57 protein-coding genes and 7 pseudogenes (1 of these 64 cut by a window edge) are annotated in these 56,270 nt (G+C 51.8%); 29 read left to right on the top strand and 35 right to left on the bottom strand.

Features of this window, described 5'->3' with window-relative positions; all coding sequences use genetic code 11:
* Positions 1-138 precede the first annotated feature (138 nt).
* The gene (locus tag EL257_RS17740) at positions 139-516 is read right to left on the bottom strand and encodes a termination factor Rho (protein WP_126364808.1); all 378 of its coding nucleotides are present in this window, start codon (positions 514-516) and stop codon (positions 139-141) included.
* 276 nt (positions 517-792) lie between these two features.
* On the opposite strand from EL257_RS17740, the gene EL257_RS17745 reads away from it, so the two are divergent.
* The 4 genes and pseudogenes from EL257_RS17745 (at position 793) to EL257_RS17765 (ending at position 5,780) form a co-directional block, all read left to right on the top strand.
* Complete coding sequence (locus EL257_RS17745; protein ID WP_126364810.1) at positions 793-2,106, top strand: SDR family oxidoreductase; 1,314 nt, start codon at positions 793-795, stop codon at positions 2,104-2,106.
* Between the two features lie 1,075 nt (positions 2,107-3,181).
* Positions 3,182-3,853 (top strand): annotated as a pseudogene (locus EL257_RS28085) (diguanylate cyclase domain-containing protein).
* A gap of 615 nt (positions 3,854-4,468) precedes the next feature.
* Positions 4,469-5,287 (top strand): annotated as a pseudogene (locus tag EL257_RS17760) (endonuclease).
* A 187-nt stretch (positions 5,288-5,474) separates the two neighbouring features.
* Positions 5,475-5,780: a hypothetical protein gene (locus EL257_RS17765; protein WP_126364812.1), complete on the top strand. Its 306-nt coding sequence runs from the start codon at positions 5,475-5,477 to the stop codon at positions 5,778-5,780.
* Positions 5,781-6,288: 508 nt separating this feature from the next.
* Here EL257_RS17765 and EL257_RS17770 read toward each other — a convergent pair.
* The 3 genes and pseudogenes from EL257_RS17770 to EL257_RS17780 all read right to left on the bottom strand — a co-directional run bounded on the left by EL257_RS17770 (position 6,289) and on the right by EL257_RS17780 (position 8,770).
* A pseudogene (locus EL257_RS17770) lies at positions 6,289-6,787 on the bottom strand (ferritin-like domain-containing protein).
* Between the two features lie 688 nt (positions 6,788-7,475).
* Positions 7,476-8,405 (bottom strand): SDR family NAD(P)-dependent oxidoreductase, encoded by a 930-nt coding sequence (locus EL257_RS17775; RefSeq protein WP_126364814.1) that lies wholly within the window; start codon positions 8,403-8,405, stop codon positions 7,476-7,478.
* Positions 8,406-8,530: 125 nt separating this feature from the next.
* Positions 8,531-8,770, bottom strand: a complete 240-nt coding sequence (locus EL257_RS17780) for a hypothetical protein (protein WP_126364816.1) — start codon at positions 8,768-8,770, stop codon at positions 8,531-8,533.
* A gap of 656 nt (positions 8,771-9,426) precedes the next feature.
* Here EL257_RS17780 and EL257_RS17785 point away from each other — a divergent pair.
* From EL257_RS17785 to EL257_RS17795, 3 genes and pseudogenes are all read left to right on the top strand, one after another.
* Complete coding sequence (locus EL257_RS17785; protein WP_126364818.1) at positions 9,427-9,945, top strand: hypothetical protein; 519 nt, start codon at positions 9,427-9,429, stop codon at positions 9,943-9,945.
* 7 nt (positions 9,946-9,952) lie between these two features.
* The gene (locus EL257_RS17790; protein ID WP_126364820.1) at positions 9,953-10,399 is read left to right on the top strand and encodes a DUF421 domain-containing protein; all 447 of its coding nucleotides are present in this window, start codon (positions 9,953-9,955) and stop codon (positions 10,397-10,399) included.
* Between the two features lie 185 nt (positions 10,400-10,584).
* Positions 10,585-11,276, top strand: a pseudogene (locus EL257_RS17795) (DUF421 domain-containing protein).
* A gap of 390 nt (positions 11,277-11,666) precedes the next feature.
* Here EL257_RS17795 and EL257_RS17800 read toward each other — a convergent pair.
* Entirely contained in the window at positions 11,667-11,897 is a 231-nt protein-coding gene (locus EL257_RS17800; protein ID WP_126364822.1) for a hypothetical protein, read from the bottom strand.
* 266 nt (positions 11,898-12,163) lie between these two features.
* On the opposite strand from EL257_RS17800, the gene EL257_RS17805 reads away from it, so the two are divergent.
* From EL257_RS17805 to EL257_RS17815, 3 genes are all read left to right on the top strand, one after another.
* Complete coding sequence (locus tag EL257_RS17805) at positions 12,164-12,574, top strand: response regulator (protein WP_126364824.1); 411 nt, start codon at positions 12,164-12,166, stop codon at positions 12,572-12,574.
* 645 nt (positions 12,575-13,219) lie between these two features.
* Complete coding sequence (locus EL257_RS17810) at positions 13,220-13,441, top strand: DUF6555 family protein (RefSeq protein ID WP_126364826.1); 222 nt, start codon at positions 13,220-13,222, stop codon at positions 13,439-13,441.
* A gap of 130 nt (positions 13,442-13,571) precedes the next feature.
* The gene (locus EL257_RS17815) at positions 13,572-16,160 is read left to right on the top strand and encodes a PAS domain-containing protein (protein ID WP_126364828.1); all 2,589 of its coding nucleotides are present in this window, start codon (positions 13,572-13,574) and stop codon (positions 16,158-16,160) included.
* Positions 16,161-16,501: 341 nt separating this feature from the next.
* Here EL257_RS17815 and EL257_RS17820 read toward each other — a convergent pair whose 3' ends face one another.
* A complete protein-coding gene (locus tag EL257_RS17820; protein ID WP_126364830.1) occupies positions 16,502-16,879 on the bottom strand; it encodes a termination factor Rho in 378 nt (125 codons plus the stop codon).
* Positions 16,880-17,803: 924 nt separating this feature from the next.
* On the opposite strand from EL257_RS17820, the gene EL257_RS17825 reads away from it, so the two are divergent.
* Positions 17,804-18,217 carry a CBS domain-containing protein gene (locus EL257_RS17825; protein ID WP_126364832.1) on the top strand — a complete coding sequence of 138 codons (414 nt, stop codon included), beginning with the start codon at positions 17,804-17,806 and terminating at the stop codon, positions 18,215-18,217.
* A gap of 432 nt (positions 18,218-18,649) precedes the next feature.
* Here EL257_RS17825 and EL257_RS17830 read toward each other — a convergent pair whose 3' ends face one another.
* Positions 18,650-19,069 carry a cyclodeaminase/cyclohydrolase family protein gene (locus EL257_RS17830; protein WP_126364835.1) on the bottom strand — a complete coding sequence of 140 codons (420 nt, stop codon included), beginning with the start codon at positions 19,067-19,069 and terminating at the stop codon, positions 18,650-18,652.
* Positions 19,070-19,096: 27 nt separating this feature from the next.
* A complete protein-coding gene (locus EL257_RS27800; protein ID WP_172604497.1) occupies positions 19,097-19,264 on the bottom strand; it encodes a hypothetical protein in 168 nt (55 codons plus the stop codon).
* Positions 19,265-19,491: 227 nt separating this feature from the next.
* Here EL257_RS27800 and EL257_RS17835 point away from each other — a divergent pair, with 227 nt between their 5' ends.
* Complete coding sequence (locus EL257_RS17835; RefSeq protein ID WP_126364837.1) at positions 19,492-19,965, top strand: thiol-disulfide oxidoreductase DCC family protein; 474 nt, start codon at positions 19,492-19,494, stop codon at positions 19,963-19,965.
* Between the two features lie 226 nt (positions 19,966-20,191).
* On the opposite strand, the gene EL257_RS17840 is transcribed toward EL257_RS17835, so the two are convergent.
* Both EL257_RS17840 and EL257_RS17845 read right to left on the bottom strand, forming a co-directional pair.
* Entirely contained in the window at positions 20,192-20,356 is a 165-nt protein-coding gene (locus EL257_RS17840; RefSeq protein WP_126364839.1) for a general stress protein, read from the bottom strand.
* Positions 20,357-20,487: 131 nt separating this feature from the next.
* Positions 20,488-20,790, bottom strand: a complete 303-nt coding sequence (locus EL257_RS17845) for a hypothetical protein (protein ID WP_126364841.1) — start codon at positions 20,788-20,790, stop codon at positions 20,488-20,490.
* 1,051 nt (positions 20,791-21,841) lie between these two features.
* Between EL257_RS17845 and EL257_RS17855 the strand changes: the two genes are divergently transcribed.
* From EL257_RS17855 to EL257_RS17865, 3 genes are all read left to right on the top strand, one after another.
* Positions 21,842-22,369, top strand: coding sequence for a DUF4142 domain-containing protein (locus EL257_RS17855; RefSeq protein WP_126364843.1), 528 nt, complete (start codon positions 21,842-21,844; stop codon positions 22,367-22,369).
* 137 nt (positions 22,370-22,506) lie between these two features.
* Positions 22,507-24,054 (top strand): alpha-amylase family glycosyl hydrolase, encoded by a 1,548-nt coding sequence (locus EL257_RS17860; protein WP_126364845.1) that lies wholly within the window; start codon positions 22,507-22,509, stop codon positions 24,052-24,054.
* Positions 24,044-25,666, top strand: a complete 1,623-nt coding sequence (locus EL257_RS17865) for an alpha-amylase family protein (RefSeq protein ID WP_126364847.1) — start codon at positions 24,044-24,046, stop codon at positions 25,664-25,666. The genes EL257_RS17860 and EL257_RS17865 overlap by 11 nt, the downstream gene beginning before the upstream one ends.
* Here EL257_RS17865 and EL257_RS17870 read toward each other — a convergent pair.
* Positions 25,655-26,635, bottom strand: a complete 981-nt coding sequence (locus EL257_RS17870; protein ID WP_126364849.1) for an SDR family oxidoreductase — start codon at positions 26,633-26,635, stop codon at positions 25,655-25,657. The two genes, EL257_RS17865 and EL257_RS17870, sit on opposite strands and share 12 nt — an antisense overlap.
* 318 nt (positions 26,636-26,953) lie before the next feature.
* On the opposite strand from EL257_RS17870, the gene EL257_RS17875 reads away from it, so the two are divergent.
* Positions 26,954-27,169 (top strand): DUF2934 domain-containing protein, encoded by a 216-nt coding sequence (locus EL257_RS17875; RefSeq protein WP_106120027.1) that lies wholly within the window; start codon positions 26,954-26,956, stop codon positions 27,167-27,169.
* A 543-nt stretch (positions 27,170-27,712) separates the two neighbouring features.
* On the opposite strand, the gene EL257_RS17880 is transcribed toward EL257_RS17875, so the two are convergent.
* From EL257_RS17880 to EL257_RS17905, 6 genes are all read right to left on the bottom strand, one after another.
* Positions 27,713-27,934 carry a hypothetical protein gene (locus EL257_RS17880; protein ID WP_126364851.1) on the bottom strand — a complete coding sequence of 74 codons (222 nt, stop codon included), beginning with the start codon at positions 27,932-27,934 and terminating at the stop codon, positions 27,713-27,715.
* Positions 27,935-28,052: 118 nt separating this feature from the next.
* Positions 28,053-28,910, bottom strand: a complete 858-nt coding sequence (locus EL257_RS17885) for an SDR family oxidoreductase (RefSeq protein ID WP_126364853.1) — start codon at positions 28,908-28,910, stop codon at positions 28,053-28,055.
* A gap of 83 nt (positions 28,911-28,993) precedes the next feature.
* On the bottom strand, positions 28,994-30,091 hold the full coding sequence (locus EL257_RS17890; protein WP_126364855.1) for an alpha/beta hydrolase: 1,098 nt from the start codon (positions 30,089-30,091) through the stop codon (positions 28,994-28,996).
* A gap of 80 nt (positions 30,092-30,171) precedes the next feature.
* Positions 30,172-31,323 (bottom strand): zinc-dependent alcohol dehydrogenase, encoded by a 1,152-nt coding sequence (locus tag EL257_RS17895; protein WP_126364857.1) that lies wholly within the window; start codon positions 31,321-31,323, stop codon positions 30,172-30,174.
* A gap of 323 nt (positions 31,324-31,646) precedes the next feature.
* Entirely contained in the window at positions 31,647-32,069 is a 423-nt protein-coding gene (locus EL257_RS28475; RefSeq protein WP_419866583.1) for a DUF1652 domain-containing protein, read from the bottom strand.
* On the bottom strand, positions 31,963-32,988 hold the full coding sequence (locus EL257_RS17905) for a chemotaxis protein CheB (protein ID WP_232013035.1): 1,026 nt from the start codon (positions 32,986-32,988) through the stop codon (positions 31,963-31,965). The genes EL257_RS28475 and EL257_RS17905 overlap by 107 nt, the downstream gene beginning before the upstream one ends.
* Positions 32,989-33,178: 190 nt before the next feature.
* Here EL257_RS17905 and EL257_RS17910 point away from each other — a divergent pair, with 190 nt between their 5' ends.
* Positions 33,179-33,427, top strand: a complete 249-nt coding sequence (locus tag EL257_RS17910) for a hypothetical protein (protein WP_106120063.1) — start codon at positions 33,179-33,181, stop codon at positions 33,425-33,427.
* A 193-nt stretch (positions 33,428-33,620) separates the two neighbouring features.
* Here EL257_RS17910 and cydB read toward each other — a convergent pair whose 3' ends face one another.
* Together cydB and EL257_RS17920 are read right to left on the bottom strand one after the other, a co-directional pair.
* The gene (gene cydB / locus EL257_RS17915) at positions 33,621-34,622 is read right to left on the bottom strand and encodes a cytochrome d ubiquinol oxidase subunit II (RefSeq protein ID WP_126364862.1); all 1,002 of its coding nucleotides are present in this window, start codon (positions 34,620-34,622) and stop codon (positions 33,621-33,623) included.
* Between the two features lie 18 nt (positions 34,623-34,640).
* A complete protein-coding gene (locus tag EL257_RS17920; protein ID WP_126364864.1) occupies positions 34,641-36,011 on the bottom strand; it encodes a cytochrome ubiquinol oxidase subunit I in 1,371 nt (456 codons plus the stop codon).
* 381 nt (positions 36,012-36,392) lie between these two features.
* Here EL257_RS17920 and EL257_RS17925 point away from each other — a divergent pair, with 381 nt between their 5' ends.
* A complete protein-coding gene (locus tag EL257_RS17925) occupies positions 36,393-36,620 on the top strand; it encodes a DUF2934 domain-containing protein (RefSeq protein WP_172604498.1) in 228 nt (75 codons plus the stop codon).
* A 648-nt stretch (positions 36,621-37,268) separates the two neighbouring features.
* Here the strand turns inward: EL257_RS17925 and EL257_RS28090 are convergent.
* From EL257_RS28090 to EL257_RS28100, 3 pseudogenes are all read right to left on the bottom strand, one after another.
* Positions 37,269-37,325 (bottom strand): annotated as a pseudogene (locus EL257_RS28090) (KGG domain-containing protein); the annotation flags it as partial.
* A gap of 87 nt (positions 37,326-37,412) precedes the next feature.
* Positions 37,413-37,562 (bottom strand): annotated as a pseudogene (locus EL257_RS28095) (general stress protein); the annotation flags it as partial.
* 18 nt (positions 37,563-37,580) lie between these two features.
* Positions 37,581-37,643, bottom strand: a pseudogene (locus EL257_RS28100) (hypothetical protein); the annotation flags it as partial.
* A gap of 743 nt (positions 37,644-38,386) precedes the next feature.
* On the opposite strand from EL257_RS28100, the gene EL257_RS17935 reads away from it, so the two are divergent.
* On the top strand, positions 38,387-38,731 hold the full coding sequence (locus tag EL257_RS17935; RefSeq protein WP_106120038.1) for a response regulator: 345 nt from the start codon (positions 38,387-38,389) through the stop codon (positions 38,729-38,731).
* Between the two features lie 327 nt (positions 38,732-39,058).
* On the opposite strand, the gene EL257_RS28105 is transcribed toward EL257_RS17935, so the two are convergent.
* The 3 genes from EL257_RS28105 to EL257_RS17950 all read right to left on the bottom strand — a co-directional run bounded on the left by EL257_RS28105 (position 39,059) and on the right by EL257_RS17950 (position 41,177).
* Complete coding sequence (locus EL257_RS28105) at positions 39,059-39,349, bottom strand: hypothetical protein (protein ID WP_126364870.1); 291 nt, start codon at positions 39,347-39,349, stop codon at positions 39,059-39,061.
* Between the two features lie 164 nt (positions 39,350-39,513).
* Complete coding sequence (locus tag EL257_RS17945) at positions 39,514-40,038, bottom strand: DUF488 family protein (RefSeq protein WP_232013036.1); 525 nt, start codon at positions 40,036-40,038, stop codon at positions 39,514-39,516.
* A 518-nt stretch (positions 40,039-40,556) separates the two neighbouring features.
* The gene (locus EL257_RS17950; protein WP_126364874.1) at positions 40,557-41,177 is read right to left on the bottom strand and encodes a TetR/AcrR family transcriptional regulator; all 621 of its coding nucleotides are present in this window, start codon (positions 41,175-41,177) and stop codon (positions 40,557-40,559) included.
* Positions 41,178-41,336: 159 nt separating this feature from the next.
* On the opposite strand from EL257_RS17950, the gene EL257_RS17955 reads away from it, so the two are divergent.
* The 3 genes from EL257_RS17955 to EL257_RS28480 all read left to right on the top strand — a co-directional run bounded on the left by EL257_RS17955 (position 41,337) and on the right by EL257_RS28480 (position 43,239).
* Entirely contained in the window at positions 41,337-42,077 is a 741-nt protein-coding gene (locus EL257_RS17955) for an SDR family NAD(P)-dependent oxidoreductase (RefSeq protein ID WP_126364876.1), read from the top strand.
* A gap of 75 nt (positions 42,078-42,152) precedes the next feature.
* The gene (locus EL257_RS17960) at positions 42,153-42,566 is read left to right on the top strand and encodes a VOC family protein (protein ID WP_232013037.1); all 414 of its coding nucleotides are present in this window, start codon (positions 42,153-42,155) and stop codon (positions 42,564-42,566) included.
* Positions 42,567-42,975: 409 nt separating this feature from the next.
* Positions 42,976-43,239 (top strand): transposase, encoded by a 264-nt coding sequence (locus tag EL257_RS28480; RefSeq protein ID WP_126364878.1) that lies wholly within the window; start codon positions 42,976-42,978, stop codon positions 43,237-43,239.
* Between the two features lie 168 nt (positions 43,240-43,407).
* Here EL257_RS28480 and EL257_RS17970 read toward each other — a convergent pair whose 3' ends face one another.
* The 8 genes from EL257_RS17970 to EL257_RS18000 form a co-directional block, all read right to left on the bottom strand.
* The gene (locus tag EL257_RS17970) at positions 43,408-44,037 is read right to left on the bottom strand and encodes a hypothetical protein (protein WP_126364880.1); all 630 of its coding nucleotides are present in this window, start codon (positions 44,035-44,037) and stop codon (positions 43,408-43,410) included.
* A 354-nt stretch (positions 44,038-44,391) separates the two neighbouring features.
* On the bottom strand, positions 44,392-45,030 hold the full coding sequence (locus EL257_RS17975) for a hypothetical protein (protein WP_126364882.1): 639 nt from the start codon (positions 45,028-45,030) through the stop codon (positions 44,392-44,394).
* A gap of 189 nt (positions 45,031-45,219) precedes the next feature.
* Positions 45,220-45,375, bottom strand: coding sequence for a DUF4209 domain-containing protein (locus tag EL257_RS28485; protein WP_419866630.1), 156 nt, complete (start codon positions 45,373-45,375; stop codon positions 45,220-45,222).
* A gap of 126 nt (positions 45,376-45,501) precedes the next feature.
* Positions 45,502-45,708, bottom strand: a complete 207-nt coding sequence (locus EL257_RS28110; protein ID WP_232013038.1) for a hypothetical protein — start codon at positions 45,706-45,708, stop codon at positions 45,502-45,504.
* Positions 45,709-46,196: 488 nt separating this feature from the next.
* Entirely contained in the window at positions 46,197-46,475 is a 279-nt protein-coding gene (locus EL257_RS17985) for a hypothetical protein (RefSeq protein ID WP_126364884.1), read from the bottom strand.
* A 61-nt stretch (positions 46,476-46,536) separates the two neighbouring features.
* On the bottom strand, positions 46,537-46,920 hold the full coding sequence (locus EL257_RS17990; RefSeq protein ID WP_126364886.1) for a hypothetical protein: 384 nt from the start codon (positions 46,918-46,920) through the stop codon (positions 46,537-46,539).
* A gap of 88 nt (positions 46,921-47,008) precedes the next feature.
* A complete protein-coding gene (locus EL257_RS17995) occupies positions 47,009-47,455 on the bottom strand; it encodes a hypothetical protein (protein WP_126364888.1) in 447 nt (148 codons plus the stop codon).
* A gap of 55 nt (positions 47,456-47,510) precedes the next feature.
* Positions 47,511-47,906, bottom strand: a complete 396-nt coding sequence (locus EL257_RS18000) for a DUF6957 family protein (protein ID WP_172604499.1) — start codon at positions 47,904-47,906, stop codon at positions 47,511-47,513.
* Positions 47,907-48,036: 130 nt separating this feature from the next.
* On the opposite strand from EL257_RS18000, the gene EL257_RS18005 reads away from it, so the two are divergent.
* From EL257_RS18005 to EL257_RS18015, 3 genes are all read left to right on the top strand, one after another.
* On the top strand, positions 48,037-48,498 hold the full coding sequence (locus tag EL257_RS18005) for a helix-turn-helix transcriptional regulator (RefSeq protein WP_126364890.1): 462 nt from the start codon (positions 48,037-48,039) through the stop codon (positions 48,496-48,498).
* Positions 48,499-50,292: 1,794 nt separating this feature from the next.
* Positions 50,293-50,514: a hypothetical protein gene (locus EL257_RS18010; protein ID WP_126364892.1), complete on the top strand. Its 222-nt coding sequence runs from the start codon at positions 50,293-50,295 to the stop codon at positions 50,512-50,514.
* Between the two features lies 1 nt (position 50,515).
* Entirely contained in the window at positions 50,516-50,749 is a 234-nt protein-coding gene (locus tag EL257_RS18015) for a helix-turn-helix transcriptional regulator (RefSeq protein ID WP_126364894.1), read from the top strand.
* Positions 50,750-50,778: 29 nt separating this feature from the next.
* On the opposite strand, the gene EL257_RS18020 is transcribed toward EL257_RS18015, so the two are convergent.
* Positions 50,779-51,909, bottom strand: a complete 1,131-nt coding sequence (locus EL257_RS18020; RefSeq protein WP_126364896.1) for a tyrosine-type recombinase/integrase — start codon at positions 51,907-51,909, stop codon at positions 50,779-50,781.
* Positions 51,910-52,065: 156 nt separating this feature from the next.
* On the opposite strand from EL257_RS18020, the gene dusA reads away from it, so the two are divergent.
* Positions 52,066-53,031, top strand: a complete 966-nt coding sequence (gene dusA, locus EL257_RS18025) for a tRNA dihydrouridine(20/20a) synthase DusA (protein ID WP_126364898.1) — start codon at positions 52,066-52,068, stop codon at positions 53,029-53,031.
* 27 nt (positions 53,032-53,058) lie between these two features.
* Positions 53,059-53,487 carry a DUF2388 domain-containing protein gene (locus EL257_RS18030; RefSeq protein WP_126364900.1) on the top strand — a complete coding sequence of 143 codons (429 nt, stop codon included), beginning with the start codon at positions 53,059-53,061 and terminating at the stop codon, positions 53,485-53,487.
* Here EL257_RS18030 and EL257_RS18035 read toward each other — a convergent pair whose 3' ends face one another.
* Complete coding sequence (locus EL257_RS18035) at positions 53,488-54,321, bottom strand: undecaprenyl-diphosphate phosphatase (protein ID WP_126364902.1); 834 nt, start codon at positions 54,319-54,321, stop codon at positions 53,488-53,490.
* Positions 54,322-54,899: 578 nt separating this feature from the next.
* On the opposite strand from EL257_RS18035, the gene EL257_RS18040 reads away from it, so the two are divergent.
* Together EL257_RS18040 and EL257_RS18045 are read left to right on the top strand one after the other, a co-directional pair.
* Positions 54,900-55,640, top strand: coding sequence for a winged helix-turn-helix domain-containing protein (locus EL257_RS18040; RefSeq protein WP_126364904.1), 741 nt, complete (start codon positions 54,900-54,902; stop codon positions 55,638-55,640).
* Between the two features lie 276 nt (positions 55,641-55,916).
* Positions 55,917-56,270, top strand: the 5' portion of a protein-coding gene (locus EL257_RS18045; RefSeq protein WP_126364906.1) for a winged helix-turn-helix domain-containing protein. Its footprint extends 288 nt past the window's final position; the window shows 354 of its 642 coding nt (coding positions 1-354); it begins with the start codon at positions 55,917-55,919; its stop codon lies beyond the right edge, outside the window.

Below are 56,270 nucleotides of genomic sequence, written 5' to 3' on the forward strand. Positions count from 1 at the left end.
CCACTAATGCGTTAGAAAATCCGTAGTTCTACGCCGGAAACACATTCATCTGACCTCCAGCGCCTACCTTATGAACACACATCGCGATCAAGCAGAAACTTAGCTGTGTATTTCGCTATGGTCATGTTGATCATGCGATCACTTAGCTTTAAGCGCTTCTACCAACTCAGCTTTGTTCATTTTCGAACGTCCAGGAATATCGCCAGTACGGGCCTCACTCATGAGGCTTTCCTTGCTCTGCGTTTCAAGAGAAGCTTCGGAGTTACGCTCATGGCCACTGCGTGTTTGCGCAGCTCTTTTGCCCGAGTCAGATTTGGCCTGTTCCTTCGTCGAGTGCGACGTTTTTCTACCCGAGCCGCCAGCCTTTTCACCCCCTCCTGACTGCTTATTCACCGTTGCCCACGCCCGAGCTTCCGCCTCATCTTTTGACGTGCCCTTGTGCTCGTAGCTCTCCTCAATGTGCTCAGCTTTGCGCTTTTGCTCATCGGAGTATTTGTCTTTGCTTCCACGTACCATGACGAATTCCTCTGGGTAGGTAGGCGCGAATGTGCCTTCGCTCCTATTTTAATAAGGAAGCGAGTTCTTTAGGAAAGTTCATAGAGATTTTTCTAAGTGAAAGGGCCCGCCATTTCACCACCACCCAAAACAGACGAGCGTTCCTGCCAGGAATGACGGAAGTCACTACTCGTCTCGAAAATGGGACGACGGCTGCCCTAGCCGCTCAGGCAATTCGACGGAACAATATTTACTACACCGTCGTCAACAGCAAACCAGCTAGAGGAGGCCGCCCTGATGATTGATCCAGCTACAGGTATGAAAAGCGGAGAGCGATACTCGGTAGAGCTATTAGGTGATACGCACCCATTCACTGGATTTTTCTTGGATGGACAGTATTACCTCACGCCGGATTTACCGCCCGCAGTCGGCTGGCTCGAGGGTCAAAAATTTATCTACGACGATCGGGATCCGGCAGGGACGCCGATTTTCCCAGACCGTATCGCTGGGACGATTTCACACCTTTCTTTGACACTTGTCAGTGGTGAGTCCTTGCAGCTGGCCACGGTAAAAACCGACTCACCCGACCCGTCGAAACCCAACGTTGCTTCGACCGGGCCGAAAAAACATCAAACGGGGCCGTTGCGGGGAAAGCTGGTTGTCATAACTGGCGCTTCGAGTGGCATTGGTCGAGCCACAGCGAAGGCTTTTGCCTGCAAAGGTGCGCGACTTGTCCTAGCCGCCCGTGACGAAGAAGCCCTCTTTGAAGTTTTGGATGAATGCACGGACTGTGGTACTGACGCTGTGGCGGTGGCCACGGACGTGACCAGTAGTGAGGAGATGATAGAGCTTGCGACGCGCGCCGCAGCGTTCGGGAATGGGCGGATTGACATTTGGATTAACAATGCAGGCATTGGTGCGGTGGGTACCTTCGAGGACACGCCCCTCGAAGCTCATGAGCGAGTATTGCAAACGGATTTGATGGGTTATCTACGCGGCGCCTATGTTGCGATGCCCTACTTCAAGGCTCAGAAAAGCGGGACACTCATCAACACAATGTCTATAGGCAGCTGGGTGGCGCAGCCCTACGCCGTCGCATATTCGGCAAGTAAATTCGGTCTGCGGGGTCTAACTGAGGCTCTTCGCGGAGAGCTTACTGAGTTTACTGACATCCACGTATGCGATATCTATCCGGCCGTGATGGATACACCAGGCTTCCGCGATGGGGGTAACTACACTGGACACGCGTTGAAGCCGCCCCCACCAGTATATAACCCTGAACTGGTTGCCCAGGCGATGGTTGCATGCGCGATAAAGCCGCGAGCTACCACGACGGTTGGAGCCGCTGCGTACGTTGCTCGTTTGGCACCGTTCCTCGTACCTGGACTTACCTCTATCTCCGGATGGCTTACGCGAAAGGGGATAAACCGGAGTCCGACTTCAGCTACATCCTCTGGCAACCTCTTCTCGCCACCGAGCGGCGTACGGAGTGTCGAAGGTGGCTGGCGCAAAGCTCAGCACACCAGTCCAGCATTACTAGCTGTCACTGCGGCGGTGCTGGGTGGCGGGGTGGCGTTCGTAATATTTCGTAAGAAGCGCAGGCAGACATAGGCTGTCCAGCTCGAATGCGTCCAAGGCATTGCTCACCTTCATAGTGGGACTTGTACGTCTTTAAGCAATGCGAGGCCGATACATCGCGGCTGGCAAAAGCCAAGCCAGAGCCATCCCCATCGGAGTCACGGAAGTCCATGGGGGTGCATCTGAGAGGGCAGGCTCATCGACGGTTCCTATAATTGCTCATTGAGCGTTTGACGGCAAATGGGTAGAGCTTAAAGCGTGGCGGTTACCACATGATGGGTTTTGTACTGTGCTCAAAAAGTAGCAGTTGGTCGTCAAATTACATCAATTGTTGTCACCCTGATCACCAGCTCCTCTTGGGCGAAACGTTTCTCTAGCTCGGTTTTGTAACTTTCCCACCATGCACGATCCACGATCTTGACCATGACCTCATAGATGATTAGAGCGTCGCTCCTTTGCCCCCGTCAGGTGCATCCCATAGCCCTTCGACAGGTACCCGTGAATGCCGTCATCCCACCAAAGCGGTCTACTAACTCCTGGCGCACGCGGGAAAACAGGCCAGAGCGAAATGCGCGGCCATCGTTGGAAAGCGGATGGCGAACATACCTACTCACTAGGGCATGAGCGCTCGAGCACGATCCGGTACTGTGCCTACGGAAGTTCTGAACCGGGCGACATCCACGCTTCACCAGAAGCGTTCAGATGCAATAGCGAAGTCTCATATGAAGGGCGTGCCTCCATACCTCAGTGGTGATGCTTCGACAGCCGGTGTACAGCTGTTATGAGATCAGTCGATAGCCTGTCAACGAAGATCCTGTCCTGATTGGTGACACCCTGTCATGCCCCTTAATCCCGACCACGTCGACTTCCTATCTCTCTTGGATTCTGTCCAGGAGTTCATCGTCGTGAAGGATGGTGAAGGTCGGTGGCTTTTTTGCAACCAAACTGCTCTTGCCGCCACGAGATGACCGGGTTCGATTATTTGGGCATCACGGATGAGGAATTGCTCACTCTCCGGCCGAAATTCGCCGACGGGTTCTTGCGAAATATCGAGACCGACGCCCTTGCTTGGCGGAACCGGTCGGCCACCGTGATTGAGAAGTCATTCATGGGACTGGATGGTCGATTCAACACATGGGAAGTGATTAAGACTCCCTCCTTTAATGCTGACGACACTCGGTATTGTCTGATCATCGTCAGCCGGAACATTACAGAGCGCAAGCTAGCCGAAACGGCCTTGCAGGTGAGCGAAGAACGATTCAAATGCCTGGCTCATATGGATGCCCTGACGGGAATCCCAAACCGGCGCGGAATCCTGGATCTGATTTCCTCCAAGCTTGAACTAGCAACGAAGCTCCCGGTAACTCCGTCTTCGTCAGCCCTTATCTACATGGATCTTGATCGATTCAAAAAGATCAACGATGAGCTGGGGCATGAGATAGGCGATGAGCTCCTGATCGCATTCGCGGGGAGAACGCGTCATTGCTTGCGGGAGAATGATCTGTTCGGGCGAATCGGTGGGACGAATTCGTCGTATTCCTGCCTGATACAGATGAAACCCAAGCGATCCTGGTAGCCAAGCGATTGTGTGAATCCTTGGGCCGTATGTGAAATCTGAATTCACACGTCATCATCCATTGGCATTGCGTTTTGCCCGGAGGCCGGACGAGACGTCCATTCGCTTTTGCGCCATGCGGATGAAGCACTTTACCGAGCCAAACCTGCAGGTCGATCGCGGATTAAAGTCTACCGTTCAGAAGCCCGAACTCAATGGGTCTGAAATAGCCATTGCCCCAGCATGCTCCTGCTCAGTAGAAGCAAATCTCATCACATAGACTTTTTGGAGTCGTGGAAGCAGCAGACCTCAATGTTGCTTGATACCTGAATTGCTCTACGGAAAAGTGAAACCTAGACCGAGTGCCCGGCCCTTTCCATCAGAACAGCTCAAGAAGCGGATCGATGGGGCTCAGCCAGCAGATCCTTGGCCGCAGCTCCAAACTCAACCAGCAGGCTGGACTCGACGGATGTCTGCGGCTTTGTATTTTTTACCCAGAATTCTCCGTAACACGCGCTGCCTTGTCCTATCGAAAGGGCTCATAATCGCGAGTCGGATAGCAACTCATGGTCGCCAGCAGAGGGTCTCTTTGTTTGATCCAACTACCGGCTCGTTGGGGACATCCTGCCGCTGGTTCCCAGGGATGCCTTGAAATCGTGCGTATAATGGGCTCTCTCCTAATTTCTTAAGCTGTCCAATGAAAAAACTGCTTTCATAGTAGCGCTAGCCCTCTCCGTAATTACCCTCGCCTTCTCAAGCCCGCCATCGACTTTTTCCGAAGCCAAAGTCATCGCCAAGCAAAAGGTCTAGCTCGACCAAGCGAACAGTGCCTTTGGCGAGTTGTATTGCGGCTGCCAATGGACTTGGGTTGGTAAATCGGGTGGTTGTATCGATGCTGAGTCTTGTGGACTTAAGGCGAGAAAACAAGAGACTCGATCGCAGCGCACTGAGTGGGATCACATAGCTCCTGCCTGGACATTCGGTCACCAACGGCAATGCTGGCAGAACGGTGGTCGCGAGCATTGCGTGGACGATGATCTGGTATTCCGCGCGATGGAGGCAGACCTTTTCAACCTCTACCCATCGGTAGGTGAGGTAAATAGTGACCGCAGCAATTTCAACTACGGCATGGCCTCCGGGGTTGCGCCCCAATATGGGCAATGCAAGACGCGCGTGGATTTTACTCAACGCTGCGGAACCACGTGATGAGGTCAAAGGGTTAGTCGCACGGACGACCTTCTACATGTTCGACCGATATAAACTGAGCATGTCTCGTCAGCAGCAACAGCTACTGATGACCTGGGACAAGCAGCACCCGGTTTCAGCTTGGGAAAAAGAGCGTAATAGGCGCATTGCAGCGATCATGGGGCATTCCAATCCTTTCGTTACCGGTGACCATCAATGGACTCAAAGGTACAAGGCAGTTGGTGATGACGTAGTCAGCGCCATTCCAGTTCGGCCTTCGCAAGCACAAGTCCAATCAATCCTGGCAAGCGCGAACGGGATAGCCTTTATCATCGGCAACCGGAAGAGTCAGTTGTATCACCTCTGCGTAGGGTGTCCGAGTTATGGGCAGGTGTCTGAAAAAACCAGGTCTCCTTCACGTCAGAATCTGAGGCTCAGGCGGCAGGATATCGAAAGGCAGGTAACTGCAAATAGTTACTGCTTGTTGATAATCGGTCTCGCGAAACAGGGGTAGGTGCGTAACATTCGCTGAGACCTGCATCCAGTTTTCTCTATTTCTTTCATACCGCCTTACACCGCAGGCGGTGGGTGTTAAGGTTAGATCTCCCTAACTATCCCCTTGCCTATGAGCCGATAGCTGACCGCCAGCCAGGAGTAAAAAATGCTTACCCGTCCTGATAAAAACTCCCTCCGTGCGATGTTGGAATTGCAAGTCCAAGAAAAGCTGCAGCACGATCCAGACGCGTTAACGACTTATGCAGCCAAGCCTGAACCAGAGCGAAAACCGTACACCAGCAAACCCACAGTTCAAGACCAGGCTTTTCAAAAAGAGCTCGAGCAAATGCGTGCAGATGCCGAATCCGTGGTGATACGTACGCCTAAGGGCGAGCCCGAGGACGAAGGCGAAGGCGAAGGCGAAGGCGAAGGCGCTCTTAGCCTTAAACTTGATGATTATCCGAATCTCTAGAAGTAGTTTGAGCGACCCGGTGACTGAATGGAGAAGAATCATGCTTGAGCAACAGCTCAATACCGTTCGTCAATAATTCCCACACACGAAAAAGTTAAGCGAACCCTAGTCAGCAAAAAGAATCATAAAATTATGCATATGCAGGTCATGCTAAGCCATGCCAGGCTTACGGTAAAACTCCTCATTGCCCGCACTATGTGCGGGATTTTTTTGGATGGTAGTTAGAATATCTCAAGATTGCCGCGCTGCGCCAACGCTTCTTCGTAGAGGCCACCATTCATATACGCGCTTTCAGACATTATTAATAAGCATGGCCGAGCGAGAGGATGTACCACACCTCGGCAGGGAACAACATTGCTTAGCCGGCTTTTTTTCTGGCGGAGACCACGTTCGATCTTTCGACCACAGGTTCCGGAGCCTTGCATCAACCACATACAGTGAAGCGAAAATTAAGAAAAACCAGACGACGTTGTCGTTACAACGTCTTTCTAGTTCGCTCGTCAAAATTTTATTTGGATTCCATCGTTGCCGCTTGATTGCCGCCTTGCTCGGCGATCTTCGTCAACTTCTCATCCGTCGCTTTTTCTTCGGCCAGCGTTGCGGCAAGCAGATCGGCTGCGTCCATTAGATTCAAATGCTTGGCCATGGCAATCAGGTGCCGTAACTGGCAATCTCATAATGCTCAACTTTCTGCGTTGCACCGATCAATCCCGCATCAAGCACTGCGCCTTTTTCGATCTCCTCGAGCAGCTCTTTGGATTCCTCGACCAGTCCTTCCATGACCACGCATTTCATGCGTTTGAGCTTCAACCCGGTCAACTCGACAAGCTGATCGATACGTTCGATTTGCCCTTGGGTTTCTTCTAATTGAGCGTTGAAGGCCTCAACCAAGAGTGGGTTGGTAGCTGCTCGTGCCATGCGCGGCAGGCGCGCGTGATCTGTTTCTCGGCACTGTAAATATCGGACAACTCATGGACAAACAGGTCTTCAATAGTTTTCCTAGCCATTTGAAATACTCCTCTCTACCCTGGGCGCTTCACCGTAGCGGAACGCATCATTTGCATATCCACGCGTTGTGGCCTGCATGGAGAGATGACCAGTGACAGTCGACACGTGTTCAATTCTTTTGCGGCGGTGGCCGTTTGCACGTTCATCCCAGCGCTGTGCCGAGAAACGTCATCACCCCGACAAAGTTCAAACATGAGTTTGAGTTCCCCTGCGTCAGCACGCATCAAGAGAACCAGACCGTCCGTCCGATTGTGAATCTGAATACCAGACCAAATTACTCTTGATCCATTGGGGAGTGATCATGAAAACGAGCCTAGTTTCTCAAACGATGTCGGTTCGAGTCGACACCGCCAAGGCACCCCGCGCAATTGTAAAAGACATTAAAATGCTATCGTTTCGTACAGTTTGCCGTTGCCAATGAAAAATTATTGTTCGCCAGATTGCATTGATTCCTTGGAATGTCGACGGTGTGCGGCAGCTGGCGGCTCATGCCTTGTACAAGCTCCCGAGATACTGTGGAGTAAAGCATGCCAATAAAGGCGATAGAGAATGATCGCCCAAATGTTTACAGAGAACGACGGTACTTGTAGAGGTGCTTCTGCATGGCACGGGAGTTATGAGATAGACCGGTATTAGGCTAGCGGAGGGTTATCCCAAACTAAGATTCACTGGCCGATCATCCTTCGATCAACGATCGCCTGTCCCATCTTCGGCCTTCATCCTAATGCGGACGCCGCCATCAATTTTTTCAGTTCCCGCCATCGGAGCATGGAGGGCGCCGGTGGAAGCCGCGAAAGGCTGCGCTTTTTTGACTTCCTGATCGGCGATCTTGGCCGATAGTCTTTCGGTAAGATCAGGAAAAATATGGTGAGAGACATTCGATGCATGAGCCTTCCAACCCACCGGCATCTCCTCCTTCGGATCAATGCAGGCACTAACGATCGCGTTTACTACGATTTCGGGGTCGTCCATCGCGGCCATGCGCGGCGCGTGGCCAGTGTAGTTCGCAGCATGCAGCCACCAAGGCGTGTCGACCGCCCAAGGCATGATTGTGGCAACCTTGATACGGTCGCTACCACTCAAGCGCAACTCTTCATTCAGGCTGCGACTTAAACTCAGTACGCCCGCCTTCGACGCCGCATATGAAGCTTGATACGCCAACGGCACTTCACTGTCTATCGAGCCTACGTTTATAAGCGTACCGTAACCCTGACTATGAAATCGCGACAAAGCGGCATGAGCACCATAGATAAGGCCTTTGAGATTGACGTCAATGACCCTCGCATGATCTTCGATGGGAATATCCCAAAAAAAGCCCAAGGCTCCAACGCCTACGTTGTTAATCCAGACGTCGAGGTTACCAAAACGTTCGACTGCCTCGCTGGCAAGTGCCGCGACCTGCTCGGGATCGCTAATATCGGTCGGTACCGCCATACCATGGCCACCCGCCGCTTCTATCTGCGTGACAATGTCGGTGAGCGCCCCACCCCGTCGCGCCGCGATCACCACGTTAGCTCCCAGTTTGCCCAGTTTGAGAGCCGTACCTCGTCCAAACCCGCTGGAGGCCCCAAGCACAACCACCGTCTTATTTTTTAGATAAGAGAAGTGAACGGCCATGATTCTTGCCCCTTAGAGCCAAGCCTGTGATGTACAACTATTAGGTTCGCAGGCATGGCCGATAGCTTAGAGATAAAAGGCGACCGATTTATCAGACTTTAAAAATGTCCGGTACTTTCAGGCGTCTAGCGTGGATCTTGCTGCCTATCCATCACGGCATTATCGGTTTCTTCACGCACCCGGTCGGGATTCACTCCGGTGCTGTCATCATCAAGCGGGCGCTCACCCTCATTTTCGGGCAGCTCGTCTATGTCCTCCTCTTTCATCGGGTCAACTTCCGTGCGACCTGGGCTAAGTGGATCGGGTGAAGTTGGCATCGGGTCGTCTTGACCCATCCCTCCTTGCTGCTGTGGATCATTGTTCATACACACCTCTCAGCGCCCTCGCCGTTGAGGGCATGTAGCTTGGAGATGCGTCGAGTTCGAGCGTTCGATTTATCAGCTTACCGATAGTCGATGTTCTGCAAGGGCGAAAGAGTCAGCATGTTTGTATGACGAATTGGATCGAGCTGATAATCCAATCCATCGTCTCGACTTTCTTAGCGAGACTCCCGACACGCTGCATTAATTGCGGCGTCAGGACGGAAATTGTTGAGGGTTTAGTTGGTCGGGGGTTGAAGCGAACACGTGCCGCCGATTTTTGCTAGGGCAAGAACAGGCTCGCCATGACAGACGTCACACGATGGAAAATGGCGCTGCTGGCCCGACGGATGTCTGACTTGGTCAATAACTGATTAACAGCGATGGGTTCTTGAGTGCTTCGAGTCCTTCTGCTCACCCTTAACGTCAGAGCGGGTTTCGTGTCGGAGCCAATTCGTCGCCGCGTGCCTCAGTGGTTTTGTCATCATTCGTTTTGCTTGCAGCAACGACTTCGCTACGGCATGCCATGGTGCCTGCTTTAGCCGAATGGCGTGAACGATCTCCAAATCAACGCGTGCGTTTCGCAGTTCGACATGAACTGGATGACTGCTGGGGGGTCTTCTCTATTAGCGGTATTGACCGGTGACCAAAATAGGAAGCATATGAAAAATGAATCTGATGATTCTGACTACCACAGCCGCGATTATCCTCTGCATGAGGATATGTCTTTTCAGGTCAAAGTATGGACATTCGAACGGCTCGGTTGGTATGTCCTTGTATTAGTGGTTGTGCTGGCAATGCTCGGGCTGTTCTCGCGCGGGCCGCTCAGTGCTCGGGAGGTCAAGGCTAGCGACGGGAAAATCTCAGTGGAGTATGAGTTGTTCCATCGCAATGGCTCAGTCAATCCGATGAAGATCAATGTGCTCGGTGCGCCTGGGGCGACAGTGGAATTAGAGCTGAAAGGCGAGTTGCTAGAAGGTTTTAGTGTTGAAACGATGCAACCGGAACCTGTGCGAGCCAGCAGCGGGGGCCAAGGCATGAGGCTATTTTTACAGACCGACACGGAAGGTCGGGCGAGCATCTATTTGACATTGCGTGGAGACGGGCTGGGCCTGTTTAAAACCCGAATCACCTCTCCCGGCGCGATAACCGTGTCGTTGGATCAATTTATCTACCCTTAGGTGAGCTATGGATTCTGTATTGCGAGCCGCTGCCATATATTTGGCTCTTATGGTTTTGTTTAAAATCGCTGGCCGCCGCTCTTTGGCAGAATTGACAACATTCGATTTTGTGCTTCTGATGATCATCGGCGAGGCTACGCAGCAGGCATTATTAGGTGACGACTTTTCGCTCACCAACTCAATAGTGGTTATCGTAACTCTAATCGCGCTTGATGTTGGATTATCGCTAGTTAAGCAACGCTCTGGCTGGGTGTCTAAACTTATAGATGGTGGCGCTACGGTTATAGTGGAAGACGGGAAAATACTGCACAAACGTATGCACCACTCTAGGTTAATCGAAGCCGACATCATGGAGGCTGCTCGCTCGAGTCAAGGAATCGAAACCCTTGATCAAATTAAATTTGCAATCCTAGAGCGAAACGGCAAAATCTCGGTGATTAAGAAAAAGCCGTAATTCAAATGCAATGGTAGGATTTCTAGGCCATGTGTTTTGTGCTTTATAGAAGATACTACTTGAAATCCATAAACTACGCCGGTTTAAGAACGTTTCGAACGAGGCGCTCTAACTAAACAAGCGCTGACGAATAGAAGATCGCGCACGAAGCGATTTGTTTGATACAGCAGCTATAGGAATGCAACATGTCACCTTTTGATCTGCAACGGATGCTGATAGATGAATTTCCATTCACATTCCTGTTGGAGGTTGGTTTACGTGCAACCTTGGCTTTTATCGCGGTTTTTTTATTCTAAAATCCAGCGGACGACGAGGAATAAGGCAGTTGTCGCTTTTTGAGTTAGTTGTCATTCTAACTCTGGGCTCCGCTGCTGGTGACGTATCCTTTTATCATGACGTGCCGCTGTTGCCTGTAGCCGCCGTATTTCTCACGCTCTTAATCCTTTATCGCTTTACCGTTTTCATTATGACCAAAAGCAAAAGATTCGAAGCGTGGATAGATGGACTGCCCGTCACTGTTATTAGAGACGGCCTGTATGTACTTGAGTCCATGGGGAAGTTAAATATATCGTCAAATGAATTACTAATGGAGCTTCGTCAGCAAGGCGTGGAGCATTTGGGGCAGGTTCGATTAGCTATCGTGGAAACCGATGGTGACATCAGCCTGCTTTTTTATGACAGAGAAGAGGTGCGCCCTGGCCTATCTGTCTTGCCTCTTGAGCATCGGCCTGTGTACACGGTAGCGCCCACCTCTTCGCTTTACTGTTGCATAAGTTGTGGTTTACCTTGTCCTCTCGAGGAACATAACGAAGCCCGTTGTTTGCGGTGTAACAATAATGTATGGGCAACAGCGGTTGATACCCAGCGCAATCGATGATTATTTCATACACGCCGCACGCAAAGGCGCAATCGTTGTGAGTCGGCCTATAAGAGATACACGGCACACTCTGCATTTTTGCGAAATAATCAAAATGGATTCCTTCACTTCTGAGACTCGGAATGCGAACGGGGACTGCAACATGTTTGCTGAAATCGTCGCCGTTTTGGGGTGCGGCAAAGCCGCACAGTCTATCTATCTACTTGCCAACCGGGGCACCAATTGCACGGAAATGTAAGGCATTTGAGGTTTTGACTCACTGCATGGCGCTTAGGAAAAATCGCTCTTTTGGCCCGGCATATCCTCGGCCTGTAGCGGCTAATCAACGAGCAAGAGTCTTTCACGCCAGGTTATTAACCTTACAAGAAACCATTGAGCCTAGCTTTCTGTTCACCAACCAACCAATCTGGTCGGATTTTCAGATTTTTGTTTAACCTTCACACTAAGTAGCAATCTGAAAATCGCCATGTGGGTTGAGCAGAGCTTCCGTTGAGCGACAAGGTCTTCACGCAGCGCCATCAGCTGTAACGCGTAGCCGTGGGCTAACATGCGCTCTGTCTTGCAGCTCAAGGTAAGAGCTTGGAGCTCCGCTGAAAAAGGAGTAGCAGCTTGGCGGATCATGCTCATCCCAACCTGAGAAATTGCATATTATAAACCGACCATAACAATTTGAACGATACTCGACCTTTTTGACAGGCGGTAGCGTAGAGCCGTGTCTGTGCCCCTGCAACCCCTTGCAGCAATGAGTGGCACCTTCGGCTTGTAAAAAATACCGAACGGTTGATCCATCCCTGAAATGAAACGTTTTGAGTGTGCCTTTTCAACATAGGGCCTAGACTCTGGCGTTGATCGAAGATGCCGACTCGTCTCAGGCTGAGGAATGACAAGTGAAGCTAAATTTGGAAGGCCTACCGCCAATCCAAGGAGAGGTGATTGTCATCGAAGACGATGCGACTTTGCGCTCGTTGATGAAAGATATCGTGGCGGAGCTGGGCGCAAGCGCAGTGGTGTTTGAAACGGCGGACGACGCATTAACCTATCTGTTGCAGGCACATGGTCAATGTAGGCTTGTGATTGCAGATCATGGCGTGCCAGGACAAATTCAGGGTACTGAATTTATCGAGATGATCAAAGGAAGGTGGCCTAGTATTTCTGCAATTCTGACATCAGGATATCTGATCGACCCGGCGACGATACCGGCAACGGCCATCTATCTACATAAACCGTGGTCGATGGACGATCTGTTAAGCGCTATCTCATTCCTGTTGCAGCCCGATTCGACAATTCCCAAGCCTTAAATGCCGTCAGCTTCCGTTTCTGGTCGGTCTCGTCTGTAGGAAGAAGCCGCCGGAAATCCATCGATTAGTTGGTCGCACCATACTTTGTACTGGGCATCTGTTCAGATGGGGTGGTGCGTGCCCCTCCTCCGTGCCGCCAGATCTGCAGTGCCGTCATCCAACGCTGAAAGACTGGCATCTGCAATCGGAGCGCATATTTTACCGCAGCTAAACGACACGTCGACAGTTAGTCGGACGCGGCATGGCTTCGGCCCAAGCGTCAGCGTTATTCATTCTGAAGACGCATTAGATGACAATCCGCAACAACGACATAAACGGTACTTGGCCTGATCGCCATCCTAATTGTGCGCCAGGACGCCCCCCGAGAGACCCTATGAAGACTTTTTGCGCGTACAGCAGCTCCTCCGTCATGCACTTCTTAGTCTTCCACCCCACTGAAGAGACTACCGTCGCCATCCCACGAAAGGCGCATAAGATTCTAAAAATGAGGTCATAGAAAATATAGTGGCTAAATGCCCTAATAGCCGGAACGGAGAAAAGGGTCTAAAACGGTGACTCTGAACAAATTTTGGATCACCGCTCGATACGAAGCTCGACTCGAGTCACTTGACCTAACGATCTGCGTATGGGGAGCATGGAAGCTTTATGGCCATTAACTTTCATATTATTGATTACACGCTCCATGGAAAGCCGAAGTCTTTCATCATCCGCAGCAAAACGATGCAGAACGCAGACGCTTGGCATTGGGCAAGCTGTGATGCGGGCATCGCCCCGATACCAAAGCCAGGAAAGGCGCCCTTGAACCTGATATCCAAGCCTCATGCTGAGAAATACGGCATAACTGATGTGAATTGGCGGACGAGCTAAGCTTGCAGCCTGGCCGCCCAGAGCGCTGATTCCACATTCCGGCAGTGACGGCTCATCTCCCAAGCCAGGCTACCCACTCCATTTCGTTCGCTGCAACCTCGGCCGCGAAAGATAAGATGCCTCATAGTCAATGCGGCAGCCGCTTACCCGTCCACTTTCGGTGCAAAACCTACAGCTTGTCGGCCGCTGCATTTATGAAGGTAGAATTCACTTTGACCCTCTCGACAACAAGGTGCTGATCAGCGTGAATCCAGAACATGAACGGCAATTTTTGATCGGAGGGGGCAAAAGTGGTGAGCTTATCCGCCGTCACGACTGGTCTGCTACCTCGATAGGCATCCCTGAACGTTGGCCTGCTGCGCTTCGCAACGCTCTCGAACTCATGCTCAGCTCTTGCGATAGCATGTATCTCGTCTGGGGCCCCGAGCTGCTATTTTTTTGCAACGATGCGTATCGTTCCGTTCAGGAAATGCGGCTAAACGACGCTGTAGGAACACCGTTTCCAATTTTATTGGAGAATGTATGGAGCTCGGTTCAGGGCTCAATGACGGAAGCGTTTGCGGGCCGCGCTAACCGATTGACAGATATCCCCAGCATCACCGTGAGGGGTGGCGCAGAAGCAACCACCTGGTGGAGCTATTCGTTCTCACCTATCCGGAACGACGCTGGATCGATCAAGGGCGTCCTCTGTTTCGCCAAAGACACCACTGATTACGTTAAGGCCACTTTGGCCCTTATGGATAGTGAGCAAAGGCTTGATGCACTGATTAAATCGTCCTCTGAGGTGCGCTTCTCTATTAGCGCCGACTGGAGCCAACTGCATCAGCTTACCGGTGGCGATTTCATCCCCAATACCGACGATACGAATTCCAAGTGGCTCGAGGAATATATTCCGGCCGATGCACGAGATGCCGTGCGCAGAGAATATGAACGCGCGATTCAAACTCGAACGACCTACCATATAGAACATCCGGTCAATCAAGTAGACGGAACAGTGGGCTGGGCGCATGTGCGTGCCGTGCCGTTGATCAATCAGCACGGAGTCATCAGCGGGTGGTTGGGCGCGGCCTCCAATATTACCGACCGTAAACGTGCTGAAACGGCGCTTCTAGAAAGTGAAGCACAGCTTCGAATTCTCAATTCTAATTTGGAGAGCATAATTACCGAAAGGACAGCAAAGCTACGTTTGTTTAGAGACGTCATTGAAGCAAATGCGGTTCCTACTTGCGTATTTGATACTAATTTCCGTCAGATTGCGTTCAATCGGGCGCATCTTGACGTTTTCGAACAGTTGCATGGGGTACGACCCAAGGATGGAGAGATTTTACCGAATTTGTTGCCCCCTGCACAAGAAGCGCGCCTCCATGCGCATATGGCCCGTGCTTTAGATGGGGAGACTTTTCGCGTGATTGCCGAGTTTGGCGAAAAGGGGATTAACCAACGTAGCTTTGACTTTTCTTATACACCTCTCTTGGATTCAACAGGCGCGGTGATAGGCGCATTTTATTTTGCGCACGACATAACTGAAGAGATTAAATCTCGTGTCGAGCTTGAAGCCGCTCAATCAGCCCTACGGCAAGCGCAAAAGCTCGAAGCCGTGGGACAACTTACTGGCGGCGTGGCTCACGACTTTAATAATCTCCTCACGGTCATAAAATCTTGCAGTGACCTGCTTAAGCGGCCAACAATTTCTGAAGATAAGCGCCAAAGATACGCCGATGCCATTTCCAGTACGGTCGACCGCGCCTCAAGACTCACCGGTCAGCTTCTAGCTTTCGCAAGACGCCAAACGTTGAGACCTAAAGTGTTCGGTGCAGGAGAGAGCATCAAAGCTTTAGAAGACATGTTTGAAACGCTATCAGGCAGTACGATGGCGATCTTGATGGAGATATCTGAAAAACCATGTTTCATTTTTGCAGATGCTAATCAATTTGATACGGCGCTTGTTAACTTGGTACTTAACGCTCGTGATGCAATGGGGGGATCAGGTCAAATATGCATCCGTGTAGAACCCACCGATCATATCTTCGCAAATGGAGGGAAGCCCGCTTCAACTGGTCAGTATGTTGTCGTGGCAGTCACCGATACTGGTAGCGGGATTTCTTCTGATATTTTGGAATCTATCTTTGAGCCTTTTTTTACCACCAAAGAACAAGGGAAAGGCACTGGCTTAGGCCTATCTCAAGTCTTTGGATTTGCCAAGCAGTCCGGTGGAGAAATCTTGGTGGAAAGTCAGGTTGGCGAAGGTACTACGTTCAGACTTTTCCTTCCACGCGTGGACGCGCAGGCAAACGCGCAGCTAAACAAAAACTCTGAACACGAAACCTTGAACGCTGACCATGGAACGTGGATCCTAGTCGTCGAGGACAATCCCGACGTAGGTACATTGTGCCTCAACATTCTTTCAGAACTTGGCTTCCGGCCCGTACTGGCATCGAGTGCAGAGAATGCTTTAGAGCAATTGTCCCACGGAGAGGATCGCTTTGCGGTTGTACTGACTGATGTTGTCATGCCAGGAATGAATGGGATAGATCTGGCCAAGGCGATTCGAAGGTCTCATCCGCTTTTACCAGTGGTACTTACGTCTGGTTACAGCGATATCCTGGCCCAAGAGGGAAGCTTTGGATTTGAGGTTTTGCGGAAACCTTACTCAATAGATGAGCTTTCATCAGTTCTGGTGAATGCGCTACGCAGTATCCATAGCCATTATGACGAATAATATTTGATGACCAAAAACCGAGTCAGCATATCTTGGGAGCGGCACAAGCGTAAGCTCAAAACCTCAGAGTCCCATGTCACAGCTCTTCATCGCATTTACAACCGTTTTTGCCTGACCGAAAGGGAATAGTATCCTCGTACTCATTTCAACGACATCAAGCAGGCGCGATGGCTGCTTCTGTGCATCACCCACAAGCTGCGTGCTGGAACGTGTCGCTGAGCACCGGATCAATCGGATTGACAGCTGCAGGGATAAAGGCCCGCTTCAGGTGCCTTAATATCACAGAGTCGATTACAGATCTGAGATCAACCGTTGGCCTAATTGATTTGGGGCTTGAACGCTCAGCCCTTCTTTAGTGCCTCGATAAGCTCAGCCTTGGTCATTTTTGAACGTCCGGTTATGTTGCGGCTGCGAGCCTCCGTCATCAGACTCTCTTTACTCTGGGTTTCGAGTGATTCTTTGGATTCACGCTCATGCCCTCTTCGCGTCTTTGCGGCTCTCTTACCCGAGTCAGACGTAGCCCGCTTTTTGTTTGATTTGGATGTTTTAGCTCCTGAGCCACCAGCCTTTTCACCGCCACCGGACTGCTTGTTCACGGTAGCCCAAGCTCGAGCCTCTGCCTCATTCTTAGGCGTACCTTTTTGTTGGTAACTTTCTTCAATGTGCTCGGCCTTACGCTTTTGCTCATCTGTATATTTTTCTTTGCTTCCCCGTGGCATGGCTGAACCTCTCCATCGTTAAGTGGCCAATCTGCCTTACTCGACAGCTATCACATTAGGAATCTGGCGCCCTCGAAAAAGTTCACTCGTATCGGTAAACAAGAATAATTCCCTCCTACCCAGATACCATTTTCCCGCTGGTCAGGTATCAATTATTCAAGCCAACTCTATCGCACCGCTACCACTCCTGCTCTCGAACCCAATGATTCACCAATTGCCAAGCAATAAGCGCTATCAGTGCGGCCCTAGCCTTCACGGCATCGACTCGCTGGCCACCGAAAAGCTTGATTACCTGCGCAACCCACTTGAAATCCTATCCATTCAGTATCAAAAAGGGCCCGCTGAGATCAGGCAACCCCAATGACGACGGCTTTGTTTTGGTTACTGCTGACCGTGACGCAGACCTAGTTAAGGCCACGGATTGGTGAAGGGAGTCGTATCAAAGGACAATCGACAAACGCCAAAAAATGCCCATGGGCTGCTTAGTCACCCTCGTGAGTCTCTTGATGATCAATCACATTGACAACAATTATTTATACAAAGCGCGCCCACGGAACTGGCTTTGAAACACCGGAACAAGGGAACGACGAAACGGATTGAACATAGACTAAGGCGAACCGAGACAGAGCAGCCGGGCGCTTGTTCGCTTGCTTTTGTAACCGCCCGGCTTTTGCTAACGACTCATAAGCTGAGGTCAATCGTTGGTGACTCAATGCGTACATTCGATATTCGAAAAAAAACCGAACTCTGCGAGCTTGGTCGCTTCCACTCTAGTAGGGCAATGGCGGATTCGACGGCTCAGTCAGCGCGGGTACACGTCACGCCTGTAATCTCATCGAAGTTTTTGCCATGATCCTCAAGCCGCCTGGGTGGATCGATGAGGTTTTTTTTAACTAGCGCTCTGCTATCGATGGAGATATATCCATGAGAATTAACGAAATTATGAGTCGAGAAGTCCGCACCGTAATTCCCTCGACGACCTTACGCGAAGCCGCCGAGCTTATGTGCCAGGCCGATATAGGTGCTCTGGTAGTCAATGAGGATGATCGCATGATAGGCGTCATCACCGACCGGGATATTGTTATCCGAGCAGTAGCCGATGGACTCGATTTTTCCACGCCTGTAAGTGCGGTGATGAGCGACGAGGTCTGCTATTGCTTCGACGACGAGGACATCAATCATGTCGCCAAGAATATGGCTCAGATAGAAAAGCGGAGATTGCCGGTGGTAAACCGGGATAAGCGTTTGGTTGGCATAGTTTCACTGGCCAACATCGCCACCTGCAATGCTGACAAGCTCAGCGCCAATCTGCTGCGTGGTGTGGCTCAAGCACATTGACGTTTTCTAAGAGTTCGCGATGCGGTTATTAGCGATTTCGAATCGCAAGAGGAACCGGTGGCTACCAAGTAGCTGCCGGTCATCTGTTCTCAGCGCGCGGACTGTAATCCAGATCGTCATCCAGACAATTTTTGAGCAGGAAGACTGATTTCGTTGCTGATGCCGTTAGTCTTGACGGGATTGTCAGTCCGATTTTTTTCTCCGTTGCGCCAGCAATCTGTCGAGGCTCCTTACTGATTTGATCATACGTTTGGCCGTTTGCTCACGCCAGCAGCGATTTGTCCTGAGGACAGAAGCGAGCTAACGCCTCATCGGCTTTTCGCTGAAGGACAGAGCGGCTAAGTATCAGATCACTTTTCCTATCCGACAGCACAAGCTGATCAACGTCCGAATCGACATTCAGCAATAGCGCCGAGAGGCTTGCGTGCATGGTTAAGACGGCGGCGACCACATCACATTGCAAGAATGGCTTAACACAGCGCAAGCCGTCTCCGCAAGTTCGATGCCCTGAAAGCAGCATCTCGCAGCTGCTAGTGCCCCCAAGGTGATTTCCAGTATTCGCTGCTGACTGTGACCTTGAGAGTTCAGAAGTGGCTCGTTGATAAAAGCACTGAACGCTCGAATATCGTTATCGGCCTGTGCCTTCATTAGGGGCATCAGTTGCTCCACCTCATAGGTGATTTTTTTCCGTTCATCCTCCAGGTTGCCGGCAGCAGATTTTCGTAGCGCCATGAGGAGAAGTGCAAGCCCGAAGCTGGCACAGACACATGACGTGGCGCCACAGCTTGGTACCGAAGTATCAGCTGCACTTTTGTCTCGAAAAGACTCGAGGCTCGATGACCAAATACTCATCCGCAGCTTATCCTCGAAGGCAGGGTATTACTGATCGGGTAGTCGCTCTTCATCAGCGGGGCCTGGCGTGACCCTGGCTCCGTCGCCCGCCGATCCCTCCTCCCTGCTGACGCGCTCATCGTCGGTCAGACCCTCACCGATGTCATGCTCATTCAATTGATCTTGGTGATCCTGCTCTGGTTTCAGGATAGTCATAGGAAGCCTCATTCATCATCCTTTAATTCTCAGTGGGCTGCGTAAATTTTTCCGCGCTCAGCGTCATTGGCTTGCATGGTTTAGATGAGACGGCTAGCGAGAGGTTCGAGAAGATTAAAAAATGGGTGCCGTGTATGGGACTGTGTATGCCTCAGCGAAAAATTGCATGAACCATAATCAACAGCCAATGCCTAAAGATCCAGACAGAATGAACTGGAAAAAAGCATATGGCCCATCATCGCTCTGGAAGCGCACGTCTTACTCCGCCAAGCGAAGCCGTCGTTCTATTCGACGGCACCTGCAAACTCTGCAATGGGTGGGCGAAATTCATTATCCGGCATGACCACGCACATCGAATCAAGCTCGCGGCGGTTCAGTCCTCTGAGGGTCAGGCCTTGCTCAGATGGGTCGGCCTACCGCAGCATGAGTTCAACACTGTCGTCTTGATCACCGATCGCCAGTTCTACATTCGCTCCGATGCGATGTTCAGTATTTTTGCTCGCTTACCTGCGCCTTGGGCCTGGCTGAGAGTCGCCCGAATTATCCCTGGCCCGTTCCGCGACTGGATGTACGATAAAATCGCCCTCAACCGTTATCGGCTATTTGGCCAATATGATTCCTGCCGGTTGCCTTCGCCTGATCACAGCGGTCGATTTTTGAAACATGAATCAGCAGACACTGAGCGTCCAAGAACGAATTGAGCTGGCAGCAGCCCTAAGCCATCAGCCGTGGGCAAATGGCCAGCGATTTGGCGTTGCATGAAGAATTTCGCAATATGGGCCGAGCGGTGGTTAATGCCGTGTGAATTGCGTTCTTGAAAGCTGACAGAGGCCGACGATGTTGAGCGAATCTGTGTTGTATGTCTCATCCCGGCTTTATAAGGATACCGACCTGCTGACGTAAACATGTCAGCAGGTCAGTTGTTTATCACCGTTCTCCGCGCGTCCCGCCATGGCTATGTTGTCCGCCGATTCTAGCTTTCTCGGCCTTATCAGTCGCCACATTGGTATTTGGCTCGCTCTTGCGTCCCGCTTCTTTGACTTTTTGAGGGTCATCGGAAAAGCCGTGATGCGGTTCTTGTCGTTTGGTCATGACTGAGCTCCTTGAGCAAAAAATAGTTACCTGCATTTGAGGGGCACCCTAAGCCTTCGTCCCGTTGACACGACCAACGGAATCACTCGACGCTTTGATGAAAAACACTTCGTCAAATGCGGCGACTGCCATCAATCAACGCGGTCATCGTTCTGTTTCGGTGTTTGGGTACCGGTCTGCGGTTCATCGTTTGATGGCCGCTTCGACGGTATCGCCTGTGTCTGATCATTTTCCGAATCTTTCGGATATCCCGGCAAGCCTCGCGCATCCTCCGGAGTCAGGACATTGCCTGCAGAGTCGCTTTCGTGATCCCAGTCTGTCGTCGCATTTGGATCTTCGTCGCGACCGGCAGTGCCCAAAATGCAGCCATCATCATTCGGAAGGCCTGGGTCGTTCTCGGGCAAATTTTGGGTGCTGGTTGGATGCGGTTTCATAGGAGTCTCCAATGCAGAGTAATGGGTCTTCATTGGAATTACCCATCACATGCAAGTGCAGCGCAAGAGACGAGCGGTATAGCGATATTCTCCAGTAACCCGCTGAAACCAAACTAAAGCAAAACCAAATGCCATTGCGCCTATCGAGGACATGAGGATGGGGGGGAAAATTTTTCAGCGCTCACGCGCTCTTTGATTAGTCAGCTTATTTGAACAAAGGGTTGGCCACGGTGCTTGTATTCTGGGCACTTCGGCAGGTGTTCCGACACGAACTCGAAATATCAGCGGCGCCGCTTGTTCAAGTCCACAGGCATGGGAGGTATCAGATCGATTGTGGTGAAGCCACTCAGCATTAAGCATTTACTGTTGCGTACTCCATAGTCGTTGCATGAGCTTCGAGAATGCTTCATCACCTACGTTCATTGTGATCCCCGAGGCCTCTTTGGAGTGAGCTGGCGCACAGACGTGATATTGAGCATGCCAGACAGATATTTCGTTCCAAGCAATATTTACCGTCTGCCCGGTCAGGCTAACGCATCATTATTTGCGCCGATAACGATTCTCCCGGACTGTTGGTCGAGGCGGGGGACTGGTGCAGATGTCCTCCTGCACGAGGCAACCTTCACTCAGTCAGCAATCGATCGCAAACGGGCAAGCTGTTAGCAAAGTAGTTCGCCGCTGTGGCGCGTTTTGACGAGTCGGCACGCATTTCAAAATCTGGTCTTTACCCACTTCAGCGCACGTTATCAATCCAATCCCAAGCTAAACCCGCCCATCGCTGATGTCCGCGAGGAAACAGCCCAGTTCACTGTGATCCTGGCGGATGACTTGCAACGCCTACCACCTTGGTCGGGATGATCGCCTGTAGCCAGCATCAGCCGCTTGTCGCGATGCTGATTACCTTTTTGAATCACCGCCGCGCTTGCAAATCAAAGAAATGAGGTGCCGTGCAATGAGGTGGAACCCGTTTCAGATTAGGTTATAGCAACCTTGAGTAGATAGTTGAGCGTATGCGAGGCACCGTCATAAACCACTTGAGAGGTCGCCAGTCGTGAATTCATGGAAAGTAAAATGGCTTATAGCCTTGGCGTTGAACGTCCAAATTCTGTCGAGCTATGCGGTAACGCTCAATGCTTTTGTGGAAGACGCTGTTCAACAAAGTATTTTCCAAACCGAGAGCGCTAAAGTCGCCCTCACGAAAAGCAGCTCCTCCGAAGTGAAAGACTTCGCCAACAACATGGTCAGTGAAAATTCGCATCTCTACCTTGAGCTGCAAAAGCTGGCTCAGCAACTCCATATGGATGTACCGACCGAGCCTTCGTTAGCGTCGAAAGCGAAGCTTATGCGGCTGGAATACCGTGATGAATCCTTTGACCGTATCTATATCGACGGTCAGGTAGAAACGCTCGAGCAGAGGATGACCTTATTCAAAAAGGAAGCGACCTCGTCAGAAAATTCCGACCTGAAAGCATTCGCAAAAGAAGCCTTGCCTGGAATTTTGAAGCAAGTGGGATTGGCGAAGAATATTCAAACAAAGCTCAAGCCTTCCGCAGGCGCTCTGACACCAGTTGAGCCTTGAGCGCTATTTCTGAAACGGACTGAAGCAAAAAAACTGATGAAATTGGTTGAACGATAACCGCGTGCTCGTGCTCGCATGTAGTGGTGAACCCATGAGTAGGATAACTGAGCAGGCAGAAAACAGCTCAAGGAGCGAACATGTCCACTACGTCGCATTTGCCTTGGTGGAAGGAGGCTGTGATATACCAGGTGTATCCGCGTTCCTTTGCAGATACCAACGGCGATGGTATTGGAGATTTGCCTGGGCTGATTGGGCAGCTGGATTATCTCAAAGCGCTCGGCGTAGATGCATTATGGTTATCGCCGATTTACCCCTCGCCCATGTGCGACGCGGGCTACGATATTTGCGATTACACAAACGTCGATCCGTTATTCGGTAACCTTGCCGATCTCGATCATTTGATTTCGGAGGCCCACAATCGGGGCCTCAAATTACTGATGGATTTCGTCCCCAACCATACTTCCGATCAACATCCATGGTTCATCGAATCACGTTCCAGTCGAAATAACCCGCGACGTGACTGGTACATATGGCGCGACCAGCCGAACAATTGGCGTGCATCGATCGAAGGCGGCAGCGCTTGGGCTTGGGACGACCGCAGTCAGCAGTATTACCTTCACTTCTTTTTACCCGAACAGCCCGACTTAAATTGGCACAACCCGCAAGTAGTCGAAGCCATGCATCAGGTGCTGCGATTCTGGTTGGATCGTGGAGTCGACGGCTTTCGTATCGACGTGGTGCATTGTGTCGGAAAAGATCCGACGTTCGCTGATGATCCTCGTTGCATGGCCGGGGAGACAATGGTGCAAATCAACGATCAACCCTACAGCCATGAAGTGCTTCGTGGGTTGAGGCGATTGGTTGACCATTACCCTGGGGATCGGGTGCTGATTGGCGAAGTGAACATACGCTCGACCGTTCAAGTGGCCGCCTACTATGGCGCGAGTGATGAGCTGCATATGTCTTTCAATTTTCCGCCTCTCGACGCCCCTTGGGATCCCGTCGTTTTCCGTTTATGCATCCGTGAAACGGAGAATTGTCTCGGCGCACAAAGTGCATGGCCAACGTGGGCCCTATCGAATCATGACAACAGTAGAATACGCAGCCGTTACGGTGGCTCGTTGCTCAGAGCTCATGCCGCTGCGGTCATGCTATTAACGTTGCGAGGGACGCCTTTCATCTTCCAGGGCGATGAACTGGCGCTCGAAGACACTCAAGTCACAACGCAGACCCGCGTTGACCCAGGAGGACGCGACGGCAGTCGTGCACCGTTGCCGTGGAAGACTCACACGCCTCACGGCTGGACGGGCAAAGCGCCTTGGCTACCCTTTCCGCCCGATTCTACAGTCCTTTCCGTCGAAGCACAGGAAGCGGCAAACGATTCAACACTCAGCCTTTATCGTCGCCTACTCATCTGTCGTCGTGAAAGCGAAGCACTGCGCATTGGCGAATGGGAAGAACTGCCTTCACATCCGCAACTGCTGGCTTACCGCAGGCATTGCACGTCCGATGAACGAATTGTTTGCATCAATTTTGGCGAGGTAGAGCATACCTTTCCCCTGGCTGGGCAGTGGGTTACGGAAATCACGAGTGACCGTCAGGGTGAGGATCAGCGTTTCGACGGCACTATAGCCGCTGAACAAGCCGTTATACTTCGGCCTGAAAGGATCGAACATGATCAATAAATGGCACCGCAACACGATTATTTATCAGATTGATCCATCGCTTTTTTTTGATAGTGACAACGATGGTTGCGGCGACCTCCAAGGCATAGTCCGTCGGCTCGATTATCTAGAAACGCTAGGCGTCAAAACGCTATGGTTGCTGCCCATCTTCGGCTCTCCTTTCCGTGATGCCGGCTATGACATCAGCGATCACTTGGCAATTGAGTCCCGCTTCGGAAGTGAGCACGATTTTCGTTTTTTGATAAATGAGGCCAGTAAGCGCGGCATGCGAGTTATTCTGGAGCTCGTTTTACAACATACCTCTGACTTGCACCCGTGGTTTTTTCAAGCTCGCAGGGATTGTTCGAGTCGCTATCGCGATTACTTTATCTGGTCGGATAAGCCAGTAGAGGATGGCAACCAACCGATCTTCCCCTCCGTTGAAAAAAGCATCTGGCAGTGGGATGACCAAGCTGGACAATACTACCGCCACTTGTTTTACAGGCACGAGCCAGATTTGAACCTGGCAAATCCAGCGGTCGTCGAAGAAATTGAAAAGATTATGATTCATTGGTTGCAAATGGGCGTTGCCGGTTTTCGGCTGGATGCTGCATCGCATGCAGTCGAACAGGCTGGTGGCGGTCGAGAGGAACAAGGCGTGTGGCTTTTGGAGCGATTGGCAGCGCTTGCTCGTAGCATCAATCCGGAATGTATATTAATGGGAGAAGTTGACGTCGAGCCAGAACGTTTCTGTCACTACTTCGGCAATGGTCAACGGTTGACACTGGCGCTGGACTTCTGGGTTAACAACCATATTTTTCTGGCGCTCGCCCGGCAACAGGTCGAGCCGCTAGTTCGCGCGTTACGTCGCCGCCCGTCTGCTCCCGACGGTGCTGGGTACGCTATTTGGTTGCGCAATCATGACGAACTTGACCTTGAACGACTGACCGCTGAGGAGCGGGAGGAGGTCATGCAAGTATTTGCCCCAGAACCGCGAATGCGAATTTACGGCCGTGGGATACGACGTCGTTTGGCACCCATGCTAAACGGTGACGTGCGTCGCCAAGCCATGGCACAAGCACTGATGGCTTCGCTACCAGGGACGCCGATCATCCGCTATGGCGAAGAAATCGGAATGGGCGACGATCTGGAACGAGAGGATCGACTGTCAGTGCGCACACCGATGCAATGGAGCGCTGAGGCCAATGCAGGGTTTTCAAAAGCTGCTTCCTCATTGTTGGCCGCACCCGTAATCGATGACGGGCCGTTTTCCTACACTGCGCTAAACGTTACCGCTCAACAAGACACTGCCGACTCGCTGCTTGCCCGCACTCGAAGAATTTTGCAAATCCGCGCTAATCTGGCGGAGGTTGGCGACGGCGATGCACATCCGCTGCCGAGCGGCCATCCAGCCGTTTTCGCGATTAGTCATTCCGGATACTCGACTACGATCATGCTGTGTAATCTGAGTCAGGATTCCGTCACGCTCGATCAGACTCTGTGCAGCGAATTGGAAGGCGCTGAACCAATTCTCGCGGACGGCCCTTACACTTCGAAACTTTCCGACAGCTCGGGTTTGGTTTTGAGAGGCTTTGGATATCGATGGTTCAGACGCGGACACTTAAAACAGTAGTAACAGAACACCACCGAGGAATGCGAAAAGCAACAACAGAGCCGATACCTGCGTCGAAGTTAACGCAACCGCCGATTCACGCGAACGGCCGACAAACCGACCGCGAATCTGGTGCAGAGCGTTGTCCGGTGCAAACAGGTTATCCAGACGCTGCGCATCGTCCTCTTCACTCATCTGGCCCGAATAAGCATTACGGGCCATAAATCGATCCAGTAAACCTGGCATCAGGCTTGTGCCGACGATGGCCTTGATAGACGCCCATCCCAGCCACAACTCCCGTGGTGGATTCTGAATTACGCTGAAAATCGCCCTGGCGGCTACATCCGGATCGTGAATGGGAGGGATGGGTTGTGGCCGCTTTTGAAGCTTGTTGCGCGCCCAGTCGAACTGGGGCGTATTGATTGCCGGCAATTGCACCATGCACACTCGAATTCGGCTGTGGTCATGCAACAATTCGCAACGCAGCGAATCAGTAAAACCCCGCACAGCGAATTTGGCTCCACAATATGCTGCCTGCAAGGGAATCGCACGATAAGCGAGTGCAGAGCCCACCTGGATTATCAACCCGTTATCGCGCTGGCGCATCAACTTCAATGCCGCCAAGGTTCCGTGGACGGTTCCGAGATACGTCACTTCGGTGACGCGCTGGATTTCCTGCGCAGTCAGTTTCTCCACCGGTGAGAATACGGTAGCCATTGCTGAATTGACCCAGATAACTAAAGGCCCTAATGCTTCTTCCAAACGTATAGCTGCTGCTTCTACCGCTGATGCATCTGCAACATCGACGCTGATAGACAGCACCTGAACATCATATCGATTTAACTCATCTTGCGTTGATGCCAATCCCGCCTCGTCTCGAGCGAGCAAACCGATCGAGTAACCAGCAGCTGCAAAACGATGTGCAGTGGCTCGACCAACTCCCGCGCTCGCTCCGCAGATAACCACTAAAGACTTATTACGCTGATCCATTGCATTCGCCCTTAAATTTGGGGTGACTAGAGGTATCAGTCGATAGGGGCTGATGTTGATCGTTTGATCGTCGCCCAGCGCTTGAACTTTCGCCAGTAAATCCGTTGGTGTTCTCTATCGTCAGCAATCGCTGCTTCTCAACCGGAGCACCAAAGCCGCAAAGATTCGCGATGTGTGCGCGTCCAAGTCGGGCAAGCGATCAGCTGTGATGGCAGAACTTGTTATGACGACTACCCTCAAACGGTGAACGGCGGATCGGGCAGCGGCGCTGATCCAGTTTCGCCAAATCATTCAACGAACTATCAGAGGAATTTGACAATGGATGAGCAAAAAATCAGGGAAGCTGCGTATCGGCTTTGGGAGAAAGACGGGAAGCCTCAAGGACAAGATCTGGAGCACTGGTTCACAGCTGAAAAATCAGACGACGAGGATTACGAAAGCTCAACCTCCAGCTCAACAATTGGCAGCGAAAATGCGCCGTCTCAAGCGGATTTTGCTGCCGAAACTCAAAACGAAGCCAACGATGGACGGTAAAGCTTGAGTTCAATAATGAAATCAACAACCGGCAGACACCCATCGATTGCGTGCACGGTCAAATGCGCGCTAATGATTTGGCTGATTCAATCATGCACCACCTGAAGAGGGGTTTTCCATCCACTGATTACCCAGGGCGCCCCCAATCGCAAATGGCTTGTGATACGTACAGCGTCCAGCTCAAAAGCGCGTATGGAAGCTAGGAATAATCTCTGAAGTTTCGCTGAATGGCTCGCAGATGCATTGTGTGGTTTAGTCATGTCCTTTCTCCTCATTTCCAGGCACAAATAAAAGGCGACTCGTCGACTTAACCAACCCCCATACCGGCACGACGGAAAATCGCCCTCATTGGAGAACACGGATGCTCTCAGAGGGTTCCACCAAACGATCGTAGCCCATGGCCCCACCTGCTCCCTCTCGGCTGAATCAGCATATCTGTTACGCAAGTTTGCCCCCGGCCTTTGTTTTGCGGCTTCAACTTCGCTGAATGATTGATTAGCGGCTGGAGCTGCAATGGAGATCCTGATTGCATGACCCTATCGCTCATGTACCCTTTCCAATTCCCTCTACCGCTTGGCCATACCGATGAGTCGCTTCGATCACCAGGCGTTTTCTTTCGTCCCGATTAATGAAACCCTGCTTCAGATATTCCTCTGCGAGTCGAAGTAATTCTTCATATTGCTCTTGGGCAGTCATACGGATCTCAGGCCTTTCCAGCAATTTATGCCAAGTGACGAGTGCTTGTCCCCTTCGGTCTTCGTACATTTCAATTACTCCAATGAACGTAGTACAGCAGTAAAGGGCCTAGAATGCGTTCTCATTGAATTACTCGCTGAAACGCTAATCGGCGCATCCAGTCAAGTCTCACAGCCCCCCTGCAAGCTCACAAAATGGGTTTGCCTCCGGTCACTCCGTAGCGCTCGCCTGAGATATAACTGCCCTCATCTGACGCAAGCAGAACATAGATCGGCGCGACCTCGACAGGTTGTCCTGGACGACCCAGCGGGGTTGTTGATCCAAAATTTTTCACCGATTCTTCGGACATTGTGGACACAATCAAGGGCGTCCAAATTGGCCCAGGGGCGACACTATTAACACGAATACCACGCTTGCCAAGCATCTGAGCAAGGCCAGCGGTGAAGTTCGCGATGGCACCTTTTGTGGTGGCATATGCCAACAGGCTGGGACTTGGTGCGTCGGAATTGACGGAACTGGTGTTGATGATCGAGCTGCCGGGTGCCATGTTGGGTAGCGCAGCCTTGCAGAGACGAAACATCGCCGTGACATTGACGTCAAACGTCTTTAACCATTCTTGGTCAGGTATCTCTTCCAATGTTTCATGGGTCATCTGAAATGCCGCATTGTTAACCAAGATATCGATGCGCCCGAACTTCGTTACTGTGTCGTTTACGATCCCGGCACAATGCGTAAGGGTCGCCAGATCTCCAGGCAACAGAATGCATTGACGTCCAGCGTCTTCTACCCAGCGTGCGGTTTCCTTCGCGTCTTCGTGTTCATCCAGATAGGCAATAGCAATGTCAGCCCCTTCACGCGCAAAGGCGATGGCAACTGCGCGCCCAATACCGCTATCACCACCGGTAATCAACGCGATTTTATTGGCAAGCCGGCCTGATCCTCGATAGCTATTCTCTCCGCAATCGGGGCACGGTTCCATTTTGCTTTGTTCGCCGGGTATAGGTTGTTGCTGAGGTTTGAAGGGTGGTACGGGATAACTGTTCATTGAAATCCTCCTGTCATCGTTTGATCGAGCCAACGTCAAGGATGAGTTGGCTGTCATTCATTGGATACACTTTCAACATGGCATCAATTGGTCAGATCAGCCTTGAGACGTTGTCCTGCATAAACCTGAGCTTCCTGAGCTTTTTGCACTACGGCGGCCGTACCGAAAAATTCGTGGGTAACACCTGAATAGAGCCGACGTTCCACGCTCACACCGGCGTTGCGTAACGCCTGTTCAAGTTGAGCCCCATCGTCACGCAAAGGATCGATTTCGGCGTTGATTAACGTCACTGGTGGTAGTCCTTTCAAATCGGCATGGACGAGATCAATACGCGGATCTTTGCTATCCATCGGGCTGGTGGTGGCCTGAGCAATGAACCACAACATCATCGGGCGATTGAGCGGAATCGCATCGGCGTACTTGAGATACGATTCGGTGTCCGTGTTCGATTGGGCCACGGGATACACCGCCAGCACGTGCTTCGCCGCTGTTAATCCCGCCTTCTGGGCGGCTATCGCTGTGGCCACAGCCAGATTACCGCCGGCGCTCTCGCCAGCCAGCGCAAGACGTTTCGGATCGCCGTTCACCGAAGACGCTTTGGTGGTCAGCCAACGGTAAGTCGCCAGCGCATCTTCATGTGCCGCCGGGAATTTATTTTCCGGGGCGAGCCGGTAGTCCACAGAGACAACTACAGCGTTAGCCTGTTTGGCCAAGCCTCGCGCACCGGCGTCGTAGACCTTCCGATCAGCAAAAACCCAGCCGCCTCCATGGAAATACAAGACCACAGGAAAAGGCCCGCTGCCTTCTGGAGTGTAAACAGTTGCTGGTAGCAAACCGACGGCGCCAGGCACCTGTATGTCCCGCGAGCTGACACCGGGCACAAGAGCCGTGGGCCCGCTGTCTCGTTCCTGGTCAGATAGAACGCCCTTGACGGCGTCAGCCATGGTCGGTTGCTGACGAGCTTCTGCGGGAGTGGTTTTTTCAATCGCTTTACCATCAAAGCTGGCAAATTCGTTCAGCACTTTTTGCATGTCCGAATCGGTGCGCAGCATACTCTTGGTGCCACTGACAGCAAGCTGAGTGACTGAAGGTTTTTCAGGGTCTCGTGCACATCCGCCCATCTGCGTAAGGGCCCCAATGGCTAACAGCGCGACGGCCAGTTTACGATGGTTTGAAATCATTATTTGATCCTCATTCGAGTGCTCGCGACGTTCAGGACTTTCGTCTATCGACACGTTCTAAACATGATCCAAACTTCTCGCTATGAGGACGTAGACGGTTCGAGCTTGACCTTGATCCAACCGGACTGGTGTTTATCGAATGATTTAAAGGCGGAAATCGCATCCGTCAGCGGTTCGGTCTGGGTGAGGATTTTTGCAGGATCAACTCGTCCGGCGAGAGTCATCTCGATGAGCTTGGGAATGTATTTTCGGTGATGGCAATTGCCCATGTTAATGCGGATGTTCTTGTTCATCGCAGCGCCGATTGGGAAACTGTCAAACCCGGCTGGATAAACCCCTATAATCGATATCGTACCCGCCTTCGCCACAGCTTCTACGGCCCATTGCAGCGCTTGGGAAGGCTCATCGCCTGGCTGCCACTGCGCAGTTTCGTGCACCTCGCCATGGTGAGCATGATTGGCATCGATACCGACCGCATCAATAGCCCGATCGACGCCGATGTCGGCGGTCAGACGAGCGATGGTTTTGACCGGGTCTTCCTTTTCAAAATTGATGCATTCGGCACCAAGTTCCTGTGCGCGAGCTAGTCGGTCATCAAAGCAATCAACGGCGAATACCCTGCCGGCGCCCATCAGCTTGGCGCTGACAATTGCAAACAAACCCACCGGGCCACAACCGAATACAGCAACGGTATCGCCATCTTTGATCTCGGCCATTTCAGCCCCAAACCAAGCTGTCGGAAAAATGTCCGACATTGCAATAGCTTGGTCATCGGTGATTTCATCTGGAAGCTTGATCAAACCTATATGAGCGAAAGGAATGCGGGCCTTCTCTGCTTGAAGGCCATCGAACGGGCCAGTGCTTTTGGGGCCGCCAAAAAAAGAGGTACCTGCCGTTTTGCCATTGGGATTCGCAATATCGCACTGGGCAAAATATCCGGCACGACAATACGAGCAGTTACCGCAGGCGATGGTCGAAGGGATCAAGACCCTGTCACCTATTTTTAAATTGCGCACGTCTGCCCCAAGCGTTTCGACGATACCTACGCCTTCGTGGCCAAGGATGGTGCCTGTTTGCATGTCCGGAGCACTTCCCCGGATAAAATGCAGATCCGTTCCGCAAATTGCCGACGCGGTAATTTTTACGATGGCATCCGTGGGTGACTGGATTGTTGGTTCTAGGACTTCATCCAGCCTGATGTCGCCCACGCCATGGAATACGACAGCTTTCATCTTCTCACCTCGTCATATCTGTGAAGTACGTAAGAGGGTGGAGAAAAAATCTGTGCGCAAGGTTTCATTGGGAGGCGAATTTACGGACAGACGGAGGAAGGATATCAATGCATGCGACTGAATCGCGGTACTGAGTCAGCCCAATACCCAAACCAGTCTGACACCAATCCTTCCGTCGCTTGAGCAAACGTTATGTCTCGGCTCAGTCCTCGCTGCCGGGCGGCGGCTATGATCGCCGGAAGGCTTGTTCGATGAGCGATGAGCGATTGCTATGATTGCCAGCAATTCGCTCTGTTGAGAACTCTATGTAAATATTTGTCTATTTATCGGTTCGCAGATCTATCGAAATTTGTTTGGCGAGCCACCATTTCACTCCGAAGTTCGCCGATCAGATTTGCTATCGCACGACTGGAAGAAAGTCTTGTCACTGAGATTCCTGTGACCAATAACTCTACGCGACCCGAAGAAGCCTCAAAAACTTTCACCATAAGCGAGCCGTCCGAATTTAAGGTGCAGGTGCAAGAGAGCGGCAGGAACCCGCACTCAACTATATGGCGGAGTTCAAGTGTGGATATCATCAGGTCTTTCATCCTTGGAAGTAAGCCAATTAATGGATGTTTTGCGGTCTGCGGCTTGACGTCACTTCGCATCGTCGTGACCGAAAAAAGTCGGATCAAGCACCAACGCGCGTAGTGGCTGAAGACGCTTCTCGGCTGCATCAGCTTGTTTGAGGCAATCGGCGGCATCGTGAGATGCGCCGACGATGGTCGCTTGGTCGGACATCTGACGCAGTAGCAAAATCCTCTCTTCCACGGCTCTCAAGGTATCCCAAAGTCCGGTATCAATGGCGGCATTGACTTCACAAATGAGCGACTTCATAGAAAATGCATGTCCCGTGTGGCAGCGAAATCTAACGATGGAACCCTCCTCGATTTGCACCAGCACGCCATGACAATCGGGACAGGTGAATTGAGACACTTTACCGAGCCCCATTACGCCTGCTTCGAGACCGTTGCCTTTCAAGGAAATGGTATTTTCGATCTCGTGAGGTGTTTGCGCATGATGAGGCAAACGGTCAGCACGACTTCCGACCGTTCCGGCGATCTGCTGAGCGATGGTCGCAGTCGAACCTATCAGATCGATCTGGACGTGTTGGATTGCGCTCTCAGGCATGGAGCTGAGCATGGCTTGCGACGGATCCTGAACGAAGGTCATACCGCCTTGATCTTTTACGGCCCAAAGACCCGCAGTGCCGTCATCTAGAGCACCTGACAAGATGATGCCCATGACCCTGGCGCCGTAACTGGCCGCCGCTGAGCGGAACAATACGTCGACCGCAGGCCGCACGCGGCACTCCTTTGGCCCGCGCGTCAGTCGTATGCCTTCATGCATCAGCATTAGGTGACGATCAGCAATGGCGACATAGACGGTACCCGGCTGGATGCGCTCGCCGTCTTGCGCTGCAACCACTCGCATGCTGGTCGCTCTGGAAAGAATTTTGTGAAGCACGCTGGGCTCGTATGCAGGGATATGCAGTACCACGAGAAACGCAGCGGGCACATGAGAAGGCAAATTTTCAAACAGCGAAATGAGTGCCTGCACGCCTCCTGCCGAGGCACCAATGACCACGACGTTTCGTAAGTCAACATCCAGCCCATCCGTCACGTCTACCTCCATAGTCTCGCATTCACTGTAGACGCTTTTCTCGCAGAGCGGGCGACCCCTTCTGTTTGGCTGCTCATATGACAAGAGCTTAAAGCTAAAGCAGGCCAATGATGGCTAGATGCCTCGATAGCGAAAACAGTTGGAAGTGCCTACAACTGTGCGTCCTATTCCCTGCGCAATCGGAGGCGTCGTGTCCCATCTGATGGATTTGCCCTTAGTTCACAGCTACCGTGGGAGAAATTTTATTGTGAAATTCGGCTGGCAAAAACCTAACGATCAGATTCCAGCAGCAGCCCAAGTCGTTATTGAAGGTGAAATCAAGGGATTGGGAGAAATTGCTTTTGAATTGGCGGGGCCTTGGGACGATTACCAACAGGCTGCGTCTGAAGCAATTAGGGCCGCCGAAGACTGGGTTGATCAGCAACAACCGGGAGCCTGATTTCCGGAACAACCGCTCAGATTACAGTAGCTAATCGAGGACGATCAGGCCTCAGGCAACCTAAGTCGCGCGGCTGAAGAGTCCGGCCTGCTATTTATTTGACTCAACCGGGGCGATGAGAGCTTGGTTCAGCCCGACTTTGACAGTCGAAGGGCTCGGGGACACGATCTCTTCGCGGCTCAGAACAAAGTAGTCAGTCGCCAGCAGGATGAACCTTTCCACTAAAGACGCTAAAGCCATAGGTGTTGTACAAAAGAGTCAGCGGTATCAAAACCGCAAATCCGACCAACATGAACACTTGGCTGCTTGGACTGGAAGCGGCGGCTTGCAGGGTCAAATGCGGTGGAACGATTAGGGGAAACAGCGCCATAATCATCAGTGCAAACGCCAAAATGAAAACCCCCAGCGCGGCGAATAGCGGCAGGTACTGACGGCGGCTTTTAAATCCCAGAATAAATCCTATCAGCAGTACAACGAGTAATGATCCGCCCGAGAACCACACCAACGGCTCTGAGAGGCGATTTGCATATTGGGTATTCAGAGCCATTGTCCAAGCAACCAATACGGCTAAAAGCACCAAGGTTACAAACCCCAACGCCCTCGCCTGGAGAGCGGATCGCCACTGAAGTTCTTGCTCAGTGCGCCAATAAAGCCAGCAGGCCCCCAACCATGTATAGCCCACCACGAGCACTGCACCACAGTACAATGGAAACATCCCTAGCCAATCCCAGCCACCGCCGCTGTACTGCCAGCCATCATTAGGTACGCCTTGAACAAGCGTGCCCAAGACCACACCCTGAGATCCTCCCGCCAGAAGTGAACCGGTCATCATTAAGCCGTCCACGCCACGCTTGATTTTGTCATTTGACGCGTAGTCACGAAACTCCAACGCTACCGCTCGAAGAATCAAAGCCAAAAACATCATGATAAAAGGGAGATAGAGCGCTGGTAGCAGAATGGCGTAGGCCAGTGGAAACAATGCCAGCAGGCCACCACCACCTAGCACCAGCCATGTTTCATTAGCATCCCATATAGGCAAGATTGTCAGGGCCATGGCTCGGCGCTGCTTACCGCATCGGGTTAAGCCCAGCAGGACGCCAACGCCAAGGTCGGTACCATCCAGTAGCACATAGTTTAAAACCGAGAACGCTAAGGCTGCAGCAGAAAACAAGGTCAGCCATTCGTTGTCCGACATAAATTCTTGCCCTCAAGATTAATCTATCTCGTCAGCCAAGGTTGGCTGTGGCCCGGGTTCATCTCTTTGAGGTGGTTCACGCAGAATTCGCCCCAGTACCCAAAAACTTACCCCAAGCGTCAGCAGGTAGAACAACAGGATGAACCAGGTTGAACCGATCACTTGCTGTCGAGACACCGATGACAAACTGTCAGCCGTGCGCAGCAAGCCGTAGACAGTGAAGGGCTGACGACCAACTTCGGTTACTACCCAGCCACTCAACATTGCCAACAATCCGCCTGGGGCCATGAGCACACACGTCCGAAGCATCCAACGCGAGTCGTATAAGCGCCGTCGCCATCGGAGCACCAAACTGGCTAGCCCCTGCACCGCCATCAATAGGCCCAAACCGACCATTATTCGGAAAGCGAAAAAAACCGTAGGTACTGGCGGGATGTCTTCACGCGGGAATTCGTCCAGCGCGGCGATCGTGCTAGTCAAATCATGGTGCAGGTACAGCGACCCTATGCGTGGAATCGCCAACTCCCAATTGTTTCGCCGCTCAGCCATGTCAGGAATGGCGAATAAGCGTAATGGCTCCCCTTCGCCTTCTGAAGGTCGCGTCCAGGAACCTTCGATGGCTGCTACTTTTTGCGGTTGAACCTTGAGGCTGTGCCGACCATGAAGATCCCCGACTACAATTTGCAGTGGTATGAGCAAAACAATCGCCCACAGCGCCATCGAGTATGTAAGCCGTGCTCGCCGATTCTCGTGTGTACGTAATAATTGCCAAGCGCTGATACCGGCCACCAGTGTGGCCGTGCCGAGCAATGTGGCCAACGTCATATGCACTAGCCGATACGGGAACGACGGATTGAATATGATTGCCCACCAATCTTCGGCAATGAATCGGCCGTCGGTGCTTATTGAATAGCCGGCAGGTGTGTGCATCCAAGAATTGGCTGAAAGGATCCAGAACGCGCTGCACAAGGATCCAAAGGCTACCGCGCAGGTAGCAAAAAAATGCAGACGAGGGCCTACTTTCTTCAATCCGAATAGCATTATGCCAAGAAAGCCAGCTTCTATAAAAAAAGCGGCCAAGACTTCGTAGAACATCAGTGGGCCGATAATATCGCCCGCCAAGACCGAAAGACGTGACCAATTGAGCCCGAATTGATACTCAAGAATAAGACCCGAGGATGTGCCCACGACCACCGTGAGAGCAAAGATTTTTAGCCAGTAACGATAGGCATCAATATATGTTTTCCGCCCACGCAATAGCCAGACAGCCTCAAGCACCATTAGAAAATTGGCCAAGCCTATCGTGAGCGCTGCGAACACAATATGAAAACTGATGGTAATCGCGAACTGAGCTCGCGCTGCCATCAATGCCGAATCAACCTCGACCATGCAGTCCACTCCCCGACCACAAACCGCAATTAGCTGACCTCAACATACCGTCGAAGCATAGATTGCCATTGGCAATGGAAGCGAAGGACATGGGTATTTTCCAACAAGATTATTCGTCAGTTGACTCGTCTCGATCCTAAAAAATTCCAAAAAACGGGGTTCGGCTAGAATCTCGCTCCGTAAAGCCGCTCAGTGATGCAGGCCGAGACTTGGCTGATGATCTCCAGCGTTCAGTAGCCCAACCCGCTCCCTTTCTAGATCATTCCGGCATCCCGCAATCAATGCGACCGTCAGTGATGGCGAAATCAGCATTAGCGACTACCATGAACGTTGAGAGACGAACTGGTGCGAGCCATTATTCAGCGAGCAGAGGTAATGCAGATGGATGAGCAAGAAATTCGAGAGGCTGCGTATCGCTTGTGGGAAAAGCAGGGCAAGCCTCAAGGACAAGAGCTGGAGCACTGGTTTACTGCTGAAAAAACGGGAGATAAGGAGGATTCGTCTAAACCAGCTTCCGAGCTCAAACTTAGTGACGTAGACCCTAAGTCGGTTGCAAATAATACAAATGATAATCTGAAGTCCAAAAAGCAAAAGGCACGTAAGGCATAAATCAAAAGTGAAAATACCCGGCTTGTAAAAATCACCCGATAGCGTACAGCTTGTGCGTTATCGTTTGCATGACTAAGTAACGTTTGAATCATGTACTTCTTCACTCCACCTCGGCTTGGGAATATCGTTGACCGCCTCGGCCATGAGTTACTTTCTCTCGCTCAGGTCAATAAAATATTATTTTAAATACGCCTCCGCGAGCCTGAAAAGTCATATTGTCGCTCTCCAGCCATGAAAGATTTTACCTGCACAACAACGGCATGATCGCTGCAGATGGATGAAATTAAAAGTCTGACTAAACCGTATCCCTAGCCGCTGTCCTTTTATTCTAATAACCTATACCGCTTTTAACTGAAGCTCTGATTCGGCAAACAATACCAAGAAGCTGAGCGATCCACTATCAAACTAAACCTTCGACCGCATCCTGCTTATAGTGTATGACAAGTCCACTTTTAATTAAATTTCTTCATAGCAACAATTCTGGAAGTATCTTCCACCAGTCTTTTCCAAATTGATCAATGGGTTCCGATGGCGACGTTCATGGCTCCTACATCGATGGCGTCGCGCGCCATGGTAATATTGACGATGTTGCATTTTGATGGTTTCAAGCCCTGCGCAGAGCAGGGCTTGAAAATGTGTCATACAGCATTACGATTTATTTCCTCCGCCGTGGCTATTTTGTCCACCTTTCTTTCCCGCTTCCGATGCTTTCTGAGGGTCATCAGCAAAATTACTACCGCGACCGCTTCCTTGAGTGCCACCGGAGGAGCTAGCATCGTTGGACTGACGCCCACCTCCGTGGCTAGCTTCGCCGCCCTTTTTACCCGCTTCTGAAGCACGCTCTGGGTCGTTGGCAAAATTTCCACCTGACGCTTGCCCGCCTTTACGCCCAGCTTCGGAAGCGCGTTCTGGATCATTGGCAAAATTGCCTTCTGATGCTTGTCCACCTTTACGCCCGGTTTCGGAAGCTTTTTCAGGATCATTCGCGAAATTGCCTGGATTGTTATTTCCGGTATTAGCCATTTCTGTTCACCTATTTCGTTTATGGATACAAGCGCGTTGGCTCGTCTAACTCAGAAAATCCAGACAGCTGAAAGTTTGCACCAAAATCTGCCGACTCGACGAACGGAGCTTGGATACGGGTTCCCTGAAATATCATTTCGTGTGACCAGCGGCTAAAAAATAAAACACGCTGGGCCACGCTTCAATAAGCAGGCAACGAACGAAATATGCGTCGTTTTGATTTTATGTCTTTCAAAACACCTAAAATTGTTTCCTTCATAGAAACCAGCTGAAAATTTACAAACGCCATGAGTGCATCTATTTCTGGCTGTGCCAGCTCCAAAGTTAGAGGTACAGAATTTGGCTTACGCATAAGCGCTAAAAACTCAAATTTTGTTAGTGACGCAACGGTCTATGCGATTGACAAGTTGCGACCGCATCAATGGATGCCTAATCCGATTGTGAATTCCTAATATCCAAGGGTAGATTCATCACCTATCTTCCAGCGTACATGTACGGTGCTGGATCGGACGCGAGCCGGCATCACTACGGCCGCTTATGCTGGAGAAGCTCATGGCATATGGTCGACTCTAAAACCAGTTCGTCATCTGGGCTCAGGTTGACTGAACGATTGGGGTTCGGCTCACGTCTAATTGAGTGCGGGCCGGCTGCGCAACTTAGCGGAAGCTAGCCTGACTTTAAAGAGACTGGGTCAAATGCATTGTTTGAACTCCCCTTAATTTTTCGTAGAGTGAATAGTTAGCATGACGCGCATATACATCGTGGAAGACGAAATGCCGCTGGCTATGCTGGTAGAGGATATGGTTATTGACTTGGGTCATGAGGTCGTTGGCATGAGTCAGCGCCTGGACGAAGCCCTTATCGCTGCCGATACTATTGAGTGCGATCTCGCCATTCTTGATATCAATCTCAACGGGGAGCTTTCATTTCCCGTCGCAAGGAAACTGGTCAGTAGGCGCATCACCATAATATTTGCTAGCGGCTGTGGCGCAGCGGCTTTGGAGAGCGATTTTCTGAAGGCCACGTTAATCAACAAGCCATTTTCGATGGCTCAGCTCGGCGACGCGATAGAGCGTAATATCGCGTAAGTATCGGCCTGATTTAAACAGCTCGGTATTTCTCCGCTCCCGCAGATGTCGTGTTTCGCCTTGGGTCTTACCAAACCAGACCGCCTGCGGCAGCAAGCGTCGGCTTATTACATCTTCAAAAGATGGCGATTGCACCGCCAGTTCCAACGCTCTGCCAAGGTAGGCCGAGTACCAAAGCCTGAAGCTGCTCGGTATCCAGTCCCACCTCGCAACCTTATCGAATGCCTGGCTAATGAAACCTGCCCTGGTTCAACCGCCGTGCCGTCAGCCCAAACGCCGATCCTTCGTATGCCTGCCCTTTCCTGTGATTGGCGCGACGAATGAGGCCTATGCCACATTCTTTTCAGTAGGCTTGAGGCCGATGGCGACTCGCCTTGCACATCCTACGCCCCACGCTAAAGCACGAGTCATTGATTCACCTGGCCTGGAATCAACCGCCTCTTCATGCAAAGCCATTCCGCTTGATGCATACACTCCAATGAACATCTGCGTATGTCCCATAGGCGACAGCCTCACCTGAACATCGATAAAGGTGCCGTCATCCAACGTCTCGTCGTGTATCCGGTGGTGGAGTGTCGGATCAGCCCATTGCCAGAATACGTCTCCGCGAATTCGCATGCCATGCCCTCCTACGACTTTACTCTTGTATGCCAAAGAGCTGACCATAGCGCAGAGACGCGGTGACGCAACGGATAGTTTTTAGATAGATGCAAAATCGGATGGTTGGCCACCCGGATCCTGCACATGGCTGGAGATACTGCACAGTTTTGAGCTCTGCTTTTCTATTTCGATCGAGGGTATGAGAGTTTAAAGCCAGATGCTTCGGCAGAAGGATTAAGTACCGCCCTCGTAGATTTGCCGATGTCCATGATGTGGAACATTTCAAGCTCTCGGATCAGTAGGTAGTCGGCGACTATTCGACGATGGCATCGCCACCAAACGGCCTCGGAGCACATGATGGCGCAGCGCTTGGTGTCGCTCAGCTCCAACAACTGGCGCAACCCCTGTTCAAATTCGTCCGAGAGGGCGTAATCAGCATAGTTATGGAAGCTTCGATTATCCCAGAACGCATTGACCTCATCCGGGACGGTTTTCGATTTCTTGCGTAATCCACCTAGAGCTGCAATCTGGTAATGCAAGATGTCTGATTGGGCTAGTAGCTCAGGAAGGACATCCAGGTTGTATTGAGGATTCGTCCGGGAGCGTGGGACAGTCCGAATGTCCACCACAGCGTTGACATCAAAGCTCTGCAACATTTGGACGAAGACGTCGATTGGCTTGGTCGAATGACCCACAGTGAAAATCACCCTGCTCTCCCTGCTCATCCTTTCGTCCTCAATGGTCAAAAACAGAAATGCAATCGCTCCGAATCATTTTCGATGCTCTCGCATGGAATCTTCCGAGTTGCCGGCTAAATGCTTTCACAGCTTAGCAGCCGATAATCCATAAAGCCGTCTAATCCATTCTGTCGCTCGTTCTGAAATCGGATGCAGTTAGCACCCGATACTCCAGTACCGCCCTTGTTTTAGCCAATGTGGTTAATTCTTTTTTCGACGGCTTTCTCCCTGGCCCCTTCGTTCGTTCAGCGCTCTCGGCTGCGTGCTAAGTTTCAGGCCATGTGCCCGCCCCATCGCCCGTGTTGACGATGCCAATCGCTATCGTAAAGCTAACGTAGCAGATAGCTACTGGTGACTTTCCGCCGCTCGCTCACTATCAGACAGACCTATGATATGAGCGGGCTTCTCGTCTACCCCATCGGGGTCAATCGACCAATATTGGATGTAGATCGCGATCTCTAGGATATCCAGTTGAGCCTGCAATGGGATCAACAACGAGGCTCTGGCTCTGATTTCGCAGCGGTATTGCTTGCCCCGAACTCTTCAGAAATCACTTTGCCGGCGATTTGCGCCACCGTTATCAAGCGATTGCGGGACATGCCGCTGCAGGCCGCAGCCGACAGCCCACGCAAAGTGATGAGCAGGTAGTCAGTCAGGGCTTGCGCAGCGACGGGGCAAGCCTGATCAAGGTAGCAGCGGATCGTCTGGATTCCGGCATCGCCCAGTTTCTCAGCCATGTTTCGAGCGATCGGATCATCCGCACGCATGCCTTCTGTGATCAAGCAGCCACGCAAAGTGCTATCTCTTCCGTACTGCTTCGCAGCCGCGACCAATAACGACGCCAGCGCTTCTGCCGGTGGTCGATCCAATGTCAGTAGTTTGTCCACAGGTAGCGCGTTTGCGCCGGCGTAGCGATGCATTGCCCGCTCGAACAGCTCGGCCTTGCTGCCGTAGGCGGCGTAGAAGCTCGGGGGTTTGATGTTCATGGCCTGGGTCAGGTCGGACAAGCTGACCGCGTCAAACCCACGTTGATGAAACAGTGCCTGAGCGATGGCGATCCCTTGCTCGCGGTCGAAGGCAGGGCGGCGCTGCCGGGTTTTTTCGTTCATGGCTGTCTCACTCTGTCGAGGCAACAACTGTAGCGACCGCTACAACCGATATCAATCGCAACCAGAAAGAATGACTCATTTAGTGATCGCTAAAAAGGTTGTAGATGGAGGAGAATCTATATAGTGTTTACTACATAAATTCTCAACAAGGTATTCCTCATGCAATTCAAAAACAAAGTTGTTCTGGTCACCGGTGGCTCTTCAGGCCTCGGCTTCGCGATTGCCGAAGCGTTTGCCAGCCAGGGCGCCACTCTAGTCATCACCGGGCGTCGCCAGCTTCAGCTCGACGACGCTGTGAGTCGCCTTGGTGAGCAGGCGTCCGCCGTATGCACAGATATCTCGAGCCCCGCCGACCTTGCTGGGCTGTTCAGCCACATGCACGCGGTTCATGGCCGTATCGATGTGCTGATTGCCAACGCCGGGATAGGTCTGGTCGAGCCTCTGGGAGCAATCACCGAAGCAGGCTTCGATAGGGTTTTCACGACCAACGTCAAAGGCACGACCTTCACTGTGCAAGGCGCGCTACCGTTGATGAGCAAGGGGAGCAGCATCGTCATCATCGGCTCGACGGCCTCGATCAATCCCGGCCCCGGGTTAAGCGCCTACGGAGCCACCAAGGCCGCGCTGAGGGCGCTGGTGCGCAGCTGGATTCTGGATATCAAAGGTTCGGATGTCCGTATCAACCTGCTTAGTCCCGGCCCGGTGAACACCCAGTCCCTGCGCGATGTGCTTGGCGAAAACGCGCGGCAGATGATTGATGTCCTCAGCGAGAAAAGCACACTCGGCCGGATCGGCGAAGCACGAGAGATCGGCCAGGCCGCGCTCTTCCTTGCAAGCGATGCATCAAGCTATATCAACGGCGTCGAGCTATTCGTCGACGGTGGCGCGTCCCAGATCTAGAAGGGCAGTGAGTAGCCACGTGAAGTTAATAGCCAGCTGCACTAGAGCCGATTCGTCGGCATTTTATGGAGTTACATGATGAGCGATTTTGCTGGTTCGGCAATAGATCATATAGGCATTGGTGTTTCGGACATCTCGCATGCTCAAGCCTTCTACGATTTAGTGCTCAGGCCACTGGGGATAACCTTGGTGATGAACATTGCGGCCGATCCTCCAGATTCAAAGCCTAGACGGCTGGGGTTTGGTTCTGCAGGAAAGCCATTTCTTTGGTTGCATGCCGCGCCCGTTCCCAGTCATGGGGCGCACGTAGCACTCATTGCGCAGAGCCGTGAGGCGGTCAACGCTTTTCATGCGGCTGGCATAGCTGCTGGCGGACAAGACAATGGAGCGCCCGGCATTAGGGCTCATTACCACGCCAGTTATTACGCAGCTTATGTGCTGGCACCTGACGGAGCGAATTTGGAAGCTGTTTGCCAAGTAACAACTTGATCTTCAAAGCTCACATCAGTGCGATCCGGAAACTGGACGACAATCTTCGTTCTGCCTCTTACCCCTATCCATCCGGGCCCGCCAGAACAATAGAACAGATCTGGAAGCGTCAGCACCAATTGATGATTCTTCTACGATCTACGGTCGCATTCGTCGAATCAGTTGAAAAACTCTGGCCTGGTTCCATGGCTGATAAGTGCACGGCTGAGATGGAGATCGTTTACCTCTAGCAAAGACTGCCGGGCTCGGATTTCACCTAGCAGCTTGCGAAAAAGGTATTTTTATCCATCTTTCCCGCTAGATAATCGTATGCGTCCGCCAAGTCATCTACCCAACCCCGCAAAGGCGGGACATGGTGTGCACTTAAATTTAGGTGGGCACCAGTTCTCGCCTTTTAAGTGGGTACTTCATGCAGCCAACATGCCGTTCGTATTCCAAATCCTTCAAAGCCCAGGTCATTCAAGAGTGTGCCCAACCCGGCGCATCGATTGCCAGCATCGCTCTCAGCCATAGCCTTAACGCAAACCTCGTTCACAAATGGATTCGGGTGCAAGTGCAGAAAAGCGCGGCGCTTCAACCAGCATTCATCCCATTGCCTATGCAAACAACGGCGCTCGTATCTTCATCGAATATCAGCGTTGAGATTCTGCACCCGCGCGGCACGTCAAAGTGAACTGGCCAACCGATAGTGCTGCCGCCTGCGCCGCTTTCCTTCGAGACCTGTTGCGATGATCCGCATCGACGCCATCTGGCTCGCTACCGAGCCCATGGACATGCGTGCCGGCACTGAAACTGCGCTGGCCAGGGTGATCGCGGTCTTACCCGGACGCTTACGGTTACTCTACAGTGACTCACCGCCGCTCCGCTGGAACGTGAGTCCAGCCCGCCCCGCCTTAGAAAACTTGACCCAGCCAAAACAGCGGATAGCTTCCGAGCCTTCATGATCCTCATCCTGGGGATCAGCACGATCATCCATTCCATGGACAGTGCCGAAACCAGATACTTCCCAAGTGTCAGAAGCACTCCAAAGCGGCTCGCTCAACAATCTGCGCTCCTCCAGCTCGACCGAAAATGGCTCAGATGCTGTCACAGCGATGACACTCTCATCCGAAAGAATCACATCCCGAAGCTCTTGTTGAACATAACCATCGAGAAACTCGGGCAGATCTGAAAACACACCATCGCGACAATTGACGATAGCATCGATGAAATCCTGAACGATGAAGGCCTGCAACACCTCGAGCTGAGTCAGCCGGGATACACCGCCTTGGTAATCGAGAACGATGACCTCAGCATCAGCCAGATGATGTTTCAGATCCTCCCTGCTCTCTTCAACCACAAGCGCGGCGTAGGTTTTGTACCCCAGAAACGCAGCAATTACCTCTAGGGCAATACCGTGCTGGACTTTGATGCCTTTCGCAGCGAGGGATGTTTTGGCTGCGAATGCAGCTGCCTTGACTAAGTCTGTCATCTGAAAATTCCGGAATGTGTCGCTGTGCTGGGCGTTTTGTCGTTAGCGAATAACCGGGAAATCCGGATGCCGATAGCAGAATGTTGAGGCGGGTGGGACGTTCTCTTTTTCAAGCCGACCAGAGCTTCGGCGGAGAGCCGAAGCCGATCGTATCCGAGGGGGTGATGCCCGACAAGACCTTAAATGAACGATGAAAACCAGAACCTAACGACTGCTCGTCGCCCCAGGCGCCGGTGTCGCCTGCGGTGCTAGTGTCTCTCGGCAGCTGATTAGCGCTTGGCGGTGACCTAAGCCTCGCCAAGCCCGCCGCAAGGCTCCGCGTTGTCTCGACCAACCAATCCGCCTGGGCCGCATTTACGGGGCGTACTGAGCAATCGTCCGTTCGATGTGGGCATCGGCCAGCCGATAGATATTCAACAGTTCAGCGTCAAAGGCCTGTGCTATCTCTTTCAAGGTTGGAGAGTCACCCACTCGGTCAAACGTGCGTCTTAGGCGGGATTTCACCTTCTCGTAGATTCTGCCAAGCACCTGGTCGCTTTCCAGATACCTTCGCAAGCTAGAAAGCTTGTAAGGATCAATAAATCTAGCTGCCGCATCCTGAACCATCACCTCGTATTTCGACATATCTACCGAAAACGCGGCGTCAGTGTAAAAATGGTAGGCACACGCCTTCCTGATGCGCTCATCGTGCTCATAACTTTCCTGCTGCTGCTCATGATGCTCGCGGTCAGCCTCCTCCTCTGCTGCTTCGTTATCGCGAATCATGCTCTCGACCTGCATCTCGGCTTTCGACGCCAATGCAAGCAGATCGAGATCGTCTTCTTGGTAGGCTACCTGCTTCAGGAACGTCGCTATCCCCATCACCTTGTACTCCAAGAAAAAGTTGTAATCCGAACAGGGATCGAAATCCGAACAACGGTCGCGTTCTGTATCCTGCTGTGCTTCGAGCCGACCCATCCACGACTGCAAATGGGCTTTGAGTGCAGCTTTCATCAACGTCCTCTTTAAATCTGAAAGTCAAACCCGGTAGCAGGGTTTGATCGACACGGTGCCGATCACTTGCCCCTGGAACAAGAAATAAAGGGTAGAGGTGCAATCGTTTTGCCCCTCCACGCGTGTAGCTGTTGCTTCACATCGCGGATCTGCCTGCAGCATGCGACAGAACCATCGACTTGGGCAGCGCTACGCCCTGGGTACCGTCTCCCAAAATGGCCCTGAGATGTACTTGAGCATGAACCACCAGGCGTAGACGACCGACTCTGAATAGAACTGATCGTTGTCAAGTAGCCCATGCGCAAAGGTGTTCCTGAGGTTCGGGCCATACAGGCTGCAGAACACAGCTTTTGATTTCAAAAGCTACGTCAGGCCAAGCAGTTCGGTGACACCTTCGACATCCATTAGGGTGCTCAATCCATTTTCGGTAACGATGCCGTCAGATCTGGACGTCGAAGTGTTGAGACCGGCTTACTTCATTCGGTCTCGAATGATTGCTTCCATCTGCGGTATGAGGAAATGAGCTGCCATACCAAAGTCCCCAACGAATCCCCAGTACAACCCCTTACCGATCATCTGCGCTCGATTTGGAGGAACGAGAGCCGATGCCTTGGCCAGCTCAACCATGTCGATCTCTTTCACACAGTGCGCTTCTGAAATGATCGCAAGCGCCAGCAAAACTCCTCCCTTACCGTAACCTTGATGAAATGCATGTGTTCGCTGACCATCTTGGCCTGGATTGTATATTTATCCTCCTCAGTTAGTTCGCCGCCGAAGGACAGCGGAGGTCGTTTCGCAATCACTCTGCCAGTCTCATCTAAGAAGGCTGCCTCCGTCGGGGAGCGCAATATCCCTGTACGTAGTGACCCTATCGCTGCCTGCCGGGATTCGGCAAGAGAGCAAAACGGGTACATATTTGCGAGGTTATAAAGGGCGGTACCAAAGGACTGGCCTTCGATAAGGTGTTTGGTACGGTCAACCAGGCTTGTAATATCTGTCCGAGTTGAGAGCTTGTGCATCTGCTCCACCACGCGGGCACCCGCCACACGCAGGGGCTTGGTATACGACAGCCGTCCCCGTAGGGGCACGCAATGAACTGTCGGTAACCGACTTAACGTCAGAGTCGCATTCATTTGTAGCGATCGAGGCTTATCGAAAACGCCCAGTCAAAAGTCCTGCTTCTCCTGCATCAGTTCAACGTCACCCAGTGATCCCAAGTGAATTCGTCGACAAGGTAGCTCTACAAGGAGACCTTGCTCAACAAGCACCCGAGGAACCTCCCAAAGCAATCCGGTGAGCTCCCACGTTTCCCCAACAGCAGATACTGTCTTGGCAACGAATGCGCCAAGGTCGAAATCCTGGGTGGCTACAAACGGCCCTTTCCGGCTGTACGACTCAAAGATTCCGGAAGAAATGGAGACTACATCACCTTTTTTCAGGAGCATCACCCCACCTCGAATCAGGACTTGTAGCAACCAGAGAAACCGTCAACGCGCTGCTTAACCATCACTGTAAGATTGGAGGGGTCGGATGGTACTGCCCCTGAGCAAGACGCAAATAATCACGCAAGCTAGCGCGCCCATTTTCACGCTGAAAAGTTACTAAGACATACCGGGAGTTTTCTGTAGTCAAAATCCAGAAGCGCCCTTCGCGCTCAGCCTTCAAGACGTCAGAGGTGCGGATCAAATGACCATCGCCAAACCGTCCGTACTGGTCTTTGCGCTTGTGGCCAAACACCACACCGATGCCAGCACGCGCGCTAATGGATACTCCGCAAAGGTACGCAGTGACCGGTATGTCAAAACCCTGATCCTGGGCTTTTATGATCCGCGCAAGATCGAAATCTGTATGGCGTTTTCCGTGGAAATTGACGTCTATCGTATCCAGCATATCTGCGCTCCGGTTGCGGTCTGTATGGAGTTATCAGGAATTGCACACGCACCAAGGCGCGCTGGTATCGGGGGATTACTGGTCAAATTCAGGCTGATCGAATCATGCTTGAGAGAAAGACGGGCCTCAGGTTGGTCAGTGCCTCGATCTTAAAGTCTTGCTGATGTGAGGTGTGATACACCGCTCCCTTAGCCACTTCAAATAAGCAGACTTCAGAACCTGTTCTGTCCTCGCCTGCGGTTACTTTGATTAGCCGCTCCATTTGCCATCCTTCCGTCTTGTTCATCCAAGACGGCGTCACAGCCATAATTTCGGTGATGGCTAAATCGGGCCCCTGGCCCACCAGAATTTCTTGAAGCTGGCGCGTATCGTCAATCATCACCGTAAACGCGCTGTGCCGACCGTCGTTTTCAACGCTAAGGGTTAAGTGATACCAAGGCGTTCGGAGCAGCCTTGACACTCCCCGCCAATGGGACACGCCATCGCCGAACAATCCTGGGACGCCTATGAGGTCGCCGTCTATGGTTCTGAACATTTATCGCCTCAAGCTGCTGGTGTATGTCAGTTGGCCAACAGAAACCGGTTGGTAATCAGAAAAGGGAAAATATTGCTTCGATGGAAGTAGACTTGCGATGACCGGGCCCGAGCAACACGTAGACGGAATTACGTGTGACGAACAGGAAGCCCTCTTCGAAGGTCGTACCCATACTTGAGCGCACCCAATGACCTGGCTCGAAACGGCGCTGCTCGTCATCCACAACTTTGTGCGCAAACATGAACATTGGCTGACAACCAGAGGCGGCGACCTTTGCTCGCTCTTCGTCGGTGATGATGGCATCCAAGATGATCCACTCTTCGACGGCGCACAGGGGCATCCATTTGTGGCGCTTTCTGGCCAAAGCGATGGCTTCGTCAACGGGGAGTTCGGAGCCCATTAAACCGACCCCAGAATCACCCAGCAGACCGTCTCCGATGATCACACCCACGGCCCAAACCCTCTCTGTCAATATCCAATAATTAGTAACTGAGGCATAATACCGCCACAGCCACCAATATATCTGTTTGTGTGGCGGCAGGCAAATGCGACATACCGTCTCCTTTTATCGGGATAGTGAAATGTCGCTGCGCAAATCTTATGCAGCAGTAGTTCAACTGCTTCGCACTCAGAAAGGTCTATCTCAGGCAGGTCTTTCGGGCCCTGTCACGCAAACGCACGTGAGCGAGCTAGAGCAAGGAAAAAGCTCAGCGACTGTCGATATGACTGCCCGTCTCGCCTTAGCGCTGAACGTAGAGCCGATCACGTTGCTGGCGCTCACTGTTGCATCCCATGAAAAACGCTCAATGCGCGAAATTCTTCTAGCGTCGTTAGCTGAGGCTGAGGCGCTAGGCCTGGCTGATAGAACGCTTCCAACCGAACCGAAAGCTATTAATCCGCCTCGAGAGTTGGAGGCTCAGAGGAAATGGTTGGCCGTGCAGGAGCTTAAGACGAGAGGGCTTAGCCAGAGTGATGCCGCGAGACAACTAGGGCTGCCGGAATCGACGTTGCGCCGGTTGTGGCATCAACCACCAAAGGACTGAATATCAGTCCCGTTAGCGGAAATAGCCTTCCATTTTTCACCACTGATCAATTCCGCGATTTGCTTGGACGTGCCTGCGTCGTATTTCATACCTTGCTCCGCTTGACAGGCCAATCCAGATTGCTGAGTTCAGCATCCGTGGACTAACGCAAAAACATCTCTCAGAGGGTCGCAAAACCACTTCCTAGGAAAGCGGCATTCAGCTCTTCCTAGCAGACAGAATTGCACTTCAGCGACTGAGATCGCGATGGGCTCACGGAGATTGATACCGGAGGGCGGCGCGAGCCTCGATGGCTGATCGATAGCAGCAGAAAGGAAGTCCGGAAGTGATGTGGGTTGAGGCACTTAGCACTAATGACCGCTCAAATACCTTCCCTGATGTGACAGCTCATAACCGATGTTAGACCTCCCAAAATTTTCAGACGGAGCTATCCCTGAAAATTTCTGGCTTTTTTGCTTCTCTTTGAAGCCAAAAAATAGCAGCGCCTTACGGCGCAAAGAGGCGACATCTCACTGCCCTACGGGCCTACGTCCAACACAGCAGTTGAAGCTGTGCAACAGCCATCATTTAAAAATAGACAGGGAAAACAGCCCAAAAACCAATGCAAAGGCAAAGCAATCGAGTCGATTGCCTCAAAAGCCTGTGGAAAAACCAAAGAAGCGAAGCTGTCGGGATCGATGCTTTTCTTTTGTCCTCAAATATAACATCTCCGGTTTAAAAAAATGATTTCAAGGGGGGTAGCGAAAATATATTTTTGATCAGCGTCGATCTAGCTCTATGTCGCCCAGGGAAAACCAAGCCGTGGTAAGAATCCAGAAGGCATTCAGGGCGCAACGTCCCGCCCTTCCGCTCGAGCAGTTGGATCACTCAACCGAGCAATCCATGTCGTCAGAGCCAAGCAGATGTCCCGGTCGGCATACTCTGAAGCGAGCTTGGTGGAAACCCGGATGCTCCTCAGATTGAAGAGATCGCACCGGGGGTGCGTGAGCGCATCATTAAGCATTTTCGCGACGGAGTTAAAAGTGCCTGGATGGTATGTGCACTTCACCCGGATTCCACCCTATTCACCTTGACAACATCTCGGCTACGGACTGCACCAGTGGCGGACATGACCCGGTGGCAATTATTCCGCGCAGGAGGACGTCACATTCATTGATTATCGCTCCGTCCCCCAAAGCAGATGGACTTGTAACGGAGCAGTTGCAAAAGCTCGAACACGCCTGTCCAACCTGAGCACGGCCTCTCAAGGTAACAATTTCATTGGGGTGTGGTAATTGCCCAACAGCAATAAATACCACCAAGCCCGCTCGAGATAATATTGCGCAAGCCACAAAAGCTCACATACGATAGCTTATCGAATTAGTTGAAGCGGAAGGCCATAAAGCCTTAGCCAGAATTAAACAACCCTCCCCAGAACTAATGGATTCCACATATTGAACGAAATCGCTGACTTGCATTTGACAACCATCCACACACATTAAAGAAATACAGCATAAGAAGTAGCACTTCAAAATTTACTTTCGTTTTATTCTGGGAACCCCCTAGTCTGCGCTACCGTTCTCCGGCGATTCTTTATACAAATGGCCTTTTATCTAAGACTACCAAAATATACTTTTAGCATACTCTGGTTAACGGTATTCCCTACGTAGACTGTTCAAAAAATTTGCCCTGAGCCTTGACGGCGTCTGGAAAAACATATTCTATATATTGACAAACCAACGGTACGACACCGGTTTTTTTGAGAGCTCAGGGAGCACTGACGGTCATGATGGCGGGTGCTTTCGGGACAGAAAAATGCAAAAAGGCATCGCGCAGGAAGTGGGTTTTCTGACTGAAGATGACGTAGCCCACCTGTATTACGTGAGCAAATCTACCCTCGACAACTGGAGAAGGAATGTTTCCGGCCCGGCTTATGCCTATGCGGAGAATGGCTTTTTCTATCCTGTCGGTGGGGTGAGTACGTTCCTGATGTCTAGGCTGAAGGGTTTTGGGTTCACTCATGGTGGAGCGGTCTGACATGAGCGACATCAGAAGCAAAATGGCCGGCGAGATCAATTGCTACACAGCAGAGGACATCAGTGAGTTGGCGAAGGTCAACCTTGATACCTTGGCATACTGGAGAAAACACGGCAAAGGCCCGAAACCTATCCGATTTGGCTCAGCTTACTTGTATCCAAAGAACGCCGTGATGGATTTCATCGGTAGTCTGATAGAAACCGATTCGGACGAATTCCTAAGAAAGTGCATGTGATAGAAAGGGGCCAGCTGGCCCCTTTTTTATTACGCTTGCGCCCCCCTAAGCTCACCCATTTGCTGAACGAGCCAGGCGACCTGATCGTTCAGGTTCACAGCATCTTGCTTCTTAATATTCAACGACGCATAGGCAGCATGAACGTCTGAGGGATTTACGTGAGTGTAGCGCTTTAGAGTTTGCCAATCACGGTGGCCACTCATCAGGGCTACTTGAGGGACGTTTAGTCCAATGCTGAAGAAGTCAGTAATCGCCTTATGTCTCAAGTCATGGAAGCGAACCGGGCGGAGGACAGCTGCCTCCGAACGCGCACGAGTGAATGCGGTACAGACAGACTTCGGATTATAGGGAAATATACAACCAGACTGGCGACTTCCGATAAACTTCTCAACGAGATCCCACGCGGAAGGCAGAAGTGGAACGGTCTCATCGTTACCTACCTTTTCTTCTGGGTGTTTCCTGTCGCGGATAATCACCGTTTTATTTTCTCGATCTAGATCCTCTATTCGAATTCTGCAAATTTCTGCTTGCCTCATCGATGTATAAAGACCAAACCTGATCACTTGGGGCATATCGATGATCTGTCTCTTCTTAGCCCCAAATACTTCAATAATCGCGTCAATTTCTACCTGGTTTGGTACGCACTTGACTTCACGGCTTTTGATCCGAAGCTTATGATCTACCTTGATCCTTTTGCGTGCTTTGTCTGCAAGCTCTCCGTCAATATCAATGTGCTTAGTGTCACAGCAGTAGCGCAGTACCGACGAAAGGAGCGACAGATGTCCAGCAATAGTCTGCCCCTGAACACCCTTCTTTTTCTTTGACTCAATGAAGGAATCGAGGTGAGACCGGGAGAGTTTTTGGAGCCCGATTGTGCCGAAAGTCTTCTTCAGCGACTTGTAGATGAACAGAGCACTACGCTGCAGCGGGCGACCAGGCTGTATGTAATCGAGATATTCGTCGATATAATGCGCCACAGTCGTGCCCTCAGGAGCAGAGGTCTTCCCGGTCGCTTTGATCTCTTCGAGCTGACGCTCCTTTTCCGCTGCGAATTTTTTCGCGAGCTTTTCACTGGCGAACGTACCGCTAATCGCCTTATGACCTTTTACTCTGATGAGTGCTCGAAATTTACCACTCGGAAGACGCTGAATCGAAGCCATGCTCGTGTTCACTCAATGTTCATTAACCCGTACCCGATGCATACTTTTTTTGCACACGGCGTGTACCCCAGGTGTACCAAAACCACCATTTTGGCCCTGAAATGTACACGAACCATAGCATAAAAAACTGCTGAAGACCTTTAGATACAAGGCCTTATGAATCGTAAATTTTCTGTAGCACCCATGATGGACTGGACGGACCGCCATTGCCGTTTCTTCCTACGTCTCCTGTCGAAGAACGCCCTGCTCTACACCGAAATGGTCACCACCGGCGCGCTTCTCAACGGCGATCACGAGCGTTTCCTCCGTCACAACGAAGCCGAGCACCCTCTCGCTTTGCAACTCGGCGGTAGTGTTCCGTTGGATCTGGCCGCCTGCGCGCGCATGGCCGAGGATCACGGCTACGACGAGGTGAACCTGAACGTCGGCTGCCCAAGTGATCGTGTGCAGAACAACATGATCGGCGCGTGCCTGATGGGTCATCCGCAACTGGTGGCGGATTGTGTGAAGGCGATGCGTGATGCGGTGTCGATTCCGGTGACGGTGAAGCATCGGATCGGCATCAACGGGCGGGACAGTTACGACGAGTTATGTGATTTCGTCGGCACGGTGCGGGATGCCGGGTGTACGAGTTTTACCGTGCATGCGCGGATTGCGATTCTGGAGGGGTTGTCACCGAAGGAAAACCGCGACATTCCGCCGTTGCGCTATGACGTGGCGGCACAGCTGAAGACGGATTTTCCTGAGTTGGAGATTGTGCTCAACGGCGGGATCAAGACGATGGAGGCCTGCCATGAGCATTTGCAGACGTTCGACGGTGTGATGCTGGGGCGTGAGGCTTATCACAATCCGTATTTGCTGGCGGAGGTGGATCAGCAGTTGTTCGGCAGTTCGGCGCCGGTGATCAGTCGGGCTGAGGCGTTGGCGCAGTTGCGTCCTTATATAGCCGAGCATTTATTGGCCGGTGGCGCGATGCATCACATCACGCGGCATGTGCTGGGCTTGGGGACGGGTTTCCCGGGGGCGCGCAAATTCCGTCAGTTGTTGTCGGTGGATATTCACAAGGCCAAAGATCCGCTGGCGTTGCTGGATCAGGCGGCTGAGTTGCTTGAAGGCCGTTGATTGATGGTTTGAGTGTGCGGGCGACGCATGAGCGTTGCCCGCCGTTTAGTTGTACTGACAGGATGTCTCTTGATTATGCGCCCCCTTAAACGTGTTCTATCCAATCGCTTCACCCTCCTCGCTTTATGCTCGACGGTTTCCTCCAGCGTCTTCGCCGACTGCAATTTTGCGCGTGGGTGTGGTGAAGGGAGCGGTAGCCCTTTTGAATCAACCCAAATGTCCGGCTTTCTGGTGTTCACGGCGACGATGGTTTCGTTCAATGGAACCTCAGACGTATCCGGACTTAAAAAACGCGCTTACTCGGTAGCGGAAGTCGAGGCGGCGCGGTATTTCCTCGCCAGCGACGGCATGCTGCAGGCCGCGTATTTCACGTCGGCCCTGCAGCGCTTCCGTCAGGATTCTCCGGATTCTGAATTAAACGATCTCGCCATTGCGGCATTGATCAGCAATCAATAATCAAGCAGCCGCAGCCGCCGTCCAGTTCACCCAGCCAAACGCCCACGTTGCCAGAATCAACAATCCAAACGCGATCCGATACCACGCGAACGCGGCGTAGCTGTGGTTGGCGATGAATTTGAGTAAGCCGCGCACGGCGACCATGGCGAAGATAAACGCGGTGACGAAGCCGAGGGCGAACACGGGCAGGTCGTTGGGTTGGAACAGGTCGCGGTATTTGTAGCCCGAGTACACGGCGGCGCCGACCATGGTCGGCATGGCGAGGAAAAATGAAAATTCGGTGGCGGCTTTGCGCGACAACCCGAAAAGCAGTCCGCCAATGATCGTCGAGCCTGAGCGCGAGGTGCCGGGAATCATCGCCAGGCATTGTACGAAACCGACCTTAAGTGCGTCAGACCAGCGCATGTCGTCGACGTGATCGACGCTGATTATATGATTGCGCTGCTCGGCCCACAGCATGACGATGCCGCCAACGACCAGCGCCACGGCGACGGTGATCGGGTTGAACAGGTATTCGTGGATTGTGTCGGCGAACAGTACGCCCAAGACCACCGCGGGCAGGAAGGCAATCAACAAGTTGAGGGTGAACCGTTGAGCGTTACGTTCAGTAGGCAAGCCTTTGATGATTTCGAAGATCTTCGGCCGAAACTCCCAGACGACGGCAAGAATGGCACCCAGTTGAATAATGATGTTGAACGCCATGGCGCGTTCGCCGCCGAATTCCAGTAAGTCGGCGACTATGATCTGATGGCCGGTGCTCGAGATTGGCAAGAACTCGGTCAGGCCTTCTACTGCACCTAATATCAACACCTGAAAAAGGGTCCAGAAATCCATTAATCCTCCGTCGGAGCGCTCTTGGTGAGCGGCCGGGTAAATAACACTCAGGGTTGAGTATCGGGAATGACATAAAAGCAAGATCAAAATATCGTCCGATCGCGGCCCGAGCCTAAGGCAGCTCCGACAGGGGAAATGCATTGATAGTGTAGGAGCTGCCGGAGGCTGCGATCTTTTGATCTTCAGGATAGGGCCAACAAAACACTACACTCAAGCCATGTTAGTAATCGTCTGCCGACGAACTACACGCAAAATATTTAGTCCTTATTACAGATAAAATTTTCTCCGCCGATAAAATGTGATCAATATCACACTATCCAGCGATGGCCATACAATGGCAAAAGGACATAAGTAAAGATATCGCAATAGACTCAAAATAGTGGCATCATTGCATATAGCCAGTATCTAGCCACTAGTTCAACGCCTCGAGAAAAGCAACTTAAAGCCTGAAAAGCTTAATTATTGTTAGAAAACTCGCGAGCCACGTCTAATTTCAGCGCAAATGTTACCAATTGTCAGTCACAGATGAGAACCGGTGCTTTAACATCCCGATGTCAGCACCTAATTCGAGTCCATGCATGATGCTCTCAGGGAACTTAGCGACTAGAAGCCCGCGCCCGACAAACGACGAACCTGGTGTTCTTACACTGGGTCGTACCCGTGGCGTGGCTGAACACTTTAAAGCGCTGGTCGCCCCGCATATTCGTACGGACATGGCGCTTGATGCCGATTCGTACGCTAGTTCATATCAGTTGAATCAACAATCTGCTTCGTATCGAGCCATCTTCCTTATTATCGATAGCCCGCAGGCACTGGAAGATAATCTTGCGCTGGTCGAAAACGTGCGCACCAGCAACTTGAACCCGATCATTTGTGCAGTTATCACCGGTCGCGGTGCTTTCAACAAAATCAAATATTATCTTGCTGGCGCTGACGCTTGTATCAAGCTCAATACTTTAACGGACGACAGCGCTGAATTGCTGGCCGAATTTTTCAACAGTGAAGAATGGCAGCGGGATACCAGGCTCACGCTTGATCCAACGCGTATCTGCTTGATCGACTCGAAGAAGAAACTCGACATCTCTTTTGCCGAGATGAAGATTCTTCAGGCGTTCGCGCAGACCGGCAATCACATTCTGAGCCACGATGAAATTGCCAGCATCATGGGCCTCAACAGCCATTTCTACGACCCTCGTGCGCTGGAAAAATCAATCAGTCGCTTGCGTGGAAAAATCAAGGACATGTATGGTACAAACGCTATTCAGAGCGTTCGCGGTTACGGCTATCGCCTGATGCGCGGCCTGATATCGACTGCCTGATCAAAGGCAGCCATCCCTTTGCATAGGTACGAAGGATCGTCTGATGCAGCCTATAGTTCCTGTTCCGCTTTATCCCGGTCGTCAATCAGGCTATTGAATGAGCGCGGCAACACGACCCATAACAATAAAACTCCATAACACAGCAGCAGATCGAGTGGAATTCATCGAGGGCCATCTTTGGGCCCGCACCCTGCCTATCGGTTACTTCCAAGGAAGTCATTGCTCGCCTGCCGATTTATCTTTTAGCCAATTTTGGTGCGTATTTAGGAGAGAGACATGGAAACCAGTACAACCCTCCCAAGGAAATATTTTGTTGTCGTGACTCCCAGCACTACGTCGCAACGCGAACTGGAGAGCATCTTGTCCAGTGAACGCTTTCATACGTTTGGTCAGGCTGAAGGTGTTGCTTCGCCCTCCTCCGCGCCAATGGTGATGGAGTTCACATATCCAGACTTTAATCGCAAGAATGTTGTGCGCAGCCTCGAACATGATACCCAGCGGATATTGGCGACTTTGGAATCTGAATGGCTCGCTGCTCAAAGCGCCAACCCTTTCCAGACTGTCCCAACGTTAAACCGTGACAACAGCGGGACACCGCCTGGCATCGAAAGCAATATGCCTGACAGCGAA

The sequence above is a fragment of the Pseudomonas fluorescens genome, from assembly GCF_900636825.1.
In the GTDB taxonomy this organism is placed as follows: Bacteria; Pseudomonadota; Gammaproteobacteria; order Pseudomonadales; family Pseudomonadaceae; genus Aquipseudomonas; species Aquipseudomonas fluorescens_BG.

Bases quoted from the DNA above. Each gene is read 5' to 3' on its own strand.
- EL257_RS17740 (WP_126364808.1), bottom strand. From the start codon at position 516: ATGGTACGTGGAAGCAAAGACAAATACTCCGATGAGCAAAAGCGCAAA.
- EL257_RS17745 (WP_126364810.1), top strand. From the start codon at position 793: ATGATTGATCCAGCTACAGGTATGAAAAGCGGAGAGCGATACTCGGTA.
- EL257_RS17765 (WP_126364812.1), top strand. From the start codon at position 5,475: ATGCTTACCCGTCCTGATAAAAACTCCCTCCGTGCGATGTTGGAATTG.
- EL257_RS17775 (WP_126364814.1), bottom strand. From the start codon at position 8,405: ATGGCCGTTCACTTCTCTTATCTAAAAAATAAGACGGTGGTTGTGCTT.
- EL257_RS17780 (WP_126364816.1), bottom strand. From the start codon at position 8,770: ATGAACAATGATCCACAGCAGCAAGGAGGGATGGGTCAAGACGACCCG.
- EL257_RS17785 (WP_126364818.1), top strand. From the start codon at position 9,427: ATGAAAAATGAATCTGATGATTCTGACTACCACAGCCGCGATTATCCT.
- EL257_RS17790 (WP_126364820.1), top strand. From the start codon at position 9,953: ATGGATTCTGTATTGCGAGCCGCTGCCATATATTTGGCTCTTATGGTT.
- EL257_RS17800 (WP_126364822.1), bottom strand. From the start codon at position 11,897: ATGATCCGCCAAGCTGCTACTCCTTTTTCAGCGGAGCTCCAAGCTCTT.
- EL257_RS17810 (WP_126364826.1), top strand. From the start codon at position 13,220: ATGGCCATTAACTTTCATATTATTGATTACACGCTCCATGGAAAGCCG.
- EL257_RS17815 (WP_126364828.1), top strand. From the start codon at position 13,572: ATGCGGCAGCCGCTTACCCGTCCACTTTCGGTGCAAAACCTACAGCTT.
- EL257_RS17820 (WP_126364830.1), bottom strand. From the start codon at position 16,879: ATGCCACGGGGAAGCAAAGAAAAATATACAGATGAGCAAAAGCGTAAG.
- EL257_RS17825 (WP_126364832.1), top strand. From the start codon at position 17,804: ATGAGAATTAACGAAATTATGAGTCGAGAAGTCCGCACCGTAATTCCC.
- EL257_RS17830 (WP_126364835.1), bottom strand. From the start codon at position 19,069: ATGAGTATTTGGTCATCGAGCCTCGAGTCTTTTCGAGACAAAAGTGCA.
- EL257_RS27800 (WP_172604497.1), bottom strand. From the start codon at position 19,264: ATGACTATCCTGAAACCAGAGCAGGATCACCAAGATCAATTGAATGAG.
- EL257_RS17835 (WP_126364837.1), top strand. From the start codon at position 19,492: ATGGCCCATCATCGCTCTGGAAGCGCACGTCTTACTCCGCCAAGCGAA.
- EL257_RS17840 (WP_126364839.1), bottom strand. From the start codon at position 20,356: ATGACCAAACGACAAGAACCGCATCACGGCTTTTCCGATGACCCTCAA.
- EL257_RS17845 (WP_126364841.1), bottom strand. From the start codon at position 20,790: ATGAAACCGCATCCAACCAGCACCCAAAATTTGCCCGAGAACGACCCA.
- EL257_RS17860 (WP_126364845.1), top strand. From the start codon at position 22,507: ATGTCCACTACGTCGCATTTGCCTTGGTGGAAGGAGGCTGTGATATAC.
- EL257_RS17865 (WP_126364847.1), top strand. From the start codon at position 24,044: ATGATCAATAAATGGCACCGCAACACGATTATTTATCAGATTGATCCA.
- EL257_RS17870 (WP_126364849.1), bottom strand. From the start codon at position 26,635: ATGGATCAGCGTAATAAGTCTTTAGTGGTTATCTGCGGAGCGAGCGCG.
- EL257_RS17875 (WP_106120027.1), top strand. From the start codon at position 26,954: ATGGATGAGCAAAAAATCAGGGAAGCTGCGTATCGGCTTTGGGAGAAA.
- EL257_RS17880 (WP_126364851.1), bottom strand. From the start codon at position 27,934: ATGTACGAAGACCGAAGGGGACAAGCACTCGTCACTTGGCATAAATTG.
- EL257_RS17885 (WP_126364853.1), bottom strand. From the start codon at position 28,910: ATGAACAGTTATCCCGTACCACCCTTCAAACCTCAGCAACAACCTATA.
- EL257_RS17890 (WP_126364855.1), bottom strand. From the start codon at position 30,091: ATGATTTCAAACCATCGTAAACTGGCCGTCGCGCTGTTAGCCATTGGG.
- EL257_RS17895 (WP_126364857.1), bottom strand. From the start codon at position 31,323: ATGAAAGCTGTCGTATTCCATGGCGTGGGCGACATCAGGCTGGATGAA.
- EL257_RS28475 (WP_419866583.1), bottom strand. From the start codon at position 32,069: ATGCCGCCGATTGCCTCAAACAAGCTGATGCAGCCGAGAAGCGTCTTC.
- cydB (WP_126364862.1), bottom strand. From the start codon at position 34,622: ATGTCGGACAACGAATGGCTGACCTTGTTTTCTGCTGCAGCCTTAGCG.
- EL257_RS17920 (WP_126364864.1), bottom strand. From the start codon at position 36,011: ATGGTCGAGGTTGATTCGGCATTGATGGCAGCGCGAGCTCAGTTCGCG.
- EL257_RS17925 (WP_172604498.1), top strand. From the start codon at position 36,393: ATGGATGAGCAAGAAATTCGAGAGGCTGCGTATCGCTTGTGGGAAAAG.
- EL257_RS17935 (WP_106120038.1), top strand. From the start codon at position 38,387: ATGACGCGCATATACATCGTGGAAGACGAAATGCCGCTGGCTATGCTG.
- EL257_RS28105 (WP_126364870.1), bottom strand. From the start codon at position 39,349: ATGCGAATTCGCGGAGACGTATTCTGGCAATGGGCTGATCCGACACTC.
- EL257_RS17950 (WP_126364874.1), bottom strand. From the start codon at position 41,177: ATGAACGAAAAAACCCGGCAGCGCCGCCCTGCCTTCGACCGCGAGCAA.
- EL257_RS17955 (WP_126364876.1), top strand. From the start codon at position 41,337: ATGCAATTCAAAAACAAAGTTGTTCTGGTCACCGGTGGCTCTTCAGGC.
- EL257_RS17960 (WP_232013037.1), top strand. From the start codon at position 42,153: ATGATGAGCGATTTTGCTGGTTCGGCAATAGATCATATAGGCATTGGT.
- EL257_RS28480 (WP_126364878.1), top strand. From the start codon at position 42,976: ATGCAGCCAACATGCCGTTCGTATTCCAAATCCTTCAAAGCCCAGGTC.
- EL257_RS17970 (WP_126364880.1), bottom strand. From the start codon at position 44,037: ATGACAGACTTAGTCAAGGCAGCTGCATTCGCAGCCAAAACATCCCTC.
- EL257_RS17975 (WP_126364882.1), bottom strand. From the start codon at position 45,030: ATGAAAGCTGCACTCAAAGCCCATTTGCAGTCGTGGATGGGTCGGCTC.
- EL257_RS17985 (WP_126364884.1), bottom strand. From the start codon at position 46,475: ATGCTCCTGAAAAAAGGTGATGTAGTCTCCATTTCTTCCGGAATCTTT.
- EL257_RS17990 (WP_126364886.1), bottom strand. From the start codon at position 46,920: ATGCTGGATACGATAGACGTCAATTTCCACGGAAAACGCCATACAGAT.
- EL257_RS17995 (WP_126364888.1), bottom strand. From the start codon at position 47,455: ATGTTCAGAACCATAGACGGCGACCTCATAGGCGTCCCAGGATTGTTC.
- EL257_RS18005 (WP_126364890.1), top strand. From the start codon at position 48,037: ATGTCGCTGCGCAAATCTTATGCAGCAGTAGTTCAACTGCTTCGCACT.
- EL257_RS18010 (WP_126364892.1), top strand. From the start codon at position 50,293: ATGCAAAAAGGCATCGCGCAGGAAGTGGGTTTTCTGACTGAAGATGAC.
- EL257_RS18015 (WP_126364894.1), top strand. From the start codon at position 50,516: ATGAGCGACATCAGAAGCAAAATGGCCGGCGAGATCAATTGCTACACA.
- EL257_RS18020 (WP_126364896.1), bottom strand. From the start codon at position 51,909: ATGGCTTCGATTCAGCGTCTTCCGAGTGGTAAATTTCGAGCACTCATC.
- dusA (WP_126364898.1), top strand. From the start codon at position 52,066: ATGAATCGTAAATTTTCTGTAGCACCCATGATGGACTGGACGGACCGC.
- EL257_RS18030 (WP_126364900.1), top strand. From the start codon at position 53,059: ATGAGCGTTGCCCGCCGTTTAGTTGTACTGACAGGATGTCTCTTGATT.
- EL257_RS18035 (WP_126364902.1), bottom strand. From the start codon at position 54,321: ATGGATTTCTGGACCCTTTTTCAGGTGTTGATATTAGGTGCAGTAGAA.
- EL257_RS18040 (WP_126364904.1), top strand. From the start codon at position 54,900: ATGATGCTCTCAGGGAACTTAGCGACTAGAAGCCCGCGCCCGACAAAC.